General features: G+C 72.0%; 49 protein-coding genes, 1 tRNA gene and 1 pseudogene (1 of these 51 cut by a window edge). 19 read left to right on the top strand and 32 right to left on the bottom strand.

Annotated features, from left to right (window positions below; all coding sequences use genetic code 11):
- A protein-coding gene (locus tag ACFWBY_RS28405; RefSeq protein WP_385331187.1) for an arylamine N-acetyltransferase crosses the window boundary here: on the top strand, positions 1-334 show its 3' end. It extends 518 nt beyond the left edge of the window; 334 of the gene's 852 nt are visible here — the last part of the coding sequence; the start codon falls outside the window, past its left edge; the stop codon is at positions 332-334.
- 180 nt (positions 335-514) lie between these two features.
- Positions 515-730, top strand: coding sequence for a hypothetical protein (locus tag ACFWBY_RS28400; RefSeq protein ID WP_385331184.1), 216 nt, complete (start codon positions 515-517; stop codon positions 728-730).
- On the opposite strand, the pseudogene ACFWBY_RS28395 reads toward ACFWBY_RS28400, so the two are convergent.
- The 5 genes and pseudogenes from ACFWBY_RS28395 to ACFWBY_RS28375 form a co-directional block, all read right to left on the bottom strand.
- Positions 727-1,017: pseudogene (locus ACFWBY_RS28395) on the bottom strand (NAD(P)-dependent oxidoreductase); the annotation flags it as partial. The gene ACFWBY_RS28400 and the pseudogene ACFWBY_RS28395 sit on opposite strands and share 4 nt — an antisense overlap.
- Positions 1,018-1,030: 13 nt before the next feature.
- A complete protein-coding gene (locus tag ACFWBY_RS28390; RefSeq protein WP_385331181.1) occupies positions 1,031-2,149 on the bottom strand; it encodes a hypothetical protein in 1,119 nt (372 codons plus the stop codon).
- A gap of 109 nt (positions 2,150-2,258) precedes the next feature.
- Complete coding sequence (locus tag ACFWBY_RS28385) at positions 2,259-3,248, bottom strand: ABC transporter substrate-binding protein (protein ID WP_385331178.1); 990 nt, start codon at positions 3,246-3,248, stop codon at positions 2,259-2,261.
- A gap of 37 nt (positions 3,249-3,285) precedes the next feature.
- Positions 3,286-3,951 carry an ABC transporter permease gene (locus ACFWBY_RS28380; protein WP_385331175.1) on the bottom strand — a complete coding sequence of 222 codons (666 nt, stop codon included), beginning with the start codon at positions 3,949-3,951 and terminating at the stop codon, positions 3,286-3,288.
- Positions 3,951-4,679 carry an ABC transporter permease gene (locus tag ACFWBY_RS28375; protein WP_385331172.1) on the bottom strand — a complete coding sequence of 243 codons (729 nt, stop codon included), beginning with the start codon at positions 4,677-4,679 and terminating at the stop codon, positions 3,951-3,953. Before ACFWBY_RS28375 ends, ACFWBY_RS28380 begins: the two co-directional genes overlap by 1 nt.
- Before the next feature lie 133 nt (positions 4,680-4,812).
- Here ACFWBY_RS28375 and ACFWBY_RS28370 point away from each other — a divergent pair, with 133 nt between their 5' ends.
- On the top strand, positions 4,813-5,775 hold the full coding sequence (locus ACFWBY_RS28370) for an ABC transporter ATP-binding protein (protein WP_385331169.1): 963 nt from the start codon (positions 4,813-4,815) through the stop codon (positions 5,773-5,775).
- A gap of 38 nt (positions 5,776-5,813) precedes the next feature.
- On the opposite strand, the gene ACFWBY_RS28365 is transcribed toward ACFWBY_RS28370, so the two are convergent.
- Positions 5,814-6,923 carry an alpha/beta hydrolase gene (locus tag ACFWBY_RS28365; RefSeq protein ID WP_385331166.1) on the bottom strand — a complete coding sequence of 370 codons (1,110 nt, stop codon included), beginning with the start codon at positions 6,921-6,923 and terminating at the stop codon, positions 5,814-5,816.
- 153 nt (positions 6,924-7,076) lie between these two features.
- Between ACFWBY_RS28365 and ACFWBY_RS28360 the strand changes: the two genes are divergently transcribed.
- From ACFWBY_RS28360 to ACFWBY_RS28335, 6 genes are all read left to right on the top strand, one after another.
- Positions 7,077-8,930: a phosphatidylglycerol lysyltransferase domain-containing protein gene (locus ACFWBY_RS28360; RefSeq protein WP_385331163.1), complete on the top strand. Its 1,854-nt coding sequence runs from the start codon at positions 7,077-7,079 to the stop codon at positions 8,928-8,930.
- 81 nt (positions 8,931-9,011) lie between these two features.
- Positions 9,012-9,914 carry a dihydropteroate synthase gene (folP, locus tag ACFWBY_RS28355; protein WP_385331160.1) on the top strand — a complete coding sequence of 301 codons (903 nt, stop codon included), beginning with the start codon at positions 9,012-9,014 and terminating at the stop codon, positions 9,912-9,914.
- Positions 9,911-10,354, top strand: a complete 444-nt coding sequence (locus ACFWBY_RS28350; protein WP_385331157.1) for a nuclear transport factor 2 family protein — start codon at positions 9,911-9,913, stop codon at positions 10,352-10,354. Before folP ends, ACFWBY_RS28350 begins: the two co-directional genes overlap by 4 nt.
- Before the next feature lie 130 nt (positions 10,355-10,484).
- A complete protein-coding gene (gene folB, locus ACFWBY_RS28345) occupies positions 10,485-10,844 on the top strand; it encodes a dihydroneopterin aldolase (protein WP_030010912.1) in 360 nt (119 codons plus the stop codon).
- Positions 10,841-11,449: a 2-amino-4-hydroxy-6-hydroxymethyldihydropteridine diphosphokinase gene (gene folK, locus ACFWBY_RS28340; RefSeq protein WP_385331154.1), complete on the top strand. Its 609-nt coding sequence runs from the start codon at positions 10,841-10,843 to the stop codon at positions 11,447-11,449. The genes folB and folK overlap by 4 nt, the downstream gene beginning before the upstream one ends.
- 97 nt (positions 11,450-11,546) lie before the next feature.
- Complete coding sequence (locus ACFWBY_RS28335; RefSeq protein WP_385331151.1) at positions 11,547-12,035, top strand: DUF3180 domain-containing protein; 489 nt, start codon at positions 11,547-11,549, stop codon at positions 12,033-12,035.
- Positions 12,036-12,141: 106 nt separating this feature from the next.
- Here ACFWBY_RS28335 and folE read toward each other — a convergent pair whose 3' ends face one another.
- The 6 genes from folE to dacB all read right to left on the bottom strand — a co-directional run bounded on the left by folE (position 12,142) and on the right by dacB (position 19,704).
- Entirely contained in the window at positions 12,142-12,750 is a 609-nt protein-coding gene (gene folE, locus ACFWBY_RS28330; protein WP_385331148.1) for a GTP cyclohydrolase I FolE, read from the bottom strand.
- 104 nt (positions 12,751-12,854) lie between these two features.
- Entirely contained in the window at positions 12,855-14,888 is a 2,034-nt protein-coding gene (gene ftsH / locus ACFWBY_RS28325; protein WP_385331145.1) for an ATP-dependent zinc metalloprotease FtsH, read from the bottom strand.
- A gap of 193 nt (positions 14,889-15,081) precedes the next feature.
- Positions 15,082-15,642, bottom strand: coding sequence for a hypoxanthine phosphoribosyltransferase (gene hpt, locus ACFWBY_RS28320; RefSeq protein WP_030158549.1), 561 nt, complete (start codon positions 15,640-15,642; stop codon positions 15,082-15,084).
- A 66-nt stretch (positions 15,643-15,708) separates the two neighbouring features.
- Positions 15,709-16,827: a tRNA lysidine(34) synthetase TilS gene (gene tilS, locus ACFWBY_RS28315; RefSeq protein WP_385331141.1), complete on the bottom strand. Its 1,119-nt coding sequence runs from the start codon at positions 16,825-16,827 to the stop codon at positions 15,709-15,711.
- 244 nt (positions 16,828-17,071) lie between these two features.
- Positions 17,072-18,223: a zinc-dependent metalloprotease gene (locus ACFWBY_RS28310; protein ID WP_385331138.1), complete on the bottom strand. Its 1,152-nt coding sequence runs from the start codon at positions 18,221-18,223 to the stop codon at positions 17,072-17,074.
- 38 nt (positions 18,224-18,261) lie between these two features.
- A complete protein-coding gene (gene dacB / locus ACFWBY_RS28305; protein ID WP_385331135.1) occupies positions 18,262-19,704 on the bottom strand; it encodes a D-alanyl-D-alanine carboxypeptidase/D-alanyl-D-alanine-endopeptidase in 1,443 nt (480 codons plus the stop codon).
- Positions 19,705-19,867: 163 nt separating this feature from the next.
- Between dacB and ACFWBY_RS28300 the strand changes: the two genes are divergently transcribed.
- Positions 19,868-20,362, top strand: a complete 495-nt coding sequence (locus tag ACFWBY_RS28300) for an inorganic diphosphatase (RefSeq protein ID WP_008742522.1) — start codon at positions 19,868-19,870, stop codon at positions 20,360-20,362.
- A 181-nt stretch (positions 20,363-20,543) separates the two neighbouring features.
- Positions 20,544-22,196: a threonine/serine exporter family protein gene (locus tag ACFWBY_RS28295; RefSeq protein ID WP_385331132.1), complete on the top strand. Its 1,653-nt coding sequence runs from the start codon at positions 20,544-20,546 to the stop codon at positions 22,194-22,196.
- Positions 22,197-22,314: 118 nt separating this feature from the next.
- Here ACFWBY_RS28295 and ACFWBY_RS28290 read toward each other — a convergent pair whose 3' ends face one another.
- The 6 genes from ACFWBY_RS28290 to ACFWBY_RS28265 all read right to left on the bottom strand — a co-directional run bounded on the left by ACFWBY_RS28290 (position 22,315) and on the right by ACFWBY_RS28265 (position 29,151).
- Positions 22,315-23,022 carry a DedA family protein gene (locus ACFWBY_RS28290; protein WP_385331129.1) on the bottom strand — a complete coding sequence of 236 codons (708 nt, stop codon included), beginning with the start codon at positions 23,020-23,022 and terminating at the stop codon, positions 22,315-22,317.
- An 83-nt stretch (positions 23,023-23,105) separates the two neighbouring features.
- Positions 23,106-23,864, bottom strand: coding sequence for a MerR family transcriptional regulator (locus ACFWBY_RS28285; RefSeq protein ID WP_385331126.1), 759 nt, complete (start codon positions 23,862-23,864; stop codon positions 23,106-23,108).
- A gap of 92 nt (positions 23,865-23,956) precedes the next feature.
- Positions 23,957-24,469 carry a DinB family protein gene (locus ACFWBY_RS28280; RefSeq protein ID WP_385331123.1) on the bottom strand — a complete coding sequence of 171 codons (513 nt, stop codon included), beginning with the start codon at positions 24,467-24,469 and terminating at the stop codon, positions 23,957-23,959.
- A gap of 95 nt (positions 24,470-24,564) precedes the next feature.
- The gene (gene mrdA, locus ACFWBY_RS28275; RefSeq protein WP_385331119.1) at positions 24,565-26,655 is read right to left on the bottom strand and encodes a penicillin-binding protein 2; all 2,091 of its coding nucleotides are present in this window, start codon (positions 26,653-26,655) and stop codon (positions 24,565-24,567) included.
- Positions 26,656-26,740: 85 nt separating this feature from the next.
- A complete protein-coding gene (locus ACFWBY_RS28270) occupies positions 26,741-28,198 on the bottom strand; it encodes an aldehyde dehydrogenase family protein (protein WP_385331116.1) in 1,458 nt (485 codons plus the stop codon).
- A 92-nt stretch (positions 28,199-28,290) separates the two neighbouring features.
- The gene (locus ACFWBY_RS28265; RefSeq protein ID WP_385331113.1) at positions 28,291-29,151 is read right to left on the bottom strand and encodes a helix-turn-helix domain-containing protein; all 861 of its coding nucleotides are present in this window, start codon (positions 29,149-29,151) and stop codon (positions 28,291-28,293) included.
- 323 nt (positions 29,152-29,474) lie between these two features.
- On the opposite strand from ACFWBY_RS28265, the gene ACFWBY_RS28260 reads away from it, so the two are divergent.
- Positions 29,475-29,984, top strand: a complete 510-nt coding sequence (locus tag ACFWBY_RS28260) for an ATP-binding protein (RefSeq protein WP_385331110.1) — start codon at positions 29,475-29,477, stop codon at positions 29,982-29,984.
- Positions 29,985-30,081: 97 nt separating this feature from the next.
- On the opposite strand, the gene ACFWBY_RS28255 is transcribed toward ACFWBY_RS28260, so the two are convergent.
- Both ACFWBY_RS28255 and ACFWBY_RS28250 read right to left on the bottom strand, forming a co-directional pair.
- Positions 30,082-30,318: a DUF397 domain-containing protein gene (locus ACFWBY_RS28255; RefSeq protein WP_215011402.1), complete on the bottom strand. Its 237-nt coding sequence runs from the start codon at positions 30,316-30,318 to the stop codon at positions 30,082-30,084.
- Between the two features lie 135 nt (positions 30,319-30,453).
- On the bottom strand, positions 30,454-32,517 hold the full coding sequence (locus tag ACFWBY_RS28250; RefSeq protein ID WP_385331106.1) for an FUSC family protein: 2,064 nt from the start codon (positions 32,515-32,517) through the stop codon (positions 30,454-30,456).
- A 135-nt stretch (positions 32,518-32,652) separates the two neighbouring features.
- On the opposite strand from ACFWBY_RS28250, the gene tatA reads away from it, so the two are divergent.
- Complete coding sequence (gene tatA, locus ACFWBY_RS28245) at positions 32,653-32,835, top strand: Sec-independent protein translocase subunit TatA (protein WP_385331103.1); 183 nt, start codon at positions 32,653-32,655, stop codon at positions 32,833-32,835.
- A 45-nt stretch (positions 32,836-32,880) separates the two neighbouring features.
- Here tatA and ACFWBY_RS28240 read toward each other — a convergent pair whose 3' ends face one another.
- Complete coding sequence (locus ACFWBY_RS28240) at positions 32,881-34,047, bottom strand: DUF2786 domain-containing protein (protein WP_385331100.1); 1,167 nt, start codon at positions 34,045-34,047, stop codon at positions 32,881-32,883.
- Between the two features lie 136 nt (positions 34,048-34,183).
- Between ACFWBY_RS28240 and ACFWBY_RS28235 the strand changes: the two genes are divergently transcribed.
- Positions 34,184-35,842 carry a bifunctional 3'-5' exonuclease/DNA polymerase gene (locus ACFWBY_RS28235; protein ID WP_385331097.1) on the top strand — a complete coding sequence of 553 codons (1,659 nt, stop codon included), beginning with the start codon at positions 34,184-34,186 and terminating at the stop codon, positions 35,840-35,842.
- Between the two features lie 90 nt (positions 35,843-35,932).
- Here the strand turns inward: ACFWBY_RS28235 and ACFWBY_RS28230 are convergent, their stop codons facing one another.
- From ACFWBY_RS28230 to ACFWBY_RS28210, 5 genes are all read right to left on the bottom strand, one after another.
- Positions 35,933-37,222: a hypothetical protein gene (locus ACFWBY_RS28230; RefSeq protein WP_385331094.1), complete on the bottom strand. Its 1,290-nt coding sequence runs from the start codon at positions 37,220-37,222 to the stop codon at positions 35,933-35,935.
- Between the two features lie 159 nt (positions 37,223-37,381).
- A complete protein-coding gene (locus tag ACFWBY_RS28225) occupies positions 37,382-37,897 on the bottom strand; it encodes a SigE family RNA polymerase sigma factor (RefSeq protein WP_385331091.1) in 516 nt (171 codons plus the stop codon).
- 66 nt (positions 37,898-37,963) lie between these two features.
- Entirely contained in the window at positions 37,964-38,473 is a 510-nt protein-coding gene (locus ACFWBY_RS28220) for a GNAT family N-acetyltransferase (protein WP_385331088.1), read from the bottom strand.
- A 101-nt stretch (positions 38,474-38,574) separates the two neighbouring features.
- Entirely contained in the window at positions 38,575-39,732 is a 1,158-nt protein-coding gene (locus ACFWBY_RS28215; protein WP_385331329.1) for a serine hydrolase domain-containing protein, read from the bottom strand.
- Positions 39,733-39,910: 178 nt separating this feature from the next.
- A complete protein-coding gene (locus ACFWBY_RS28210; protein ID WP_385331085.1) occupies positions 39,911-40,558 on the bottom strand; it encodes a TetR/AcrR family transcriptional regulator in 648 nt (215 codons plus the stop codon).
- Between the two features lie 111 nt (positions 40,559-40,669).
- Here ACFWBY_RS28210 and ACFWBY_RS28205 point away from each other — a divergent pair, with 111 nt between their 5' ends.
- The 3 genes from ACFWBY_RS28205 (at position 40,670) to ACFWBY_RS28195 (ending at position 43,552) form a co-directional block, all read left to right on the top strand.
- Positions 40,670-41,308, top strand: a complete 639-nt coding sequence (locus ACFWBY_RS28205) for an NADPH-dependent FMN reductase (RefSeq protein ID WP_385331082.1) — start codon at positions 40,670-40,672, stop codon at positions 41,306-41,308.
- A 121-nt stretch (positions 41,309-41,429) separates the two neighbouring features.
- Entirely contained in the window at positions 41,430-42,812 is a 1,383-nt protein-coding gene (locus tag ACFWBY_RS28200) for an MFS transporter (protein WP_385409720.1), read from the top strand.
- 83 nt (positions 42,813-42,895) lie between these two features.
- Positions 42,896-43,552: an HAD family hydrolase gene (locus ACFWBY_RS28195; protein ID WP_385331076.1), complete on the top strand. Its 657-nt coding sequence runs from the start codon at positions 42,896-42,898 to the stop codon at positions 43,550-43,552.
- Positions 43,553-43,555: 3 nt separating this feature from the next.
- On the opposite strand, the gene ACFWBY_RS28190 is transcribed toward ACFWBY_RS28195, so the two are convergent.
- Positions 43,556-43,996 (bottom strand): Lrp/AsnC family transcriptional regulator, encoded by a 441-nt coding sequence (locus ACFWBY_RS28190; protein ID WP_385331073.1) that lies wholly within the window; start codon positions 43,994-43,996, stop codon positions 43,556-43,558.
- A gap of 131 nt (positions 43,997-44,127) precedes the next feature.
- On the opposite strand from ACFWBY_RS28190, the gene ACFWBY_RS28185 reads away from it, so the two are divergent.
- Positions 44,128-45,045, top strand: coding sequence for an SMP-30/gluconolactonase/LRE family protein (locus tag ACFWBY_RS28185; RefSeq protein ID WP_385331070.1), 918 nt, complete (start codon positions 44,128-44,130; stop codon positions 45,043-45,045).
- Between the two features lie 28 nt (positions 45,046-45,073).
- Entirely contained in the window at positions 45,074-46,057 is a 984-nt protein-coding gene (locus ACFWBY_RS28180; RefSeq protein WP_385331067.1) for an aldo/keto reductase, read from the top strand.
- Positions 46,058-46,483: 426 nt separating this feature from the next.
- On the opposite strand, the gene ACFWBY_RS28175 is transcribed toward ACFWBY_RS28180, so the two are convergent.
- From ACFWBY_RS28175 to topA, 5 genes are all read right to left on the bottom strand, one after another.
- Positions 46,484-46,557, bottom strand: a tRNA-Thr gene (locus ACFWBY_RS28175).
- 165 nt (positions 46,558-46,722) lie between these two features.
- Positions 46,723-48,300 (bottom strand): alpha/beta hydrolase, encoded by a 1,578-nt coding sequence (locus ACFWBY_RS28170; RefSeq protein WP_385331064.1) that lies wholly within the window; start codon positions 48,298-48,300, stop codon positions 46,723-46,725.
- A 216-nt stretch (positions 48,301-48,516) separates the two neighbouring features.
- Positions 48,517-49,728: a DNA polymerase III subunit delta' gene (locus ACFWBY_RS28165; RefSeq protein WP_385331061.1), complete on the bottom strand. Its 1,212-nt coding sequence runs from the start codon at positions 49,726-49,728 to the stop codon at positions 48,517-48,519.
- 104 nt (positions 49,729-49,832) lie between these two features.
- Positions 49,833-53,126 carry a dTMP kinase gene (tmk, locus tag ACFWBY_RS28160; RefSeq protein WP_385331058.1) on the bottom strand — a complete coding sequence of 1,098 codons (3,294 nt, stop codon included), beginning with the start codon at positions 53,124-53,126 and terminating at the stop codon, positions 49,833-49,835.
- A 291-nt stretch (positions 53,127-53,417) separates the two neighbouring features.
- Positions 53,418-56,252 (bottom strand): type I DNA topoisomerase, encoded by a 2,835-nt coding sequence (gene topA / locus ACFWBY_RS28155; RefSeq protein ID WP_385331055.1) that lies wholly within the window; start codon positions 56,250-56,252, stop codon positions 53,418-53,420.
- Positions 56,253-56,562 lie beyond the last annotated feature (310 nt).

Below are 56,562 nucleotides of genomic sequence, written 5' to 3'. Positions count from 1 at the left end.
GGTGAACTTCCGCTCCGCGCCGGCCGTGACCGCCGACTTCGAGACCATGCACGCCTGGCTCTCCACCGCCGGGGACTCACCCTTCGTGCGCACGCCGGCCGCGTTCCGCCGCGACGGCGCGACCGTGGACACGCTGCGCGGACGGATCCTGACCCACAAGGACGCGGTGAGGGGCACGAGCCGGCGGGAACTGGCCACGCAGGAGGAGCTCTGCGAGGTGCTGACCACCGTGTTCGGTCGCGAGATCGACGACTTGACCCCGGCGGACCGGTCGGCGCTGTGGGCCCGGGTGAACCTCGCCCACGAAACGTGGCGGGCGGGCCAGGAGGCCTAGGCCGTCTCTCTCGGATCTTGCCGGGCCCACGGTGTCCGGAGAGGGCCGCCGGGTCGCGGCTCCCGGCCCGGCGGCCGGGAGCCCGTGCGGCCGGGTCCGCGACCCCCGGCCGCGCGGGGCGAACGCCCGCCGGTCCGGGTCGGCCGGCCCGATGTCCGTGGCACAGGGCAGACTTGGGGCATGTCCCACTCCCCCCGCCGGGCCTGCCCCTCCTGCGGCCGCGACTGCGCCGTCACCGCCGGGCGGATCGCCCGCCACGACCCGCCCGCGGGCCGGGGCCGCGGGGACCTCGTCTCCTGCCCCGGATCCCGTGCCCGCGTGATCCTCGGCGCAGGCGCCCCGACGCTGGACGGCTTCACCCTGGCCCCTCATCCGGGCCAGCTGTCGCTGTTCTAGGCCGTACCCTCCAGCAGCCCGATCAGCCGAGAGCTGCTGTCCGCCCCGAAGCCCGCCTCGACACCGCGCCGGTAGAGCTCGGCGTGCGCGGTCAGGATCCCGGTGTCCACCCCGGAGGCCGCGGCGGTGTGCAGGACGTGCTCGACGCTCGCCGCGCACATCGCGAGGCGTTGGTAGGTGCCCTCGTGCGCGTCCGAGTCGACGAGCGGGGCGGAGCCCTCGTAGAACCCGCGCATCGTGTCGGCCGTGTACCCGGCGTACGGCAGGACGTCGGCCGCGGTCAGGCCGTTGGCGCGGGCCTCAGGAGATGGCGGTCCGCAGCCGTGCCACGTCGATCGGCTCGGTCTCGTCGTGCGCCGTCAGGTCGATGACCTGGCCCACCGCGCGGTGCTCGGCGGTGGCGGGCTTGAACTCGGGCTCCGAGCCGCCCTGGGCGGACTCCGCCTTGTGGACCGCGAGGGCCTCGGCGCCGACCACGTCGGCCAGGTCCTCGTTCTGGACGGACTCGATGACCGCGCGGGCCTGCGCCGCGGTCTTCGTACCGAAGAAGTCGAAGCCGCCCATCGCGCGCGAGGCCGCCCGGCGCTGCGGATCGTACGGGGTCACGGCAGCCGCGAGCCGGCGCGCGGGCACCGCTGCGGCAGGTCCGCCGAGCGCGGGGCGTACGTGCGCCTCCGGCGCGGCGGGCCCGGCCGGGGCCTGCGGGGCGGGGTCTGCCGCCGGAACGGCGGTTCCCGGCGCACCGGCGACGGCAGCCGGAACCAGCGCCGGGGCGGAGGCGGGGGCGGGGGCCGGGTCGCGCGGCGAATCCCCCGTGCCCGCTTGCGCCTTGCGGGCCAGCGCCGCCAGCGCGGCGTTGGCGCGGGCGAAGCCGACCGGGGTGGGCGCGCCGGCCGAGGTGCGCTCCTCGGAGACGGCCACCAGCTCCTTCGGGGGCGCGGCGGCCTCGATGGCCGGGACTCCGGCGGCCTCGAGGGCCAGCAGCCGGCGCCGCTCCAGGGCGCTCGCCCGCTCGGTCTCCGCGGTCGCGTAGCGCCGCAGCAGCGAGGCGTGCTCACCGCGCAGTCCGGCGAGTTCGACCCGCTTGGCGCGCAGCTTGGCGTCGAGCTTGCCGCGCAGCACCCGGGCCTCTTCGAGGTCGGATTCGAGCTCGGCTATCCGCTCGTCCGTCTTCCATTCGTCCTTGACCCGCTCGCGCCCGAGCTCCGCGACCCGGCGCCCCGCGGCACGGTCCCAGGACCGCATGACGACGGCGCCGGTGACGCCGGCGGCCGCGGTGAGGGCCACGAGCAGGCGCAGCGCCATCGGTTCCGCGAGCAGCCAGGCCGCTGCGGCCCCGGCGACGGACACACCGGCGACGGTCGTCGGCGTGAGCAGCCGGTGAAGGGGTTCGGGATTGCGGTGGCGTCCACGGGGCATGGCCTGGAATTTACAGGGCGTGGACAGGGTGTGGGGTAGCTGCCCGGGAATCTGTTCCCGAGCAGTTACCCGCGCGGTGAGCCGACTTTCCGCGCCAAAGGCCCAACTGCTACTTCTTCACCAGACCTTTGGACTCCAGATAGGCCTTCGCGACATCGGCCGGCTTGGCGCGCTCGGAGTCGACCTTGCGGTTCAGGTCGATGAGGTCCTGCGTCGTGAGCGCCTTGGTGAGCTTGTCGAGCGCGGCCGCGATCTCGGGGGCGCCGGCGTCCTTGGCGTTGACCACCGGCAGGACGTTGTCGGCGTTCTGGAGCTTCTTGTCGTCCTCCAGCAGGACCAGGCCGTAGCTGTCGAGGGTGGCGTCGGTGGTGGTGGTCAGGACGAGCTGGTCCGCGCCGTCCTTGACCGCCTGCTTCGCCTGCGGGGTTCCGACGCCCTTCGGGTCAATACCGGAAACATCGATTCCGTATGTCTTCTTCAAACCGGGTGCGCAGAAGGGCCGCACCGCGCATTCGTCGCCCGCCGCGATCTTCACCTTGAGACCGGACGCGCCGAGGTCGGAAAGGGTCTTGAGATTGTTCTTCGCGGCGAATTCCTTGGTCACCGCGAAGGCGTTCTGGTCGACCGCCCCGCCCGCCGGCAGCGCCTTCAGCCCGAGGGGACCCGCCAGCTTCTCCAGGGCGGCCACCGTCGCCGCCGCGTCGCTCGACGCCACCGGCTTCTCGGTGGCCTCCTTCGAGCCGTTCACCTTGGCGTTGAGGAACTCCGCGAGGGTCGCCGCGTACTCCGGGACGACGTCGATCTCGCCCTTCTCCAGCGAGGGCTCGTACAGCTCGCGGTTGTTGACCGTGGTGATCGAGGTGGAGTAGCCGGCGTCCTTGAGGACCTGCGCGTACAGCTCGGCCAGCACGTTGGACTCGGTGAAGCCGGCCGCGCCGATCACCAGTTTGCCGCCCTTGCCGCCCTCGCCCGCTCCGGCGGCGGCGGAGGAGCCGGCGTCCTTCGTCTTCTCCAGGCTGTCGCCGCCGCACGCGGCGAGCGATGCGGTCAGGGCGACGGCACCCAGGGCCGCGCCGAGGACGCGTGTGGACTTGCTCATGTCGATCTCCTTCTCGAGGGGAACTGCCGAGGGTGCGTCAGCGGGCGGCCGAGCCCGGGAGCAGCCGGTCGAGCAGCACGAGCGCGCCCTCCACCAGGAGCGCCAGCGCCGCGACGAGCAGGGCGCCCGCGACGACTTGCGGGGTGTTGTACGTGTTGAAGCCGGCGGTGATGATCCGGCCGAGCCCGCCCTGGCCGACCATCGCGGCGATGGTGGCCGTGGCGATGACCTGGACGGCGGCCGAGCGCAGACCTGTCATCACCAAGGGGCGCGCGAGCGGGAGTTCCACCCGCCACAGGAGCTGGCCGCCGGACATGCCCATGCCCCGGGCGGCCTCCACCACCGAGCGGTCGACCTCGCGCATGCCGACGTAGGCGTTGGTGAGGAGGGGCGGGACGGCGAAGAGCACGAGTGCGACGATCGTCGGCACGTAGCCGGCGCTCCGCAGCGGCGAGACCATGAACAGCGCCAGGACCGCGAAGACGGGGACGGCCCGGCCGATGTTGGAGATGTTGACTGCGAGGCCGCCGCCCTTGCCGAGGTGGCCGAGCCACAGTCCGACGGGGAGGGCCACCGCGCAGGCCAGGGCCAGGGCGACACCGCTGACGTACGCGTGTTCGCCCAGGCGGTGCCGGACGCCGCTCTCCCCGGCCCAGTTGGCCCCGTCGGCCAGCCAGTCCCAGGCCTGTGCCAGCACTCCCATCAGGCACCCTCGGCGCTGGGTACGCCCCGCGGGGCACGGGCCGCGCGGGCGGCGCGGGGACGGGTCGCCCGGGTCCAGGGCGTGAGCAGCCGCTGGAGGCCGATCAGCAGCAGGTCCGCGACCAGTGCGAGCAGTACGCACAGCAGCGAGGCGGTGAGCACCTGGGCCTTGAAGGAGCTGTTGACGGCGGGTGCGATGAGGTTGCCGAGGCCGCCCTTGCCGACGATGGAGCCCACCGTGGTCAGCGCGACGGTCGAGACGGTGGCGATCCGTACGCCGGCCAGCAGGGCGGGGAGCGCCAGCGGCAGTTCCACCTGCCACAGCAGCCGGCCGGGGCCGTAGCCCATTCCGCGCGCGGCTTCCCGTACCTCCTCGGGGACGGCTTCCAGGCCGGCCAGCACGTTGCGGACGAGGATCGTCAGCGAATACAGCACGAGGCCGGTCACCACCAGCGCCGCCGAGAGGCCGAAGACGGGCAGCAGCAGGGAGAACATGGCGAGCGAGGGGACCGTGTAGAGCAGGGTGGTGAGGCCGAGCACGGGGGCCGCCCAGCGGCCGCCGCGGCGGGCCAGCAGCGCGAGCGGAACGGACACGGCGAGGCCGATCAGGACCGACACACCCGTGATCCAGACGTGTTCGAGGGTGGCGTCGGTGAGCTCCTGGGACCGGGACGTGACGTAGTCCCAGCAGATCCAGTCGTTCGCCACCAGGCAGCTCTGCCCGGCCATGCGCTCCTCACCCCCGTCACCGAACGTACGTGGGAACGACCCTAACCCGCACCGCTGACAATGGCCGGAATCCTTCGCACTCGCGCAACACACCCTTCACGAACCGTCCGCGCGGGTAGGGAAAGATGGCGAGGTGATCCGATTCGAGCAAGTGACCAAGCGCTACCCCGACGGGACGACGGCGGTCCGCGACCTGTCCTTCGAGGTCGCGGAGGGCGAGCTGGTCACGCTGGTGGGCCCGTCCGGCTGCGGCAAGACGACCACGATGAAGATGGTCAACCGGCTCATCGAGCCGACCTCCGGCCGGATCCTGGTGGACGGCGAGGACGTCGCGGACGCCGATCCGGTCGAACTGCGCCGCCGCATCGGCTACGTCATCCAGCAGGTCGGGCTGTTCCCGCACAAGACGGTGCTGGAGAACACGGCCACCGTGCCGCAGCTGGTCGGCACCCCGAAGGCCAAGGCCCGCGCACGGGCGGCCGAACTCCTCGACCTGGTCGGGCTGGACCCGGGCGTCTACGGGAGCCGCTACCCGGAGCAGTTGTCCGGCGGGCAGCGCCAGCGTGTCGGCGTGGCCCGCGCGCTGGCCGCCGACCCGCCGGTGCTGCTGATGGACGAGCCGTTCGGCGCGGTGGACCCGGTGGTGCGCGAGCGGCTGCAGAACGAGTTCCTGACGCTCCAGAAGACGGTGCGCAAGACGATCCTGCTGGTCACGCACGACTTGGAGGAGGCGGTCCGGCTCGGGGACCGCATCGCGGTCTACGGGGCGGGCACCATCGAGCAGTTCGCCCGTCCCGCGCGGGTGCTGGGCGACCCTGCGACGGAGTACGTGGCCGGATTCGTCGGCGCCGACCGGGGTCTCAAGCGGCTCGCCGTCACCCCGGTCACGGAGGCCGACCTGAGCGCCGCGGACGCGGACGCCCCCACCGCCGAAGTGGCACTGGGGGCGACGCTGCGCGAGGCGCTCGCGCTGCTGCTGCAGGAGGACTCGGGCCGGATCGGCGTCACCGACCCGCACTCCGGCGCCCTGATCGGCGTACTCACCCCGGAGGGGGTGCACCGGGCGCTGCGCCGGGCGGCCCCGCAGGGGGGCTGACCGCGGTCCGACCCCGCAGGGGCCTGACCGCAGCCGCCTCAGGCCTGGATGCGGCCGCTCATCCACACCAGCATCGGCGGGATCTCGCGGCGCCACGTGTTGAAGTTGTGGCCGCCACTGTCGAGGATGATCGAGGAGACCCGGTCCGGGCCCTTGACCAGCTTGATGAACTTCTTCGTGTCACCGAGGTTCGGCTCGCCCGACTCGCTGCTGGTGACGAGGAAGGACGTACCGGTCGGCTTCTTCGCCTTGACGGACTCCAGCACGTTGGCGCGCGCCTTCAGCTTCTCGTCCCCGTGGAAGAGGTCACCGGTCGTCGGGTCGTCCGGGGCCTCGTAGTACGCGGAGAGGCCCGCGGCGGCGCCGAAGGTCTGCGGGTAGTGCGCGGCGATCTTCAGGGCGCAGTAGCCGCCGGTCGAGTTGCCGATGAAGCCCATGTTGCGCGGCTCCTTGCCCACCCGGAAGGTCGACTGGATGGCGCGGGGCAGGTCCTCGGCGAAGAAGGTCTCGGTCTGCGGGCCACCGGGTATGTCCACGCACTCGGTGTCGCGCGGGGGCGCGATCGTCGGGCGGAGCATGACCAGGATCATCGGCTTCATCTTGCCCGCCTTGGCCTGCTTGAAGGCCGTCATCGGGTAGTTCAGCCCTTTGATCAGGTTCTCGGCCGTTCCCGGGTAACCCGTGAGGATGATGGAGGCCGGGAAGTTCTGGTCCTTGTGCTGCGGCTGGAAGTACTCCGGCGGCAGCCACACGTAGCCCGGGCTCGTTATCTTCGACTTCTGGCCGGTTATGGCCACCTTCAGGATCTGACCGCCCACCTGAGGCTTGGCGCCGCCGGGCACGTCGAGCTTCTGCTTGTCGACGATCTTGATGTCGTCGCTGCTCATCCCGTGGTCGACGACCTTGCCGATCGACGTCTCCTGGCCGAAGAGGTCGGCCCAGGACCCGTAGAAGAGGAACGACTTGTTGGCCGCGAGACCCACCGCCGAGAACAGCGCCAGCTGCGTCGCCAGCAGGAGGCCGATGCGGCCGAGGACCGAGCGCCAGGAGCGGCCCGAGAGCTTCGGCCAGAACCACACCGTGGCCGCGAAGAGCAGCACACCGGCGATGATGGCCGACGCCAGAACCGTATTACTGGTGAGACCCATGAGCAGTGAGTCGACTTTCTATGGCAGGACTGGTTTTTTTCTCGACGGAAGAGTGAACCCGCGGCCCCTCGATGTCGTCCTAGGGGACGCACCACACACCGGAGGCTGTCGCGGCCTTCGGCCACATGATCTCTCGCGGAGCAACGGGAAGCGATGTCTAGCAGGATAGATGGCGATAAGTCGGGGCAGGTTCCGAAGCGGGTCGGCCGAATCCTCCGTGGCCCACGACCGGAGGCCGTCCCCGGCCTGGTGGGCACGGCCGTCATGGTCGTCGGCCTGCTGGACATTGCCGCGGGAGTCTTCCCGCGCTTCAGGCACAGCCGTATCCATGCCGTAACCGAGGTGCTGCCCGGCTCCTTCGGTCCCTTCGCCGCGGCCCTGGCCCTCAGCGTGGGCGTCCTGCTCCTGCTGCTCGCCCACGGGCTCAAGCGCCACAAGCGCCGCGCCTGGCGGGCAGCCGTGGTGCTGCTTCCGGCGGGCGCCGTCGCGCAGTTCACGTACCGCCACTCCATCGTCGGCGTGGTGATTTCCGCGGTCCTCCTCGCGCTCCTGCTGCGCCACCAGGGTGAATTCAAGGCGCTCCCGGACCCGCGCAGCCGCTGGAAGGCGCTCGCCAACTTCGTCCTGATGAGCGCCGGCTCCATCGGGCTCGGCCTGATCATCGTCAACTCGCACCCGGGCCGGGTCGTCGGCGAACCGGGCGTGTACGAACAGATCAGCCACGTCGTCTACGGGCTCTTCGGCTTCGAGGGTCCCGTCGACTACGCGGGCCGCGTGTCCTGGACCGTCGGCTACTCGCTCGGCGCGCTCGGCATGCTGACCGCCGTCACCACCATCTACTTGGCCTTCCGCCCCGAGCACCCGGCCGCGCGGCTCACCGCCGACGACGAGGTCAAGCTGCGCGGGCTGCTCGCCAAGCACGGCGGCCGCGACTCGCTCGGCCACTTCGCGCTCCGCCGCGACAAGGCCGTCGTCTTCTCCCCCAGCGGCAAGGCCGCCGTCACCTACCGCGTCGTGTCCGGCGTCATGCTCGCCTCCGGCGACCCCGTCGGCGACGTCGAGGCGTGGCCGGGCGCGATCGAGCGGTTCATGGAGGAGGCCAAGGCCCACTCCTGGACCCCCGCCGTCATGGGCTGCAGCGAGACGGGCGGCGAGGTCTGGACCCGCGAGACCGGGCTCGACGCCCTGGAGCTCGGGGACGAGGCCATCGTCGACGTCAAAGACTTCTCGCTCGCCGGCCGGGCGATGCGCAATGTCCGCCAGATGGTCAAGCGCATCGAGCGCAACGGCTACACCACCAAGGTCCGCAGGGTCAGCGAGCTGACCGAGACCGAGCTGGAGCAGGTGCGGGGCGCCGCCGAGGCCTGGCGCGGCACCGACACCGAGCGCGGCTTCTCCATGGCGCTGGGCCGGGTCGGCGACCCGGGCGACGGCGACTGCTACATCGCCACCGCGCACCGCGTCGAGGAGGGCGACACCTCCCCCTTCGGCGACCTGAAGGCCGTCCTGCACTTCGTTCCGTGGGGAGAGGACGGGATGTCGCTGGAACTGATGCGCCGCGACCGCGCCGCCGACCCCGGCATGAACGAGCTCCTGATCGTCGCGTCCCTGGAGGCTTCCCCGGCGCTGGGCATCGAGAAGGTCTCCCTGAACTTCGCGATGTTCCGCTCGGCGCTGGCCCGCGGCGAGAAGATCGGCGCCGGCCCGGTGCTGCGGATGTGGCGCAGCCTGCTGGTGTTCCTCTCGCGCTGGTTCCAGATCGAGTCGCTGTACAAGTTCAACGCCAAGTTCCGCCCCCGCTGGGAGCCCCGCTTCGTGGTCTTCCGCACCACCCGCGACCTGCCCCGCATCGGCTTCGCCGCGATGCAGGCCGAGGGCTTCGTGACGCTGGCCCTGCCCCGCCTGTTCGCCGGCCGCCGCCGCCCCAAGCCCGTCCGCACCTGCGCCCACCACCACGTGCGCGCGGCGGTGCCCGTCCCGTCCGAGCGCGAGGTCCAGGCCGCCTGACGTCCGTACGCCGTCCAGGGCCCCCGCAGCCGCCGGCTCCGGGGGCCCTGCCGCGTCCGGGCCAGCCCATACCCTGGAGTCATGAACACGAAGCGCGCGGCCGCCGAGCGGGGCCGGGTCACAGGGCTGCCGGAATGGGACCGCTGCGGGGTCATGGGCGTCGTCAACGTCACGCCCGACTCCTTCTCCGACGGCGGCCGCTGGTTCGACACGACCGCTGCCGTCAAGCGCGGCCTCGACCTCGTCGTCCAGGGCGCCGACCTCGTGGACGTCGGCGGCGAGTCCACCCGCCCCGGCGCCTCCCGCGTCGACGAGGAGGAAGAGCTGCGCCGCGTGGTCCCCGTCGTCCGGGGCCTCGCCTCGGAGGGCGTCGTCGTCTCCGTGGACACCATGCGCGCCTCGGTCGCCGCGCAGGCCGTCGCCGCGGGCGCCGCCCTCGTCAACGACGTCAGCGGCGGGCTCGCCGACCCCGGCATGATCCCGGCGGTCGCCGCCGCCGAGGTGCCCTTCGTCGTCATGCACTGGCGCGGCTTCAGCGACGGCATGAACAGCCTCGCCGTCTACGACGACGTCCTCGCCGAAGTCACCGCCGAGCTGCGCGCCCGCATCGACGCGGTCGTCGCCGGCGGGGTCGCCCCCGAGCGGATCCTCGTCGACCCGGGTCTGGGCTTCGCGAAGAACGCCGAACACGACCTGGCCCTGGTCGCCCACCTGCCCGAACTGCGCGCCCTGGGCTTCCCGCTGCTGGTCGCCGCCTCGCGGAAGCGTTTCCTCGGACGGGTGCTGGCCGGCGCCGCCGACGCCTCACCGCCGCCCGCCCGCGAACGCGACGCCGCCACCGCGGCCGTCTCCACGATCGCCGCCCAGCAGGGCGCCTGGGCCGTCAGGGTCCACGAGGTACGGGCGAGCGCGGACGCGGTTCGGGTGGCCCGCGCCGTGGAAGGGGCACTGCGTACACGTAACGACGAGGAAGGAGCCCGGTGAGCCGTAGCGACATCGAAGCCGTCGAAGAGGTCAACACGGCCTTCTACGAGGCCATGGAGCAGGGGGACTTCGACGCACTGTCCGCGCTCTGGCTCGAAGACGAGATCTCCTGCGTGCACCCGGGCTGGCCGGTGCTCTCCGGACGCGGCGAAGTACTGCGCTCGTACGCGCTGATCATGTCCCACACCGAGTACATCCAGTTCTTCCTCACCGACACCAAGGTCGCCGTCATAGCCGACACCGCACTGGTGACCTGCACGGAGAACATCCTCAGCGGCGGGCCCGCCGAGGACGGCGGGGAGCTCGGCCCGCTCGTCGGCCAGCTCGTCGTCGCCACGAATGTGTTCCGACGCACACCGGGGGGCTGGCGGCTCTGGTCGCACCACGGTTCTCCCGTCCTCACGGACTCCGACGAGGACGACGAGGAGGAGTCCGCCTGACCCCTCCGTCGGGGTCCGGAGTGTTTCGCAGGTAAATTCGAAGCTGGACGACGCCGACCGCACTCGGCTTTGGCCCATGGATCCGGGAGTCCCGGACCGGAAGAACCTACGAAAAGCAGGAGTGATTCGCGTGGATCGTGTCGCGCTGCGCGGCCTCAAGGCTCGCGGGCACCATGGCGTCTTCCCCCGGGAACGCGAGGAAGGCCAGACCTTCATCGTCGACCTGGTGCTGCACCTCGACACCCGACCCGCGGCGGCCGGCGACGACTTGGCGAAGACCGTGCATTACGGGGTAGTAGCCGAAGAGGTGGTCGACGTGGTCCAGGGCGAGCCCGTGGACCTGATCGAGACCCTCGCCGAGCGGATCGCCCAGCAGTGCCTCAAGCACGAGGCGGTCGCCCAGGTGGAAGTCGTCGTCCACAAGCCGGACGCGCCGATCACCGTCCCCTTCGACGACGTGACCATCACGATCACCCGGAGCCGCGCATGAACAACGGAATGAACGTCCAGAGCGACCCCACAGTCCAGCCCGTCCCCGCGTCCGTCGTCGAGGCCGTCGACGCGGCGGACGTCACGCTGTCCAACCCGAAATGGGCCGTCCTCGCGCTCGGCGCGAACCTCGGCAACCGGCTGGAGACCCTGCAGGGCGCCATCGACGCCCTCGGGGACACCCCGGGCCTGCGGGTCAAGGCCGTCTCCGCCGTCTACGAGACCGAGCCGTGGGGCGTGGAGCCGGGCTCGCAGCCCTCGTACCTCAACGCCGTCATCTCGGTGAAGACCACCCTGCCGCCCAGCTCGCTGCTCGAACGCGGCCACGCCATCGAGGAAGCCTTCGACCGCGTCCGCGAGGAGCGCTGGGGACCCCGCACGATCGACGTGGACGTCATCGCCTACGCCGACGTGGTCTCCGCCGACCCGGTCCTGACCCTGCCGCACCCGCGCGCCCACCAGCGCGCCTTCGTGCTGGCCCCCTGGAACGACATCGACCCCGAGGCCGCGCTCCCGGGGCACGGGAGCGTCGCCGAGCTGTTGGCCGGGGTCGGCTTCGCGGGTCTCACCCGCCGGGACGACCTCGAACTGCGCCTCCCCGAGTAGCGGCCCGCCCCGGGGCTGACGCACGGGGCCTGCCCCCGCCCGCGGAGCCGAAGACTTAGGATCACCGGGGTACGCACAGAAAGCGGGGAACAGGCACGTGAAGCAACTGAGGCCGGCGGTCCTGGCGGGCATTTTCGTGATCGCCGGGGTCCTTTCCTGGGCCGGCGCCCGGCTGTGGAACTCCTACGGCTCGCTCCCGGGCGTCCCGCTCGCCGCCCCCATCGTGCTCGGCGCCATCGCGGTGGTCCTGCTGGCGACGGCCCTCTCGCTGCGCGCCCGCCTGAAGGCGCAGCGGGAGCGGGTGGCGGACGCCAAGGGCGTGGAGCCGCTGATGGCGGCCCGCGCGGTGGTGTTCGGCCAGGCCAGCGCGCTGGTCGCGGCCCTGGTCGCGGGCGCGTACGGCGGTGTCGGCGTCTTCCTGCTGACCGACGCCCTCGACGTCCCGGCCCGCCGCGACCAGGCCTGGTACGCCGGCTTCTCGGTCCTGGCGGGCGCCGCGGTCGTCGCGGCCGCCCTCTTCCTCGAACACGTCCTGAAGCTCCCGGACGACGAGGACACCGACCCCGAAGCCCCCGCCCGGGCCTGACCCGTCACCCGGGTCGTCCGCGGACCAGGCGGCCGTTTCACGAGCTCGGAGCACCGGTCCCCCTCCGCGACGTCGCGGAGGGGGACCGCAAGCACGACTAGGGTCACTAGCGGGCGATGATGAGGCTCATCGCCTCCGCGCGGGTCGCCGAGGCGCGGAGCTGGCCGCGGACCGCGGACGTTATGGTCTTGGCGCCCGGCTTGCGGATGCCACGGACCGACATGCACATGTGCTCCGCCTCGATCACGACGATCGCTCCGCGCGCGTCCAGGATCTCCATGAGCGAGTCGGCTATCTGCGTAGTGAGACGTTCCTGCACCTGCGGGCGACGGGCATAGACGTCCACGAGGCGCGCCAGCTTGGACAGGCCGGTGATCTTTCCGTTCTCCGACGGGATGTAGCCGACGTGGGCGACTCCGTGGAACGGCAGCAGGTGGTGTTCGCACAAGGAGACGATCTCGATGTCCTTCACGAGGACCAGCTCGTCGTGACCCAGGTCGAACACCGTCGTCAGGACGTCCTCCGGCTTCTGCCGCAGACCGCCCAGAATCTCCTTGTACGCCCGCGCCACGCGGCCGGGCGTCTCCAGCAGGCCCTCGCGGTCGGGGTCCTCGCCGACGGCGATCAGGAGCTCGCGGACCGCCGCCTCGGCGCGCTTCTCGTCGAACTCGCCGATCGTGCCCTCGCCACCGGTCAGGGTCACTGGGTCGGTCATTTCTTCCTCGTTCCTGTCTGTGCACGCGCGGCGTGAAAGTGCCGCGCCCCCCAGGCTAGAACCTGGGGGGCGCGGCATCCATTCCGGGAGGGGTCGTCCACCGGTTACTCGGAACGCTCCTCCGGGGAGGGCTCCGGGGACTTCTCCACGGACACGGCCGAGGAGGCCGGGGCCGCCGACGTGCCGTTCGCCGCGTTCGTCAGCTGGAGCTCCTTGGGAGAGAGCACCGGCGGACGGGTCGACGGGGTGCGGTGCGAGGAGCCGGTCCACGCCGGGCGGGCCGGACGCTTCACGATCGTCGAGAAGACCTCGGCGATCTGCTCCTTGTTGAGCGTCTCCTTCTCCAGCAGTGCGAGAACGAGGTTGTCGAGCACGTCGCGGTTCTCGACCAGGATTTCCCAGGCCTCGTTGTGCGCGGTCTCGATGAGCTTCTTGACCTCTTCGTCGACCAGCGCCGCGACCTCTTCCGAGTAGTCCCTCGGGTGCGACATCTCGCGGCCCAGGAACGGCTCGGTGTTGTCCCCGCCGAACTTGATCGCGCCGAGGCGCTCGGTCATGCCGTACTGGGTGACCATCGCGCGGGCCGTTGCCGTGGCCTTCTCGATGTCGTTCGCGGCGCCCGTGGTCGGGTCGTGGAAGACCAGCTCCTCGGCCGCGCGCCCGCCCAGCATGTACGCCAGCTGGTCGAGCATCTCGTTGCGCGTGGTCGAGTACTTGTCCTCGTCGGGCAGGACCATGGTGTAACCCAGGGCCCGGCCGCGGGACAGGATCGTGATCTTGTGGACCGGGTCGGAGTTCGGGGAGGCCGCCGCCACCAGGGCGTGTCCGCCCTCGTGGTACGCGGTGATCTTCTTTTCCCGGTCCGACATGATCCGGGTCCGCTTCTGCGGGCCCGCCACGACGCGGTCGATCGCCTCGTCCAGTGCGTGGTTGTCGATCAGCTTCTTGTCCGTACGGGCGGTCAGCAGGGCCGCCTCGTTCAGGACGTTGGAGAGATCGGCACCGGTGAAGCCGGGCGTACGACGGGCGACCGCGCCCAGGTCGACGTCCGGAGTGACCGGCTTGCCCTTCTGGTGAACCTTGAGGATCTCCAGACGGCCCTGCATGTCCGGGCGGTCGACCGCGATCTGGCGGTCGAAGCGGCCGGGGCGCAGGAGGGCCGGGTCGAGGATGTCCGGGCGGTTCGTGGCGGCGATCAGGATGACGCCGCCCTTCACGTCGAAGCCGTCCATCTCGACCAGCAGCTGGTTGAGGGTCTGCTCGCGCTCGTCGTGCCCGCCGCCGAGACCCGCACCGCGGTGCCGGCCGACGGCGTCGATCTCGTCGACGAAGACGATCGCCGGGGCGTTGGCCTTGGCCTGCTCGAACAGGTCGCGGACACGCGAGGCACCGACGCCGACGAACATCTCGACGAAGTCGGAACCGGAGATCGAGTAGAAGGGGACACCGGCCTCGCCCGCGACGGCGCGCGCGAGCAGGGTCTTTCCGGTGCCGGGCGGGCCGTACAGCAGCACGCCCTTGGGGATCTTGGCGCCGACGGCCTGGAACTTCGCCGGCTCCTGGAGGAACTCCTTGATCTCGTGGAGTTCCTCGACGGCCTCGTCCGCGCCCGCGACATCCGCGAACGTCGTCTTCGGGGTGTCCTTGGTGATGAGCTTGGCCTTGGACTTCCCGAACTGCATGACCCGGGAGCCGCCGCCCTGCATCTGGTTCATCAGGAACAGGAAGACGACGACGATGAGGACGAAGGGCAGCAGCGAGAGCAGCACGCTGAGGAACGGGCTGGTCTTGTCCGGTGCGACGGAGTACCCGTCGGGGATCTGACCGGCTTCGTACTTGGTCTGGAGGTTCTGGGCGAGCTGGACGCCCTGTTCTCCGATGTAGTTGGCCTGGAACTTGGCGCCGGAGTTGTCTCCGAGCTTCTGGTCCTTCTTGAGGTCGATCTTGATCATCTGGCTGTCGCCGGTGGTCAGGCGCGCCTGCTGCACCTGGCCACTGTTGATCGCCTTGATGACCTCGCTCGTGTCCACCGACTTGTAGCCGCCGCCGGAGCCGACGACATTCATCAACACGACCACGGCGAGGACGGCCAGCACGATCCACATGACCGGCCCACGGAAGTATCGCTTCACGTCCATCCATACGGGGCGCTAGGCACCCCGTCCCTCCTGCCCGTAGGTAAATGCTGCTCTGAGTAAAGACTGTTCTTCGGAATGTACCCCTGTATTGTCACCCGCTGCCTCATGGGACGGCTGACAGACCCGCCTTTCCATGCTCCAACGGCGGGAATCGCTCCAGGGTTCCCCTGGCCCGACAGTTGGTCCGGGAGGATCAGCCGCCGTAGACGTGGGGCGCGAGCGTGCCGACGAACGGCAGGTTGCGGTACTTCTCCGCGTAGTCCAGGCCGTAGCCCACGACGAACTCGTTCGGGATGTCGAAGCCGACCCACTTCACGTCGATCGCGACCTTCGCGGCGTCGGGCTTGCGCAGCAGCGTGACGACCTCCAGGGAGGCCGGCTGGCGGGAGCCCAGGTTCGACAGCAGCCAGGACAGGGTCAGGCCCGAGTCGATGATGTCCTCGACGATCAGGACGTGCTTGTCCTTGATGTCGGTGTCCAGGTCCTTGAGGATCCGGACCACGCCCGAGGACTGGGTCCCGGCGCCGTAGGAGGACACCGCCATCCAGTCCATGGTGAGCGGGGTGGACAAGGCGCGCGCCAGGTCCGCCATCACCATCACCGCGCCCTTGAGGACGCCGACGATGAGCAGGTCCTTGCCCGCGTACTCCGCGTCGATCTTCGCGGCCAGCTCGGCCAGCTTCGCGTCGATCTCTTCCTTGGTGATGAGCACCGACTGGAGGTCGCTGCCCATGTCCTTCTCGTCCACCCGCATCACTTTCGTTGTCGGCTGGGGCTCCGGGGAGTGACCCCGGAGGACTCAGCCGTGTTTCAGCACCAATCAGCCCTGCCGGATGACCAGTCTGCCACCCTGCCGCTGGGCCTCGACCCGGCCGGGCAGGTTGATGGCGCCCTGGCCCCGCCAACCGGTGATGAGCCGGTCGACTTCCTCGATGTGGCGGGCGAAGAGGGAGCCGGCGGGGGACCCGGCCGCGACGACGGCCCGGCGCAGCACCCGGCGGCGGACGGCGGGGGGCAGCGCGTAGAGCTTGGCGCACTCCAGGCGGCCGTCCTCGTCCCGTACGCCGCTCTCCGCCTCGGCGGCCCAGGCGTCCAGGGCGTCGGCGTCGTCGCGGGAGAGCTGGGCGGTGCGGGCGAGCGCCTCCACGACCCCCTTGCCGAGCGCCTTCTCCAGGGCGGGCAGTCCCTCGTGGCGCAGCCGGGAGCGGGTGTAGGCGGGGTCGATGTTGTGCGGGTCGTCCCAGACGGCCAGGGACTGGACCATGCAGGCCTTGCGGGCGGTCTGCCGGTCCACCTGGAGGAAGGGCCGCCGGTAGCGGTGGCTGCGGCCTCGCGGTCCGGGGTCTCCGGGACCTCCCGACACCTCGGCCATGCCGGACAGCGACCGGATGCCGGAACCGCGGGCGAGGCCCAGCAGGACGGTTTCGGCTTGGTCGTCGCGGGTGTGGCCGAGCAGCACGGCCACGGCTCCCAGCCGGTTGGCGGCCTCGTCCAGGGCCGCGTAGCGGGCGTCGCGGGCGGCGGCCTCGGGTCCGCCGTCGCGGCCGACGCGCACGGCGACGGACTCCACCGGGTCGAGGCACAGCGCGGTCATGCGGGAGACGACCTCGGCGGCGCGCAGGTCGGATCCGGCCTGGAGCCCGTGGTCGACAGTGATGCCGCCGGCCCGGATTCCGAGTTTGGGGGCCTCGAAGGCGAGGGCGGAGGCGAGCGCCATGGAGTCGGCGCCGCCGGAGCAGGCGACGAGGACGAGCGGCGCGTCGTCGGGGAGCGCGTGGTGGGGGGCGGGCCCGTCCGGTGCACCGGGGCGGCCCGGGGGGCGGCCGGGGCGGCCCACGCGGGGCGGGGGAGCGGGACGGTCGGTGAGGTCGGTGAGGACGTCGTGGAGTGCGCGGCGGACCGCCAGGCGTATCGCCGCGACCGCAGGATGGGGACCCATGTCCGGTGCCCTTCGGTGGAGTTCGGAAGCCTCGGAGGCGCTTGGGAGGCGTTGGGGAGGAGGTGCTGTGCCGGGGTGTCGGCCGGCCGGCCCGGTCCATGACCGGGACGGGGTTGTCACTCAGAGTGCGATGATGGTGACAGAACCGAGCCGTTCCCTGAGCATTGCACGCCCTTCCACGCCTCACGGTCCCTCGGACGGGTGACGCTGTTTACCCCAGAGGGACATCTTCACGCCTCTTGTGTCACACCTCTTCGCTCGCCTCGCTCGGCTCGCTCCCCTTGCGGTGGACCCGGGCCACCCAGTCCGCGGGCCGGGCGATCTCGGCCTTGGTCGGAAGGGTGTTCGGCGAGGTCCAGACCCGGTTGAAGCCGTCCATGCCGACCTGGCCGACGACGGCCCGGACGAACCGCTCCCCGTCCCGGTACTGGCGCAGCTTCGCGTCGAGGCCGAGGAGCTTGCGCAGGGCGGCGTCGAGGCGGCCCGCGCCGCTGGCCCGGCGCTGCTGGAACTTCTCCCGGATCTCGGCGACCGAGGGCACCACCTCGGGCCCGACGCCGTCCATGACGAAGTCGGCGTGGCCCTCCAGCAGGGACATGACGGCCGTGAGCCTGGCCAGCACCTCACGCTGCTCGGGGGTCTGGACGAGCTCGACCAGGGAGCGGCCCTCGTCGCCGTGCTCGGCGTCGGGGCGGGCGCCGGCGAAGGACTGCGCGGCCTCGCGCAGCCGCTCCAGGACGGTCATCGGGTCGATTTCGGTGGCGCCCAGGAACGTCTGGATCTCGCCCTCGAGGTGTGCGCGGAGCCACGGGACGGCCGTGAACTGGGTACGGTGCGTCTCCTCGTGCAGGCAGACCCAGAGCCGGAAGTCGTGCGGGTCCACCTCCAGCTCCCGCTCGACGTGCACGATGTTCGGCGCGACGAGCAGCAGCCGCCCGCCCGTGGCCGAGCCGGGCAGGTCGAGCGCGGCCGGCGCGAAGGTCTCGTACTGGCCGAGCACCCGGGAGGCCAGGAAGCTGAGCAGCATCCCCACTTCGACGCCGGTGACCTTGCCGCCGAACGCGCCGAGGACGGCGCCGCCGGGGGTGGCGGCGCGGCGCTCCTGCATCTTGCCGAGCAGCGGCGCCAGGAGTTCGCGGAAGCCGGCCACATTGGCCTTCACCCAGCCGGCGCGGTCCACGACGAGGACGGGGGTGTCGGGCGGCGCCAAGCCTTCCGGCATCATCCGGGTGAACTCGCGCACGTGCCGTTCCGAGGTCTTGGCGTGCCTGCGCAGCTCCGCGACGACGGCCCGCGCCTCGTCCCGGCTGACCTCCGGGCCGGGCCGTACCAGCCGGGTCGCGGTCGCCACCGCGAGGTTCCAGTCGACCATCTCCGCACCACCGATGCTCGTCATGCGTCAACCGTACGTGGACCGGCGCGCGGAGGGGATCCCTATGACCCGGCGGCCACGGCTGCCGCGAGCTTGTCGAGGCCCTTCTCGGCGGCCCCCGCGTCGGCGGTGTCGGCGGTCAGGAACGCGAAGGCCAGGAGTCGGCCGGAGGGGTCGACGACGGTGCCGGCGAGGGAGTTCACCCCGCGCAGGGTGCCCGTCTTGGCCCGGAGCAGGCCGGCTGCCGGGGAGCTGCCGGCGTTGCGGGTGCGCAGGGTCCCGGTGAACCCGGCGACGGGCAGTCCGGTGAGGACGGGCCGCAGCTCGGGCCGCTGCGGATCGGCGGCCTTGGCCAGGAGGGCGGTCAGGAGGCCGGCGCTGACCTTGTCGGCCCGGTTCAGGCCGCTGCCGTCGGCGAAGTGGGAGCCGGAGGTGTCGACGCCGAGCGAGGCGAGTTTGGCTCCGAGCGCCTTCTCGACGCCTTCGAAGCTGGCGGGCGCTCCGGCGGCCAGGGCGGTCTGGCGGGCCAGCGCCTCGGCGATGTCGTTGTCGCTGTGGGTCAGCATCCGCTCGACGAGTCCGGCGAGCGGCGGCGAGAGGGTCGCGGCGAGCGGTACGGCGCCGGCGGCGGCCTTGGCCCTCACGGGTTCGCCCGTCACCTTGACCCCGCGTTCGGCCAGCAGGACGGCGAAGGCGCGGGCGGTGTCCCTGGAGGGGTCCTCACTGCGCTTGACGGGTCCGGAGAAGGAATCGTCGGGGCGGCCCTCGTCGGCCGCGAGGGCCGTGACCGGGGCGATGTTGTCGTTCTCGCCGATCGGGTGGCGGACGGGGCCGGTGTAGAGGGAGTCGTCGTAGCCGAGGGAGACGCTGTCGGTGCCGGCGGCCTTGAGGGCCTGGGCGGTGTCGGCGGCCAGGGCGACGAGGCTTCCGCCGGAGCCGGCGGGGGCCTTCTTCCTGGCGGTGAGCGAGGGGTCGCCGCCGCCGACCAGGATGATCTTGCCGGGGGCGGCTCCGGGGGTCACCGTGGTGCGGATCCGGTGCTCGGGCCCGAGCGCGGCGAGCGCGGCCGCCGCGGTGGCGATCTTGACCGTGGAGGCGGGGGTCATGGCCTCCCGCGAGCCGGACTCGTACAGGACCTGCCCGGTGCCGGTGTCGACCACCGAGGCCGCGCGGACGGTTCCCAGGGCGCGGTCCGCGAGCAGCGGGCGCAGCGCCGCGGCGAGGGATCCGGAGTCGACGGCCTCGGCCCGGCTGTCCGTGGCGGCCGCGCCGGACGGTACGCCGACCAGCACGCCGGGGGCGCTGGGTGCCGGCCGGGGCCGGGCGCCGGCCTCGTCCCCACCGTGATCTGCGCCACCCGTACGGCCCCAAGAGGCGGCCTCGTCCCGCTCGGCCTTACGCTGGCCGGAGTCCCATGGACCCGCGGCGGCCACCGTCGCGGCCGACAGGGCGAGGCCGGCGACGGCCGACACCGCGATGAGCTGCCAGGTCTTGACCAATGGCACCTCGGACCAGCCCCTTTCGCGATCACACATATGCGTGAGGGACACTTAACCACTGCGTCTTGCCGCGAGCATGGCACCCCACCCGGCAGGGCTGGGTCGGCCGCGCACGCAGGTGAATCAACGCAGTCCCCAAGCAATGCAGCTGATCATGGAGGAGCAGGACGTGGAGTTCGACGTCACCATCGAGATCCCCAAGGGTTCGCGGAACAAGTACGAGGTGGACCACGAGACCGGCCGGATCCGTCTGGACCGTCGCCTCTTCACCTCGACCAGCTACCCGGCCGACTACGGCTTCGTCGAGAACACCCTCGGCGAGGACGGCGACCCGCTGGACGCGCTGGTCATCCTTGACGAGCCGACCTTCCCGGGCTGCCTGATCAAGTGCCGCGCCATCGGCATGTTCCGCATGACGGACGAGGCGGGCGGCGACGACAAGCTGCTCTGCGTGCCGGCCTCCGACCCGCGTGTCGAGCACCTGCGCGACATCCACCACGTGTCCGAGTTCGACCGCCTGGAGATCCAGCACTTCTTCGAGGTCTACAAGGACCTGGAGCCGGGCAAGTCGGTCGAGGGCGCGAACTGGGTCGGCCGCACCGAGGCCGAGGCCGAGATCGAGGCTTCGTACAAGCGCCTCGAGGCGCAGGGCGGCCACCACTAGGTTCTGCCTGGTAGCGAGCTGACATCGCGGGCGGCACCCCTTCACGGGGGTGCCGCCCGCCGTCGTTCCCGGGGGTGCCGGTGCCCGGTCGCCGCCCGGCCACCTCCCGGCCCGCGCTGGTTTCGCCGTGGATGAGACCGTTCCGCATACTGATACGGGCTGGCCGGGGACTGGAGGACGCGTGGCGGAGGGCGAAGCATCCGGGACAGAGGACCGGAAGCCGAAGTCGGACGAGGCGCACAGCGCGTTCTCCGTGCCGCAAGGGGTCGGAGTGGAGCCGGAGGCGGCCGACGAGGACCAGCCGACCTCGGAGTTCGCCGTCCCCGGCGGGCTGCCCTCGGTGGCCGTGGAGCCGGAGGGCTCCGCCTTCGCCACCCCGCACACCTACAGCGCCTCGCAGTCGCCCGCGGCCTACACCGGCCCCGCGGGTTTCCCCGCGGCCCGGCTGGAGTCCCCCTGGCAGGACCGCATGCGCACGATGCTGCGCATGCCGGTCGACGTCCGGCCGGTCCCGGAGCCCACGCAGAAGCCCGCCGTCGAGACCGGGCCAGCCGTGGGCCGCGTGCTCGACCTGACGCTGCGCATCGGCGAACTGCTGCTCGCGGGCGGTGAGGGCGCCGAGGACGTGGAGGCCGCGATGTTCGCGGTGGCCCGCAGCTACGGCCTGGACCGCTGTGAGCCGACCGTCACCTTCACGATGCTGTCCATCACCTACCAGCCCTCGCTGGTGGACCACCCCGTCTCGGCGAACCGCACCGTCCGCCGCCGGGGAACCGACTACAACCGCCTCTCGGCCGTCTTCCGCCTCGTCAACGACATCAGCGCGCACGAGGTCGACATCTCGCTGGAGGACGCCTACCGCCGGCTCGCCGAGATCCGCCGCAACCGGCACCCGTACCCCGGCTGGATGCTCACCGGCGCCGCCGGGCTGCTCGCCGGCGCCGCCTCCACCCTGGTCGGCGGCGGAATCCTCGTGTTCTTCGCGGCCGCACTCGGGGCGGTCCTCGGCGACCGGCTGGCCTGGTTCTGCGCCGGGCGCGGGCTGCCGGAGTTCTACCAGTTCGTGGTCGCGGCGATGCCGCCGGCCGCGATGGGCGTGGCCCTGAAGCTCACCGAGTTCGACGTGCGCTCCTCCGCCGTGATCACCGGCGGTCTGTTCGCCCTGCTGCCGGGACGGGCCCTGGTCGCAGCCGTGCAGGACGGTCTGACCGGCTACTACATCACCGCTTCGGCCCGGCTGCTGGAGGTCATGTACCTCTTCATCGGCATCATCATGGGCGTCCTGGTGGTGCTCTACATCGGCCTCCAGCTCGGTTCCAATCCGCGACCCGAGGACGTCCTCCAGATCACCCAGCGGCCGCTGATCCAGATCGCCGCATCGATGGTGCTGGTGTTCACGTTCGCGATCCTGCTTCAGCAGGAACGTTCCACCGTGTTGTTCGTGACGCTGAACGGCGGGGTCGCCTGGGTGGTCTACGCCGCCCTGCACTACGCCGGGCGCGTCCCCGCAGTGCCGTCCACCGCGATCGCGGCCGGCCTCGTCGGCCTCTTCGGGCAGCTCCTGGCACGCCACCGCCTCTCCTCGGCGCTGCCCTTCGTCACGGCCGCCATCGGCCCGCTGCTGCCGGGCTCGGCGACGTACTTCGGGCTGCTGCTGATCGCCGAGGACCGGCTGAACGAAGGCCTGGGCTCGCTGACGAACGCCGCGGCCATCGCGCTCGCCATCGCGATCGGCGTCAACCTCGGCTCGGAGATGTCCCGCCTGTTCATGCGGATCCCCGGCGCGGCCAGCGCGGCCAAGCGCCGCGCGGCGAAGCGCACACGCGGCTTCTAGCGCTGCGGCCGGAAGGGCCACCGCCCTGGCGCTGCGGCCGGGAAGGGCCCCGGACGCGCCGGTGCCCCGCCGACCGTGTCATCCGGTCGGCGGGGCACCGTAGGGGCTGTGCGGGGCGTCAGCGCTTGGCGTGGCGGCCGCCGCGCGGGGCCGGGTCCGGGGCCTGCGGGTCGCCTCCGACGGCGGGCTGCTCCGCGCGCTCCCCCGCCTTCTTCTTCTCCTTGCGGGACTTCAGTACCTCGAAGATCACCGGGATCACGGAGATCAGGACGATGCCGATGAAGATCGGCTCGATGTTCTTCTTGATCACTTCGAACTGTCCGAGCTGGTAGCCCAGGATCGTCACGCCGGCGCCCCACAGGACACCACCGATGACGTTGAACATCAGGAAGGTGCGGTACTTCATCGCCGTCGCGCCCGCGACCATCGGCGCGAAGGTCCGGATGATCGGCACGAAGCGCGCGAGCACGATGGCCTTGGGGCCGTGCTTCTCCATGAAGTCGTGCGCCGCGTCGAGGTTCTCGCGCTTGAAGAGCCGGGACTGCGGCCGGTTGAAGATCTTCGGACCGAAGACCTTGCCGATCATGTATCCCACCTGGTCGCCCAGGATCGCGGCGGCCACGATCAGGGTGCACACCAGCCACAGCGGCTGGCTGATCGTGCCGCTCGCGACGAACAGGCCCGCCGTGAAGAGCAGCGAGTCTCCGGGCAGGAACGCGAAGAGGCCTGATTCCGCGAAGACGATGACCAGGATGCCGACCAGGCCGAATTGCCCGATCAGATACTCCGGGGAGATCCACTCAGGACCGAGCGCAAGCGTATTCACGAGTTCCGGGCTCTCCTGGATCGGGGGGATGTCCGTCCAATTATGAACGCACACCACCCCCGGCTGGTTCCAGGGCCCGGCGCTTAGACCCTGTGGACCGCGTTCGCCGTGATCGCGTCCCGCAGGTGCTCGGCGAGGCCCGGGCGCAGGGAGTCGTAGAACTCCTTGAACCGCTCGTCCGCGACGTACATCTCGCCGAGGCCCGTGTGGATCTCGTACGAGCAGTCGTAGAACCATGTGGAGATGTGCAGGCGGTGCTCCTCGGCCATCTCCATCGCGCGCGGGCCCTCGGCGGGCTCACCGGCCTCCATGAGCGCCGCGTACCGGGCGCCCCAGTCGGCGACCTGGTCCTGCATGCGCTTCCAGTCGTCCTTGGTGTAGGCCGCCGCCCTGCGCTGCGACTCCGCGTAGCTGTCGGTGCCGCCCCAGCGCCGTTCGGCCTCCTCCGCGTACTGCTCGGGGTCCTTGTCCCCGAAGACTTCGAACCGCTCCTCGGGCGTGAGGTTGATGCCCATCTTCTTCGCCTCCATGGCGTGCTCAACGGCCTCGGCCATCTGCTGGAGCCGGGCGATCCGGGCGGACAGGAGGGCGTGCTGCCGGCGCAGGTGCTCCCCCGGGTCCGTTTCCGGGTCGTCCAGCAGGACCGCGACCTCGTCGAGCGGGAAGCCGAGCTCCCGGTAGAACAGGATCCGCTGCAGCCGGTCGAGGTCGGCGTCCTCGTAGCGCCGGTGTCCCGCCTGGCTGCGGCCGCCCGGGGAGAGCAGCCCGATCTCGTCGTAGTGGTGCAGCGTCCGCACCGTGACTCCGGCGAATGTGGCGACCTGGCCCACGGAGTAGCTCATGTTCCCGCTCCTCTGGTTGGGTACGCCCTTCACTGTGGTCCCTCACGTGGCGTGAGGTGCAAGCCCGCGAGGTCCGCCGGGCCGGCCGACCGCTACCCCATGGCCTTGGTGCCGTCCAGGCTCTCGCGGATGATGTCCGCGTGGCCCGCGTGCCGGGCGAACTCCTCCACCAGGTGCAGCAGCATCCACCGCATCGACACCTTGCCGTCCTTGGGGAACCAGGGGGCCTCGGGCAGCGGGAAGGTGTCGTCCAGGCTGGGGACGGCGGCGATGAAGGCCTCGGTCTGGGCCACCACCTCGTCCCAGAACGCCAGCACGGACGGGATCGTCTCGTCGCCGACCAGCTGGAAGGACTCCGTGTAGGTCTCCCGGGTGCGCCTCTGCGGGTTCGGCTCCTGCCGGGCCAGGTACAGCCAGTTCAGCTCGCACTCGGCGGCGTGCTTGAGCAGGCCGGACAGGGACAGCTCGCTCGCGCTCGGGCGGCTCGCCGCCTGCTCCTCGGTGAGCCCCTGCACCGTTTCACGAAGGCCGGTGCGCTGGGCCTGGACGAAGGACAGGAGCGTGCCGCGCTCGTCGCCGGGGACCTCGGTGGAAAGCTGGGCCATGGGGGTTCCTACCGCCTCTTCTGTGCCGTGCGCCATCTGACTGATGAGAAACACGCTACGGAGCCTTGCGGTCAGATTCTGTCCTCAATGGCCCCTCAGCGCCCGGCAATTTCCCCGTCCGGCCGGAGCGCGGGAAGCGCGGTGGCGGGCTGCGGCAGCAGGGCCTTGGAGAGGTCCTGGCCGCCCTTCTCGTCCAGGCCGTACATCGCCTCGTAGATCTTGCGGACGGCAGGGCCCGAGGCGCCGGAGCCGGTGCCGCCCTGCGAGATCGTCATCACGATCGAGTAGTCCTCGGTGTAGGAGGCGAACCACGAGGTGGTCTGCTTGCCCTGGACCTCGGCGGTACCGGTCTTCGCGTGCATCGGGATCCGCTTCTGCGGCCAGCCGACGAAGCGCCAGGCCGCGCTGCCGGAGGTGGCCACGTCGGCCAGGGCGCCGTCGATGTCGTCGCGCAGCTCGGCGTCCATCGGGAGCTTGCCCCGCTCCTTCGGCGCGATCTCCTTGACCGAGGTGCCGTCCGCGCTGACCACGGCCTTTCCGATGCTGGGCTGGTGCAGGGTGCCGCCGTTGGCGATGGCGGCGTAGACGGAGGCCATCTGGATCGGGGTGACGAGCGTGTCGCCCTGTCCGATCGAGTAGTTGATGGCGTCGCCCTCGCGCAGCTGGTTGCCCTGGCGGCAGTTCTCGTAGGCGATCTTCTCGGCGAAGGAGCCGTCCTTCTTGCCGTCCCGGCACCAGGCGGCCTTGTTCGCCTCGAAGAAGTCCTTCTTCCACTGGCGGTCGGGGACCCGGCCGGCGACCTCGCTGGGCAGGTCGATGCCGGTGGGCTTGCCGAGGCCGAACTCGTGGGCGGTCTTGAGGAACCAGTCGCCGGGCTGGGCCTTGGGCTTGATCCCGCCGTCCTTCTTCCACTCCTTGTCCGCGATGGCGTAGTAGACGGTGTCGCAGGACACTTCCAGGGCCTTGCCGATGGTGATGTCGCCGTGTCCCTGGGATTCGAAGTTGGTGAAGACCTGGCTGCCGACGGAGTACGAGCTCGGGCAGCCGTAGCGGGCGTTGAAGGGGTAGCCGGCGTTGACCGCCGCCGTGGAGGAGACCACCTTGAAGATCGAGCCGGGGGCCGCCTGGCCCTGGATGGCGCGGTTGAGCAGCGGGTAGTTCGACTCCTTGTCGGTGAGGGACGCGTAGTCCTTCGAGGAGATGCCGCCGACCCACGCGTTCGGGTCGTACGTCGGGTTCGAGGCCATGGCGACGACCCGGCCGGTCTTGGCCTCCATGACGACGACGGCGCCCGAGTCGGCCTCGTAGTTGCGGTGCGTGTTGTTCTTGTCGTACGTCTTGCGGGCCTCGATCATCGCGTTGTTCAGCTCGCGCTCGGCCACCGCCTGCACGCGCGAGTCGATCGAGGTCACGATGTTCGCGCCGGGCTGCGCCTTGTCGCTCACGCCCTCGCCGATGACCCGGCCGAGGTTGTCCACCTCGTAGCGGGTGATGCCCGCCTTCCCGCGCAGCTCCTTGTCGTAGGTGCGCTCCAGGCCGCTGCGGCCCACCTGGTCGGAGCGCAGGTACGGGGAGTCGGAGTTCTTCGCCTTGCCGATCTCCTCGTCGGTCACCGGGGAGAGGTAGCCGAGCACCTGGGAGGTGTTGGCGCCGTCGGGGCCGGCGTAGCGGCGCAGGGCGGTCGGCTCGGCGGTGATGCCGGGGAACCGCTCGGCGTGCTCGCGGATTTCCAGGACCTGCTCGGTCGTCGCCTCGTGGGTGACGGGGATCGGCTGGTACGGGGAGCCGTTCCAGCAGGGCTTGGGCGTCTTGGCGTCGCACAGCCGGACGCCGTCGATCACGTCCTGGGGGACCAGTCCCAGAACCCCGGCGAGCTCGGTCAGGACCTGCTTCCCGCGGTCCTTCATCTTGGAGAGCTCGGTGCGGCTGGCGGAGACGACCATGCGGGTCTCGTTGTCGGCGAGCGGGATCCCCCGGGAATCCAGGATGGCGCCGCGCACGGCGGGCTGGACCACCTGCTGGGTGTGGTTGTTCTTCGCCTCGTCCGTGTACTCCTGGCCGTTGCGTATCTGCAAGTACCAGAGGCGGCCGCCGAGGGTCAGCAGCAGCGAGAACACCACGATCTGGATCATGATGAGCCGGTTCTGGACCCGGGGTGTGCGCCCGGTCTCCGGTATGTTGCTCAACTCGGCTCTCCCCGGGACGCGTCCTCGCCTGACCCGCCCGAGTCTAGATCCCCCGCGGGACTCCCCCGCCTGACCAGAGGCCTGACTAGAAGGGGAAGTGCGTCCGGCCGTGCTGGACGGAGATCCACTTCTGGGTGGTGAAGGCCTCGATCGTGGCCTCCCCGTTCAGGCGGCCCATGCCCGAGGCCTTCTCCCCGCCGAACGCCGCCAGCGGCTCGTCGCCGATGGTGGAGTCGTTGACGTGGATCATGCCGGTCTCGATGCGCTTCGCGAAGCGGACCCCGCGCTCGACGTCACGCGTGTGGACGGCGCCGCTGAGGCCGTACGGGGTCGCGTTGGTGAGGCGGACGGCCTCGTCCTCGCCGTCGAAGACGACCAGCAGCGCGACGGGGCCGAAGATCTCCTGGCCCAGCAGCGGAGAGTCCTCGGGGAGGCCGGCCAGCACCGTCGGCTCGACCAGGTTGCCGCGCGTAGAACCCCGTACGAGGGCGCGCGCCCCGGAGGCGACGGCGCGGTCGACGAGCGCGGTGAGGGCGTCGGCCTGGAAGGCGTTGATCAGGGGGCCGATGTGGGTGTCGGCGTCGTGCGGGTCGCCGGTCTTCAGGCCGCGCACGCGGGCGGTGAACTTCTCGGTGAACTCCTCGGCGACCGAGGCGTCGACCAGGATGCGGTTGGCGGCCATGCAGACCTGGCCCTGGAAGACGAAGCGGCTGAAGACGGCCGCGTCCACGGCGTAGTCGAGGTCGGCGTCGTCGAGGACGACGAGCGCGCTGTTGCCGCTGAGTTCCAGGACGGTCCGCTTGAAGTGGCGGGCGGCGACCGCGCCGACGTGCCGGCCGACCCGGTCGGAGCCGGCGAAGGAGATGACCTTGGGGACGGGGTGGGTCAGGAGCGCGTCGCCTATCTCGGCGATGTCGGTGACCAGGATGTTGAGCAGGCCGGCCGGGAGCCCGGCCTCCTCGAAGATCTTGGCGATGACCCCGCCACCGACGACGGGCGCGTTCTGGTTCGGCTTGACGACGACCGCGTTGCCCAGGGCCAGGGCCGGGGCGACGGACTTCATGGTGACCAGGAAGGGGAAGTTGAAGGGGCTGATCACGGCGACGACCCCGACGGGCAGGCGCTGGACCCGGTTCTCCTTGCCCTCGACCGGCGAGGGCAGGATGCGGCCCTCGGGGCGTACGGCCAGCTGCATGGCCTCGCGGAGGAACTCCCTGGCGAGGTGGACCTCGTACTCGGCCTTGGGACGGGTCCCGCCGAGCTCGTCGATCATCGCCTCGACGATCTCCTTCTCGCGCTCCTCGGTGATCCGCAGGGCGCGTTCCAGGACGGCTCGTCTGGTGTAGGGGCTGGTGGCGGCCCATTCCTTCTGGGCCCGCTCGGCGGCCCGGTACGCCTGGTCGACCTGCTCGACGGTGGCCACGGTGATGGCCGCGAGCTTCTCACCGTTGTACGGGTTGACGTCGATGATGTCCCACGAACCGGTTCCGGCCAGCCATTCGCCGTCGATGTACTGGTGGGCCAGGTCGTCGAATATGGACATGCCATCCCTTACTGCGAGCGCGCGTCCTTGCGCTGCACCGGAGACCCAACGGTCATCGTCATGCACTGATCAGACGTCATACTACGTGCGAATCAAGACAGTTGAAGGAGGCCGCGGAGAAGATCCCGGGTCTGACCGGGGTCGGGGCAGTCGGCCTGCAGGCGCAGCATCGCCCGTTCGTACTGCGCCACTTCCTCGTCTTTGTCGAGGTAGAGGGCGCTGGTGAGCTGTTCCAGATAGACGACGTCCTGGAGGTCGGACTCGGGGAAGCGCAGGAGGGTGAAAGCGCCGCTCTCGCCGGAGTGGCCGCCGAAGGAGAACGGCATGACCTGGAGCTGTACGTTCGGCCGCTGCGAGACCTCGATGAGGTGCTCCAGCTGGCCGCGCATCACATCGCGGTCGCCGTACGGGCGGCGCAGCGCGGCCTCGTCGAGCACGGCGTGGAAGACGGGCGCGTTCTCGGAGACCAGGACCTTCTGGCGCTCCAGGCGCAGCGCGACGCGCCGGTCGATCTCGGCGCGGCCGGCGTTGGGCATGCCCCGGCTGACCACGGCCTGGGCGTAGGCCTCGGTCTGCAACAGGCCGTGCACGAACTGGACTTCGTAGATGCGGATGAGGGAGGCGGCGCCTTCCAGTCCGATGTACGTCTGGAACCAGCCGGGCAGTACGTCGCCGTAACTGTGCCACCAGCCCGCCACATTGGCCTCGCGGACCAGTCCCAGGAGGGACTCCCGCTCCGTGCCGTCCGTGACTCCGTAGAGCGTGAGGAGGTCCTCGACGTCCCTGGCCTTGAAGCTCACCCTTCCCAACTCCAAGCGGCTGATCTTCGATTCGGATGCGCGGATCGAGTAGCCGGCCGCCTCACGGGTGATGCCGCGGGATTCTCGGAGTCGCCTGAGCTGCGAGCCCAGGAGGATGCGGCGCACCACAGAACCACTGGCTTCTGCGGTCACTAGTCCTGCCCTCCCCACATTTCTGTACGGCGCCCGATGGCTGCACCGTTTGATGGCTGCGTCGCAGAGGCCCCCGTGCCCCTCAGGGCCCGCAGTCTGCCACCAAAACGCATCGCTCCGTACTCGTTCTGTAACGGAATCCGCCCTGCCGTAAAAGAAGTCCGTAAGTATGCGTAGGAAGAAATGAGCAAGAACCGCCACGGGAGGGGACAGGTCCGGCGCGTGCACGTGCATCTGCCCTTGCATCCGGCTTCCGCATTCGGAAGCATGGTCCCGCGCACCTGCGTGCCCCGCAGTTCTTTCGAATCCCGGGAGTGCCTCGCATGGGGACGAATGGATCGACCATGCTCGAGCCGTTACGGCAGGGGCTTCCCCCGGTCGACCCCACGGCTGTCTCCGGGTCCGCCTCGTGCGCCCTGCCCGCCCGCTACGACGCGGTGCGCGGCGCACGCACCTTCACCCGTTCCACCCTCGCGCAGTGGGGGCTCGACGATCGCTTCGACGACGTGGCACTGGTCGTCTCCGAACTCGTCACCAACGCCCTGCGCCACGCCCTCCCGGACGACTCCGGGCAGTCGGCGGGCGAGTGCGAGCCGCCGGTGAGGCTGCACCTGATGCGGTGGAGCACCCGGCTGGTGTGCGCGGTGCGGGACCCCAGCGAGGACCGGCCCGGCGGGAACTTCGCACCGGAGGCCGCGGAGCGCAACTGCGATCTGGAGTCGGGGCGCGGGCTCTTCCTGGTCGACTCCTACAGCGACAGCTGGGGCTGGCACCCGCTCGCGGGTCGGCTGACCGGCAAGGTCGTCTGGGCGTTGTTCACGCTCCAGGACTGAACCGCCACAAAGACGGCAACCGGCCGGGATTGATCATTGCGATCGGTCCCGGCCAGTGCACGTGCATGGCTGAATTCACGGCTGTTCCCCAGCCCATTCAGCCGATCAGGTGATCGAACTCGCCGTCCTTGACGCCCAGCAGCAGCGCTTCTATCTCGGCCGGCGTGTACACGAGCGCCGGTCCGTCCGGGAAGCGGGAGTTGCGCATGGCGACGTCACCGCCCGGCAGTTTGGCGAACTCCACACAGGAACCTTGCGAGTTGCTGTGTCTGCTCTTCTGCCAGGTCACCCCGTCAAGCTCTGCAGCTGCCATCCCGTTGTACGCGTGGTCCACAGGAAGCCCCCGATAGTGCAGATGTCAACTGCACGGGATCATAGCTGTGTTCGATACTGCATGCATGGGCAGATGCACGTGCACGAGCGGAGGCCCTGTCCCCGTTAAGAACAACGGCCCCCGGCCGGACCTGGTTCAAGGCGCGGCGCGCGGCCGCCCGCGCAGCGCCTCGGAAACCTCGTCCAGCGACTCCAGCAGCTGCTCCGCGGCCGCCCGCAGCACCCCCGGATCCGGGGCGTCCCAGTCGGCCAGGACCGCGCGGACCTCCTCCCAGTCGGGCACCCGGCGCGCCCGAACCGCCTGCGCGCCCGCCTCCGTCGCCGAGCGGAGCGCCCGGGCCAGTGCGGCGGCGCCCGGGACCGGAGCCTGCCCCCGGTCCGGGAAGTGCGCCTCCAGCAGCATCGCGTGGCGGCCCATCGCGGCCAGGGCCCGGCCCGCGTCGTCGGCGGCCGACCGGGAGATCCCGCGGTGGCGCACCGGCTCCCCCGCGGCCCGGTCCACCGCCTCGTGCCAGGCGACCCGGGCGTCGCGGGCCGCCAGCAGCGCCTCCCGGACGTCACCGCGCCTGGCCCCCGCCGGGTCGGCGTACTGCCCGAGCACGGCCGCCGCGTACCTTCCGCCGGCGGCCATCCAGTCGGCCAGGCGGCTGCGCAGCCGCGGGGTCTCCCAGGCCGGGTAGACGGCGTAGGCGACCATCGCGAGGATTCCGCCGACCAGGGTGAGGGCGACCCGGTCGGGCACGGTCTGGTCCCAGCGGACACCGCCCATGCCGAGCAGGAAGACGACGTAGGCGGAGACGAAGACCATCGAGACGGCGTACCCGGTGTGCATCAGCGTGTACATCAGGCCCGCGCTGATCACGGCGAGGAGCCCCGAAAGGTACATCCCCGGCTGCGCGAGCTGCACCACGGCCGTCGCGACGGCCACCCCTACCAGGGTGCCGCCGAAACGGGCTACGGCACGGGAGTAGGTCTGCGTGAAATCGGGCCGCATCACCATCACCGAGGTCATCGGAGCCCAGTAGGCGTGGCCGAGCGGCAGCGCGTGGCCGATGAGGTAGCCCGCGCAGGCGACGGCGGTCACGCGCAGCGCGTGCCGCAGGATCGGGGATTCCGACCGCAGTTCGGCCCGTACGGCGGCCAGCACCATCGGCGCGAGCGCCGGCAGGCTGGGCCGCAGCATCGACTCCCCGGGGTCGGCGGTGCGCCCCGAGCGCGGCTCGGCGGTCTCCAGTACGTCGTCCAGCAGCACCGCGAGCCGGTGCGCGGCCCGCAGCGGCGCGCCCCGCAACAGGTCCGCGGTGTCGGGGGCCTTCAGCACCGCGAGGGACGGCGCGGGCGCCCGCACGGGCTCCCCGTGCCGGATCGCCAGCGCGGCGGCGTCGAGCACCGACCCGGCCGCGGCGAGCAGTTCCCCCACCCGGTCGCGCGCCGGGCCTTGTTCCGGCGCCCCGACCACCGGGTCCGCCAGCGAGGCGAGCACCGGCCGGATCCGCTCCGCGAGCCCGCGCGCCCCGTGCAGCTCGGCCGGGCGCCGTCGGGCCTGGCGGGAGGTGACGGTCGCGGCGTCGCGCGCCCGCATCAGCGGCTGCGGGTCGAAGGAGGCGACGGGGTCGCGGCGCAGACGGCGCGCGTAGTCGGCCTCCGCGGCGAGCGCGTCGGCCAGGGCGTCGCGCTGGGCGCCCCAGCGGCGGACGGGGAAGAGGACGATCAGCAGCGCCTGGACCATCCCGCCGGCGGCGATCATCGCGGCGTGCCCGGCCGCCTGCGGCACGGAGCTGGGCAGGGTGACGGTGACCAGCATGATCGCGACGTTGCCCGAGGCGATCATGCCCGCGGTCGGCCCGGCCGCCCACATCAGACCCGCCGCGAAGGTCCACACGGCGAGCAGGAGCATGAAGGCCGGGATGTGCGAGGAACCGACGAGGTAGCCCACGAAGGTGGAGACGGCCAGGGTCAGCCCGGCGGCGAGCGCCAGGGCGGGGCGCGGCCGCCAGCTCTTCTGGAAGGTGGCGATGGCCGCCATGTAGGCGCCGAAGGCGGAGCTGGCGGCCGCGCCGGGCCCGAGGAGGGCCAGGCTCGGACCGATGACGAGCGCGAGGCCGGCGGCGGCGCGGACGGCGACGAGCGGCTGGAGGCGGTTCCGCTCGACCGTCAGACCGGACCTGGCGGTGTCCTTCAGCGCCCGGACCCAGCTCATGGGACCGAGGGTAACCGCCCGTCCGCTTTCAGGTCTTCTTCAGACATCAGCCGATCCATGGCGTTTTCTGCCGACAACGCCGATCATCGGCCCGTCGGCACCGCGCCGGCGTCCGGCGGAAGACGGGAAGCACGCATGCTCAGGAACGCCATGGAACCGTGGCACGTCGCCATCCTCGTACTCGTCTGCGTGGTGCTCTTCGGCTCGAAGAAGCTCCCCGAGATGGCACGGGGGCTCGGCAGGTCGGCGCGCATCCTGAAGGCGGAGGCGAGGGCGCTGCGGGACGAGCCCGGCCCGCCCCCGCCCGCGGACCGCTGAACGGGCCGCGCGCCCGTGGGCTCACTGGCCCGCGGCCCCCGTGGCTCAGTGGCGCAGGGAGGGGCGGCTGCCGTCCGCCATGTGCGCGCGGTCGGCGGCAGCCGTGCCGTCCTCCCAGCCCGCGAGGTCGGTGGCCCCGCGCAGCCGGGTCGTCGTGGTGCGGGGGAACATCTCCTCGGCGCGCGAGGTGACGGCCACGTCCCGGGCGACCAGGGCGGGCAGGTGGTCGGGGGCCTCGGCCACCGTGTGCTCGGCCGTCTCGGCGAGGCGCTGGCCCAGCCGGCTCGCGTACGCCAGGAGGAAGGACTGCCGGAAGGTCTTGGTGCGCTTGCGCCCGCCCGCCCGCTGGCCGGCCTCGGCGCGGGTCATGGCGGCGGTGCCCTGCACGAGCAGCGAGGTGTAGAGGAGCTCGACCGCCTCCAGGTCGCTTTCGAAGCCGACGACCGTGGAGAACTCGTAGGCGCTGTTCCAGACGGCCCGGCAGCGGTTCGCGCTCGCCACCGCGTCCAGCAGGACCGCTTTGGCCTCCTCGTACGGCGCCTCTACGCCGAGCCGGCAGGCGCCGGGGATCTGCCGGACGCCCGTCCTCACCGCAAGCAGGGCCTCGTCGACGGTGTGCCGGGCCATGAGCTCCTGCGCCTTGGCGCTGAGGGCCTCCGCCTCCTCCGGAAAGGTGGTCGCCTCGGCCTTCGCGAGGAGCGCCCGGATCCGGCCGAGCATGCGGGGTTCGATGTGCGCGTGCTCGAGCACGTCGGTCGCGTCTCCCGGCAGGGGTCCTACGGGCTCGACGGACGGCAGCCGGATCAGCAGGCGGAACACCTCCAGGACGGCTCCGGCCAGTGTGAACCGGTCGGTCCGCTCCCGCGCCACGAGCTGGTCCCCGTACCGCGCGTCGTCCCCCCACCACGGCACGGCGTCCGTCCACCGCTCGGGCAGGCGCGCGTACCGCCGTGCCTCGGCGGCGACCAGGTCCTCGCAGATCCGCACGTGCACCGGCGTCAGGTCCCGCCGCACGAGCCGCAGCACGTCCTGCGGCCGCCACCCCCGCTCCCAGGCCTGCCGTACGTACGCCTCCCCGCGCTGGAGCAGCGCCTGCCCGACCCCGCCCCACCGCTCCCCGTCGCCCACGAGCACCGAAGCCCCGGCGTCCAGCCCGGCGTCATCCTGCCTGTACAGCGCGGCCTCACAGGCCCGGTCGACGATGTCTCTCACCCCTCCAGCTTGGCACGCCCCACCCGCGCCCCGACCGCTGGGTAAGGGAGGGCAGGGGCAGGCTCCGCGGGGGTGCGGCAGGGCGATCAGCGCGGCGCGGGCGGCGCTGTCGGCCCCTGGTGGGACACTCGCACTCATGAGCGAGCACACCCCCCGGTGGGCCCTCGCCGAGGACGGCGACGGCCGGTGGCACGCCACGCCGCTGGACCCCACCGCGGGCGGAGCCCGCATCACCACCACCGACCCCGCCGAGGCGATCCGCGCCGCCCCCGCCGGCACCCGCTGGATCTGGCGGTCCACCCCCGCCGTCTACCCCCGCCTCCTCGCCGCCGGCACCCGCGTGGAGCGCTGCCACGACATCGAGGACGCCGAGCTCCTGCTCCTCGCCCACGAGGGCCGCCTCGGCGAACCCCGTTCCGCCGCCGCGGCCTGGGCACGCCTCACGAACGCGCCCGTCCCGCCGGACCCCCCGCAGCGCGCCGCGGAACCCGGCACGCAGAACTCCCTCTTCGACCCCCAGCCGGCCCCCGTCCCCCTGGACGCCCTCGTCGCCATCCACGCCGACCAGGCGAAGCGGCTCGAAGCCACCGCCCACCCCGACCGGATGCGGCTGCTCGTCGCCTCGGAGTCGGCCGCGTTCCTCGTGGCCGCCGAGATGAACCGCGCGGGCCTGCCCTGGCGGGCCGACGTACACCGGGCGCTGCTCACCGAGCTGCTCGGCGAGCGGTACGCGGGCCGCGGCCAGCCCCGCCGGCTCGCCGAGCTCGCCGACGCCGTATCGGCCGCCTTCGGCCGCCGCGTACGGCCCGAGCTGCCCGCCGATGTCATCAAGGCGTTCGCTGAGGCCGGGATCAAGCTCAAGTCGACCCGTCGCTGGGAGATCCAGGACGTGGACCACCCCGCCGTGGAACCCCTCCTCGAATTCAAGAAGCTGTACCGGATCTACACCGCCCACGGCTGGTCCTGGCTCGCCGACTGGGTCCACGACGGGCGTTTTCGCCCCGAGTTCATCCCCGGCGGCACCTACACCGGCCGCTGGGTCACCAACGGCGGCGGCGCCCTGCAGATCCCCAAGGTGATCCGGCGGGCCGTCGTAGCCGACCCGGGCTGGCGGCTCGTCGTCGCCGACGCCGACCAGATGGAGCCGCGGGTTCTCGCCGCGATCTCCCGCGACCCCGCCTTCATGGAGGTGGCCGGCCGCCCGGAGGACCTGTACACCTCCATCTCCCGCCAGGGGTTCTCCGGAGACCGGGACATGGCCAAGCTGGCCGTCCTCGGCGCGGTGTACGGGCAGACCTCCGGCGACGGCCTGAAGAACCTGGCCGCACTGCGCCGCCGCTTCCCCCGCGCCGTGGCGTACGTGGACGACGCCGCGAAGGCCGGCGAGGAGGGACGGCTCGTACGGACCTGGCTCGGCCGGACCTGTCCGCCGCCGGCCGACGCCGCGGAGGGCGAGGAGGCTCCCGACGGCTGGGTCCCGAGCTACGCCTCGACCGACGCCCGGGCGCGGGGCCGCTTCACCCGCAACTTCGTGGTGCAGGGCAGCGCCGCGGACTGGGCTCTGCTGCTGCTCGCGGCCCTGCGCCAGTCGATCGCGGCGGCCGGGATGCGGGCGGAGCTCGTGTTCTTCCAGCACGACGAGGTCATCGTGCACTGCCCGCAGGAGGAGGCGGAGGCGGTGGCCGAGGCGATCCGCGCGGCGGGCGAGCTCGCGGGCCGCATCACCTTCGGGCGGACGCCGGTCCGTTTCCCCTTCACGACGGCGGTGGTCGAGTGCTACGCGGACGCGAAATAACGGCCCCCGGCCCCCGGCCGGAGCCGGGGAGCAGGGGAGCCGGGGCTGAGACCGAGCCCGCGCGCCGCGCCCGGCCCACGGAACAGCCTCTTACTGTCCGTACCCCGACCACTTCGGGCTCGTCGCGATCTCCTTCAGCTGCTGCATCGTCAGCACCGGCTCCTTGCGGGTCGCCGCCGACGACTGGCCCTGGGCGTTGAACGCCGACACGATCAGCCGTGTCCCGTTCGGCCGCAGCACCTCCACGCTCCACCAGACCACGCCGGCCCCGCCCTTCTCCCCGGCCTGCTGCCGGGTGAGGATCTTGCTTCCGTCCGGCAGCTTCTCGGCCCCGTCGAACAGGTCCGCCCACAGCCGCTTCCCGTTCGAGCCGTCCGGCTGGATCTGGAGGCTGACCAGCGACCGGCCCCGGCCGTCGTCGAGCACCGTGTAGCCCAGGTCGGTCCCGTCGTCGGCCTTGCTCGCGACCGGGATCCCGTATCCGCTCACCAGCTCGCCCAGGATGTCCACCGCAGGGGCCCCGGAACGCCCCGGTTCGGCCGGCGGCGCCTGCCGGGCCGCCGGCAGGTCGTTCAGGGCCGGGTGCCACAGCGGGGACGTGACGAGGGTCTTCATCTGCGCGAGCGTCAGCGGCGGCGCGGGCCGGGTGACGGGCGAGTCCTTCTCGGCCGCCGCGTTGTGCTCCTGCGCGTCGACGAGGAACCCCTGCGGGGTCACCACGGTGGCGCGCCAGAGCTTCGTGTCCGCCCGGCGGTCGGGGTACTCGTAGCCCTGGAAGAGCAGGATCCGCGAACCGTCCCCGAGCGTCTCGGAGGTGCAACTGTCGTAGTTCAGCGTGGCCTTCGAGGGGCACTTGACCATGTCGCCGGCGCCCTCGCTCTTCGGGTCGATCCGGCTGAGGCTCAGGCCGATGGCGCCCTTGCCCTTGCCGTCGTCGAAGACCCCGTTCACCGACGGGCCGCGCTCGTCGCCCGTGCCCCGCGCCGTGGCGCCGGTGAGCTTCCCTTCCGGCAGCAGCTCCTTGAACACCTTGAGCATCTGCTCCGCGGGGACGGCTCCGGAGCCGATCTTCTCCTTCAGGGCCCGCTCGCGCATCTCCGCCGGTGACAGCGATGTGGGCACCGGCGTGGGAGGTTCCGGGGCTGCCGCCACGTTCGCCGGGCCGGTCCCGCCGCCCGAGCCGAACAGTCCGCCCGTGTAGGCGCCGGCCCCGCCGATCACCGCCAGGGCGAGCGCCGATCCCCCGGCCACGGCGGCCCGACGGCGGGCCACCATCCGCCGTCCCCGCCGTTCCCCGGCGCCGGCGAGGTCACGGCCGTCGGCCGTGAAGCCGTCTCCCGTGCGCCGGAGGGCTTCACCGAGCTCATCTTCAAAGGGCATGCGGAATCAGACCTTCCGTCCAGAGGGGTCGTGGAACGAGGCAATGCGCGGAACGTGGAGAGGGGACGAGAGACGAGAGGAGCGAAGCGCGAAGAGGAGAAGAAGAGGAGAGGGGCACAGCCACGGGCACCCGGTCGGCGCGCCGGCCGGCGCGCCCGCTCACCGGCCCGCGAACTCCGCCAGGGATCCGCCCAGTTGATCGCGCAACCGCCCAAGCGCCCGCGAGGACCTGGTACGAACGGCCGCCGAGCTGACGTTCATCGCGTCGGCGGTCTCCTCGACACTGCGGTCCTCCCAGTACCGCAGGACCAGAACCGCCCGGTCCTTGGGCGCGAGCCGCCCCAGCGCCTCCAGCAGCGTCAGCCGCAGCGCCGGATCGGCGCCGCCGGTCGCCTGAGCGCCCGGTTCGGGGAAGTCCCCGACCGGGCGCTCCCCCGTCGACCGGCGGCGCTGGTGCGTCAGGAAGGCCCGTACGAGCACGGTCTGTGCGTACGCCGCCGGATTGTCTATCCGGCTGATGCGCCCCCAGAGCAGGTACATCCGCCCCAGGGTCTCCTGTACGAGATCCTCCGCGAGGTGGGTGTCTCCGCTCGCCAGCAGGCAGGCGGACCGGTACAGGTGCGCCGATCTTCCTTCCGCGAACTCACGGAACCCGTCTCTGCGCCCCTGCCGCATCGCTCCCCCTCGCGTCCGTCCCACCCCAATGACGCGACGGGGCCACCGGAATGTTTCAGCGGTTCCTCAAACGGTTTCGGCGAGGTCGTGGACGTACAGGTGGAACTCCTCGCGGACGAAACCCTCCGCCTCGTACAGCCCCTGCGCGATGTGGTTGTCGTACGCCGTCTCCAACTGCACGCCCGACACCCCGGCCTCCCGCGCCCGGCGCAGCACCTCGCGCAGCAGCGCGCGGCCCGCGCCCGTACGACGGCCGGAGGGCGCGACGTACAGGTCGTTCAGTACCCACGCGGGCCGCATGGAGAGCGAGGAGACCGACCGGTAGACCTGGGTGAAGCCGACCGTGCCGGCGCCGGGGACGTCGGCGAGCAGGACGAACGAGTCGCCGGCCGCCAAACGCTCCGCCAGGAAGGCGCGGGGGCGGTCCGGGTCCTCGACGCGCACCTCGTAGAAGTCGAGGTAGCCGCGGAAGAGTTCGGCGGCGATGTCTAGATCCGCCTCGCCCGCCTCGCGCAGGACCACCTCCGCCGGGTCCTGATCGATGCCGGTACCGCCCCGCGTCCCGCGATCGTTCATCGTGCTCTCCCTCGTCCGCTCCCGCAGGCCGGATCCATTGTGCGGGGGCCGTGGACGAGCGCGGCACGAGGGCCGGTACCGGACGGCCCGCTCCTCGGGGGTCAGTCCTTGCCCGTGACGGGCTGGGCCGGCAGCGTGTAGACGTGCTGCGGGGTGACGATCTTCGTGATCGCCTGGCCGAACAGCGTGCTCGGCTCCTCGCCTTCGGCCGAGATGTCCGTGTTGAGCAGCACGACCAGGGTGGCCTTCGACTGCGGGTCGTAGATGGCCAGCGTCTGGTAGCCGGGGATGGAGCCGTTGTGCCCGATCCATCCCTGGACGTTGAAGATGCCCAGTCCGTAGCCGGTGCCGGGGAGGGCCGGTACGACCTTGAGCCGCTGGGCCTGGGTGGCGGGGGTGAGCAGCTGACCCGTGGCCAGCACCTTGGCCCACCTGCGCAGGTCCGTGAGGTCCGAGATCATCGCTCCGGCCGCCCAGCCCCAGGAGGGGTTCCAGTCGGCGGCGTCCTCGGTCTTCCCGGAGGCCGTCTGGTCCGTGTAGCCCTGGGCGTGCGGGGCCGGGAACTCGGCTCCGGTCGGGAAGAGGGTGTGCGTCAGTCCGGCGGGTTCGATGACTTCCCTCGTGATGAAGTCGGCCAGCTCCTGTCCGCTGACCTTCTCCACGACGAGCCCGAGCAGGATGAGGTTGGTGTTGCAGTAGTAGAACTCGGCGTCGGGCTCGAAGAGCACCGGGTGCTTGAAGGAGTAGGCGAGCAGCTCCTGCGGGGTGAACGGCCGGTCGGGATCGCTGGTCAGCGCCTTGTAGAAGCCCTCGTCGGCCGAGTAGTTGAACAGTCCGCTGCGCATCCCGGCCAGCTCGCGCAGGGTGATGCGGTCACCGTTCGGCACGCCGTCGATGTACTTGCCGATCGGGTCGTCCAGCCCGATCTTGCCGTCGTCGACCAGCTCCAGCATCGCGGTCACGGTGAAGGTCTTGGTCTCGCTGCCGATGCGCATGTTGAGGTCGTCGGTCATGGCCCGCCCGGTGGCCTTGTCGGCCACGCCGAAGGCCCGTACGTACTCCCCCTTGCCCGGTGCCGACAGGGCGACTTGTACGCCGGGTACGTCGGCCTCGTCCATCACCTTGCGGATGGCGTCGTCCAACTGCCGCGCCACGGCGGGGGTGAGCTGCGAAAACTCCTCGGACGCGGCCGGGCTGCTGGCCGCCGGAGGTGTCGGCGCGTCCACCGCGTACCCGGCACCAGCCCCCACGGGCACCATCAGGAGCCCCGCTGCGGCTGCTCCCACAGCCGCCCTGCACAACCGTGTCGTACTCACCCGTCCAACGTAACCCCGCCTCAGCACCCGGGCGACAGGAGTGCCCGGGGCCCTGGAACGGCGCGGATACGGGGGCGCACGGGGGCGCGCACAGGTGGGCGAGCGGGGTGCGGCGGCGCGGTCAGGCGGCGCGGTAGGCCCGCAGGAACGCGGCGACGCCTCCCGAGACGAGGCGGTCGACCTGCGGCTGGGGCAGCGGCAGGACGCCGTAGTGGGAGAGCTGCACGATCGAGTGGGTGACCAGTGCCGTGAAGTGGGCGCCCGCCAGGGCCGGGTCGCCGTGCACGTCGAGCAGGCCGGCGGCGGCCAGTGCGGCCATCGCGTCGGCGAGCGCGCGCCCGACCGGGCCCGGGCCGGCGTTCGTCCAGGCCTCCAGCAGCTCGGCCGGCACGTGGTCGGCTTCGGCGTGGATGTGGCGGACGAGCGCGAAGTGGTCCGGGTAGTCGGACATGAGGGCGACGAAGGCATGGGCGAGGGCTCCCAGGTCGCGCTCCAAGTCATCGGGGTGGGGCGGGCGTTCCGGATCGAGGAAGGCCTCGATGCGGGCGATCTGGGCGTCCCGCACCCGGGCCGAGGTCCAGGTGACGACGGTGCGGAAGAGCTCCGCCTTGCCGCCCGGGAAGTGGTTGTAGAGCGTGCGGGTCGACACGCCGGCCGCGGCGGCGAGCGTGTCGACCGAGGCGCGCGCGTATCCCTCGCGGCCGAAGACGCCGCAGGACGCCCCGGCCATGGCGATCTGCTTCTCCAGCCTCCTGCTGCTGCCGGCCACTTCGCCTCCTCGATAGGTACAACGGTCATTGCAATTCTTACAACGCACGTTGTACTTTACCGGAGGAGCGGCCGCACCGAGCGGCCGCCCCGCCGACGAGGGGACACCGCCATGCCTGCCACCGCCTCCACCACCACTCCGGCAAACCTCCGCTCCGACGAGGACGCGCCGCTGCGCGTCGCCGTGGTCGTGGGCAGCGTCCGCGAGGGCCGCCACGGCACCGCCGTCACCGAGTGGTTCCTCGGCGCCGCGCGGGCCCACGGCGGCCTGGAGCTCGACGTCATCGACCTCGCCGACATCGACCTGCCCCTCGCCATGCCCGGCTGGGGCGGCTCCCCGAGTCCGCAGGCCACGGCCGCCCTCGCGGACGTGACCCCGCGGCTGGCCGCAGCCGACGCCTTCGTCATCGTCACCCCCGAGTACAACCACAGCTTCCCCGCCGCCCTGAAGAACCTCATCGACTGGCACCACGGACAGTGGCACGCGAAGCCCGCCGGCTTCGTCTCCTACGGCGGACTCGGCGGCGGACTGCGCGCCGTCGAGCAGCTCCGGCTGGTCTTCGCCGAACTGCACGCCATGACCGTGCGCGACTCCGTCAGCCTGCACGGCCCGTGGTCGGGGCTCGGCGAGGACGGCGTACCGCGCGACACCGCCGTGACCGAGGGCGCCGTCAAGGGCATGCTCGGCCAGCTCGCCTGGTGGGGCCGCGCCCTGCGCGCCGCCCGCGCGACCCGCCCGTACCAGGGCTGAGGGCGGCGGGACGATGCGCGCGCAGACGAGGCGCCGGGCGTCGCGGCCTGCGACGGGAGCACCCGGAGCGCCCCCTCCCCCGGACGTCGAGTCGGTCCGGCTCCGCCGCACCCTGGGCGTCGTGATCGTCGGCTCGGTCATGTCGGTGCTCGACATGACGATCGTCAACGTCGCCCTGCACCGCCTCTCCGACGCCTTCGACGCACCGCTCGCGACGATCCAGTGGACCGCCGGCGCGTACACGCTGGCGCTCGCCGCCGTCATCCCGGTCGCACCCTGGGCGATGGGCCGGATCGGCCCCAAGCGCACCTACCTGACCGCCCTCGCCCTGTTCACGCTCGGGTCGCTGCTCGCCGCGTGCGCCTGGGACGCTGGGAGCCTGATCGCCTTCCGGGCGGTACAGGGCCTCGGCGGCGGACTGCTCATGCCCGTCGGCATGGCCATGGTGATGCGCGGCGCGGACCCGGCCCGCCTCGGACGGGTGATGGCGCTGCTCGGCCTCCCGGTCGTCGTCGGACCGGTGATCGGGCCGGTCCTGGGCGGCTGGCTGGTCGACGTGGCGTCCTGGCAGTGGATCTTCCTGGTCAACCTGCCCGTCGGGGCGGTGGCGCTGGCCCTCGCCGCGGCGCTGCTGCGCCCCGACGCCCCGCGCGACCCGGCCCGCGCCCCGCACCACCCGGCCCGCGCCCCGCGCGACCCGGCCCCCGCCCCCGCCCCCGCCCCCGGGCTGGACGTCCCGGGCCTGCTGATGCTCTCTCCGGGCCTGGCCCTCCTCCTCTTCGGCCTGGCCCGGGCCGCGGAGCGCGGAACCCTCACCGCACCCGGCGCCCTCCTGCCCGCCCTCGCCGGCGCCGCGCTCGTCGCCGCCTTCGGCCGCCGCGCCCTGACGGTCCGTGAACCGCTGCTCGACCTGAGACTGCTGCGCGACCGCACCTTCGGCGCAGGCGTCGCCACGCTCGCGCTCTTCACCTGCGGCTACTTCGGCTCCATGCTGCTCGGCCCGATGTACTGGCAGCAGGCGCGCGGCACGAGCGCGACGGCGGCGGGGATGCTGGGAGCACCGGTCGGCCTGGTCGTGGGGCTCACGATGCAGATCGCCTCACGCCGCATCGACGAGGTCTCCCCGCGCCGGCTGGTCCGGGCCGGCATCGCGACGGGGGCACTGGGCATGGCCCTGACGGCGCTCCAGGCCTCGACACCCGACGTGGCGGCCTGGCGGTTCGTCGCCGCGTCGATGGTGATGGGTGTCGGCGCGGGCATGGTCCTGATGCCCACGATGACGACCGCGAGCCGCGACCTCCCGAAGTCCCGCATGACCGCGGCGAGCACCATCCTGAGCATCAACGCACAGATCTGGGCCTCGGCGGGAACGGCGATCACCTCCGTCACCCTGAGCACGGCCGGCACGACCCCGTCGGGCTTCCGCACCACGTACGCGGTCGCCGCCACGCTCCTGGCCCTCGCCCTCCTCCCCACCCACCGCCTCCCCGCCCGACACACCTGACCGGCGGTTCACCTGACCCTCCACCGCCTCGACGCCGACTCCCGGTCCGGGGCGTGGACACCACCTCTGCCTACCCTGTCGGGATGACCGATCCGATCGAGCTCGTGATATTCGACTGCGACGGCGTACTCGTCGACACCGAACCCCTCTTCGTGCGCCTCCAGATCGCCCTCGGCGCCGAACTCGGGTGGCCGCTCACCCCGAGCGAGGCGATCGAGCGGTTCGTCGGACGTTCCAAGCAGTCGATCATCGGGCAGATCACCGCGCGGCTCGGCGACGAGGCGGCCGGCATCTGGTGGGAGCGGCTCATCCGCAGGCACGAGGAAGCGGTCGAAGCCGAGGCCGCCCCGATCGAGGGGATCGCCGAGGCGCTCGACGCGATCTCGCGCGCCGGGCTGGCGATCTGCGTCGCCTCCAACGGCCGCCACGAGAAGGTGCGCCACGCCCTCACCCGCACCGGCCTGTACGAACGCTTCGCGGGCCGCCTGCACACGGCCGCCGACGTCGCGCGCGGCAAGCCGGCCCCCGACCTCTTCCTGTACGCCGCCGAGCGCATGGGCGTGGATCCGGCGGCGTGCGCCGTCGTCGAGGACAGCCGGCCGGGCGTGGAGGCGGCCCGCGCCGCGGGGATGCGGGCCTTCGGCTACGCCGGCGGCCTGACCCCCGCCGAGCAGCTCGCCGGTAGCGGCACGGTCGTCTTCCAGGACATGCGGGAACTCCCGGCCCTGCTCGAGCGGTAGGCCTCAGCCGGTCACCGGGACCGGCCTCTCGAAGAACGTCTCCAGGGCCACCGTCGCCTGCGTCCCGCTGACCCCCTCGATCGCGTACAGCCGCCGCAGCACGTCCTGGAGTTGCTCGGTGGTCCCGGTCCTGACCTTCACCAGGACCGACGCGCTGCCCGCGATGATGTGGGCTTCCTGCAGCTCGGGGATCGCGGCGAACCGCTCCCCCGAGTCGCCCATCCAGGCCGACGAGTCGACCATGACGAAGGCCAGTACCCCCGCGCCGACCGCGGCCGGGTCCACGTCGACGGTCGTGCGGCGGATCACCCCCGACTCGCGCAGTTTGCGCACCCGTTCGTGGGCCGCGCCCGCGGAGAGTCCGACCGCCTTGCCCAGGGCCGCGTACGCCTGCGAGGCGTCCTTCTGCAGCAGGTCCAGCAGCTTGCGGTCCAGATCGTCCATGTCGCCGCTCTCCTCTCGAACCAATCCATTGAATCTCTTGCACTGACCATACGTCATCCTGCAATACTCACTTCCGACAAGATGCTGTTCGGCAAGGGCAGTGAAGTACGGAACGACTGAAGGAGAAGGACATGACCGCCGGCCGCCCCGCGCTGTACGAGGTACTCGACGACAGGTTCCGTACGGAGAAGTGCGCCGCGGGCGACCTCCAACTGGAGACGCTCCATGTGGGCTCCCGCTGGGCCGAGGGGCCCCTGTACCTGCCGGCCTGGCGCCAGCTGATCTGGAGCGACATCCCCAACGACCGGATGCTGCGCTGGGACGAGACGACCGGCGCGGTCAGCGTCTTCCGCTCCCCCGCCGGCCACCCCAACGGCAACACCCTGGACCGCCGGGGCCGGCTGATCACGTGCGAGCAGGGCAACCGCCGGGTCACCCGGACCGAACACGACGGCTCGCTCACCGTGCTCGCCGACCGCTACCGGGGAAAGCGGCTCAACAGCCCGAACGACGCGACCGTCAAGTCCGACGGCTCCGTCTGGTTCTCGGACCCGGACTTCGGGCTCACCAGCGACTACGAGGGCGTACGCGGCGAGCCTGAGATCGGCTCCACCAACGTCTACCGGATCGACCCGGACACCGCCGAGGTGAGGCTCGTCGCCGATGGCTTCAGCGGCCCGAACGGCCTGGTCTTCTCCGCCGACGAGCGCGAACTCTACGTCTCCGACAGCCGGGCCAACCGCATCCGTGCCTTCGAGGTGCACGCGGACGGCACCCTCTCGAAGGGCAGGGTCTTCGCCGAGGGGACCACGCAGGGCCGCTTCGACAACATCCGCTTCGACGACCGCGGCCACCTCTGGGCCGCGGCCATGGACGGCGGCGTGCACTGCTACGCCCCGGACGGGACCCTGCTGGGCCGCATCCTCGTACCCAACACGGTCTCCAACATCCGCTTCGGCGGCCCGAGGGGCAACCGCCTCTTCATCACGGCGAACGACACCCTCTACTCCCTGGTCATGGGGGTCAGGGCCGCGCCGACGGCCGCCTGAGGACCGCCACTTCACGGAGGAACACCGCATGCGGCAGCGAACGTTGGGCGGGACGGGCCGCGAGGTGTCCGTCGTCGGACTGGGGACGTGGCAGCTGGGAGGGGGCTGGGGCGTCGTGCGCGAGGAGGACGCCTTCGCCGTGCTGGACGCGTCGGTCACGGCAGGCGTGACGTTCTTCGACACGGCCGACGAGTACGGCGACGGCCGCAGCGAACGGCTGATCGGCGGCTACCTCCGGCAACACCCCGACGCCGGAGTGTTCGTCGCGACGAAGATGGGGCGCCGGGCGGAGCAGACGGCCGGCAACTACACGCTGGAGAACTTCCGCGCCTGGACGGACCGCTCACGGGCCAACCTCGGCGTGGACACGCTGGACCTGGTGCAACTGCACTGCCCGCCCACGCCCGTGTACTCCAGCGACGAGGTGTTCGACGCACTGGACACCCTGGTCGCCGAGGAACGCGTCGCGGCGTACGGGGTGAGCGTACGAACCTGCCGGGAGGCACTGACGGCGATCGCCCGCCCGGGCGTCGCGAGCGTCCAGATCATCCTCAACCCCTTCCGGATGAAACCGCTGGAGGAGGTCGTTGCGGCAGCCGCCGGGGCGGGCGTCGGAATCATCGCGAGGGTACCGCTGGCATCCGGCCTGCTCACCGGCAAGTACACCAAGGACACGGTGTTCCCGCAGGACGACCACCGCACCTACAACCGCCACGGCGAGGCCTTCGACCGGGGCGAGACCTTCGCGGGCGTGGACTTCGAGTCCGGCGTCGAAGCGGCGGCCGAGTTCGGGGCCCTGGCACCCCGGGGCGCCACCCCGGCCCAGACAGCGCTGCGGTGGATCATCCAGCAGCCGGGCGTGACCACGGTGATCCCGGGCGCCCGCACCCCGCAACAGGCCCGCGCGAACGCCGCGGCCGCAGCCCTCCCACCCCTGCCACCCCCCACCCTCCAGGCCGTACAAGACCTCTACACCCGCCACATCCGCCCCCGGACCCACCACCACTGGTAGCCGCACGGGTCTCCGGAAAGCCCCGGTACGGACCGGCGCCTCCGGCGGTCTGCGCGGGCCAGGCACGGTCCGACGGTCGGTTACGGGCAGTCAGCAGACCCCGCCTCGGAAGCCAGACGCCGCCGCGCCGGCGCCGCCGCCTTCCTCACCGGCGCCGCAGCGTCCTTCGCGTTCTTCGCCTTCTTCCCCGGACTGCCCCACGTCATCGACTGGGGCGCCATCCTCGTCTCGCTCACAGTCGGCGGACTGGCCCGGTGGGCATGGCTCGCACGCACCGCGAAGAGACGCCCTGATCTGCGCTGAAGCCCCACCCGAGCACAGCTCGGCACCCCACAGGGGCACGCCCCTGCCCGCCCCACACGCCGACGGACCCCGGAAATAGCAAAACCCCCAGGTCACGGCGAGTGAGTCCTGGGGGTTCTACAGAGCCGCCTTCGGGATTCGAACCCGAGACCTACGCATTACGAGTGCGTTGCTCTGGCCAGCTGAGCTAAGGCGGCACCGCTGGGAAGACAAGAATTTCCCTGGTGGGAGGCTCTCATCAGCAGCGGCGCCAAGTCTACAGGGTTAAACGGGGTGCCCCGAACCGGGTCCCGCGGCAGGTCCGGCGGCCTGTACGGCGGCCCGTTCGGGGGCCCGTTCCGGGGTGTCTGACGCGGCCGGGGTCAGCACTTCTTGCCGGCCTGCGGAGGGGTGCCCTCCAGGAGGTAGCGGTTGATCGCCGAGTCGATGCACTCGCTGCCGCGGCCGTACGCCGTGTGGCCGTCCCCGTCGTACGTCAGCAGGACGCCCGACTCGAGCTGGCCGGCCAGGGCCTGCGCCCACTTGTACGGGGTCGCCGGGTCGCGCGTGGTGCCGACCACCACGATCGGCGCGGCCCCCTTCGCGTTCAGCGCGCGGGCCTCGCCGGTGGCCTTGGCCGGCCAGTACGCGCAGTTCAGCGAGGCCCAGGCGAGGCCCGGGCCGAAGACCGGGGAAGCCTTCTCGAAGGACGGCAGCGCCTTCTCGACCGCCGCGGGACCGTCGAAGGCAGGGGGCTGGTCCAGGCAGTTGACGGCGGCGTTCGCGGACATGAGGTTGGCGTACTTGCCGTTCGGGTCACGCTCGTAGTAGCTGTCGGCGAGCGCGAGCAGGCTGTCGCCGTCGTCCTCCTTGATCGCGGCGTTGAGTGCCTCGCGCAGCTGCGGCCAGGCGTTCTCGTCGTAGAGCGCTGCGATCACACCGGTCGTGGCCAGGGACTCGCCGAGGCCCTTGCGGGCCCGGTCGGTGGTGGGCACGGGCACGGCGTCGACCTTGCGGAAGAACTCCTTCAGGCGCGCCGCCACCTCGTCCGGGCTGCCCTGGCCGAGCGGGCAGTCGGCCTGCTTGGCGCAGTCCTTCGCGAAGGCGCGGAAGGCGGTCTCGAAGCCTTCGGTCTGGTCCCGGTTCAGCTCCAGCGCGGGCCTGGAGGGGTCCATCGCCCCGTCCAGGACCATCCGTCCGGCCCGGCCGGGGAAGAGCTCGGCGTAGGTCGCCCCGAGGAAGGTGCCGTAGGAGGCTCCGACGTACGTCAGCTTCTCGTCGCCCAGCGCCGCGCGGAGCACGTCCATGTCGCGGGCGGCGTCGACGGTGGACACGTGCGGCAGGACCCGCTGCGAGCGCGCCTGGCAGGCGGCCGCGAACTCCTTGAAGGCCGCCACCAGCAGGGCCTGTTCCGCCGGGGTGTCCGGCGTCTGGTCCACCTGCGTGTACCGGTCCATGGCCGGACCGGTCAGGCACTCCACGGGGCTGCTGCGGTCCACCCCGCGCGGGTCGAAGGAGACCATGTCGTAGGCGGCGCGGACCTTCGCCGGGTACCCGATGCCCGCGTACGCCTGGAGGTACCCGATGCCGGAGCCTCCGGGCCCGCCCGGGTTGACCACCAGCGAACCGAGCCGCTCACCGGGGCCGGTGGCCTTGCGACGGGCCACGGCGATGTCGATGTCCCCGGACTCGGGGTGCTCGTAGTCCAGCGGCGCCTTCATGGTGGTGCAGTCGAAGCCGGGGACGCCGCAGTCGCGCCAGCTCAGCTTCTGGTCGTAGTACGGGCGCAGTGCGGCCGGGACGGCGCCCGGCTCGGCCGACGGCGCGGGGGAGGGGGAGGTCCCGCCGGAGGACGCGGCGGCGCTCGGTCCTCCCGAACCGCCTGACGTGCACCCTGAGAGCAGCAGCCCCGCGGCGGCGATCACGGTCCCGGTGGTGCGCAGCAGGCGACTGGTGTCCATCCCCGGAGCCTACGTCCTGCGGTCCTGCCCGGGGCCGCGGCCGCCCCCGCCGGGTGGTGGGCGGCGGCCCGGGGCGGGCCCGCTGCCCCACACGAACCGGCCCGTCCCGCAAGCGCCGCCCGGACCGCCCGAACGGGTGAATACGGCACTGGCAAGTTGACGCCCCGGGCCTCATGGGCTGCCTCCCCGGGCGCCCCTGGCCGACGCCCGGACCGATCAGCCCGCGCGCAGGGACATCGTCATCGCCTCGACCGCGAGCAGCGGGGCCACATTGCGGTCCAGAGCCTGCCGGCACGCGATGATCGCCTCGATACGCCGCAACGTGCGCTCGGGACCCGAAGCCCGGGCGATCCGGTCCAGGTCGTGGCGTACCTCCTCGTTGGCGATGGCGAGCGAGGAGCCGAGCTGGAGGGCCAGCACGTCCCGGTAGAAGCCGGTGAGATCGGTGAGCGCCAGGTCGAGGCTGTCGCGCTGCGTGCGCGTGCGCCGGCGCTTCTGCCGGTCCTCCAGCTCCTTCATCACGCCCGCCGTACCGCGCGGCATCCGCCCGCCCGTACCCGCTCCGGCGCCGAGTGCGGCCCGCAGCTCCTCGGTCTCCTTGGTGTCGACCTCTTCCGCGACCTGCTTGGCGTCCTCGGCGGCGGCGTCCACCAGCTCCTGTGCGGCCTTGAGGCAGCCGCCCACGTCGTCCACGCGCATGGGCAGCTTCAGCACGGTCGCCCGGCGCGAGCGGGCCGCCTCGTCGGTGGCGAGCCGACGGGCCCGGCCGATGTGCCCCTGGGTCGCGCGGGCCGCGGCCTGCGCGACGGCCGGCTCGATGCCGTCGCGCCGGACCAGGACCTCCGCGACGGCGGACACCGGCGGCGTGCGCAGCGTCAGGTGGCGGCAGCGGGAGCGGATGGTGGGCAGCACGTCCTCCAGCGAGGGCGCGCACAGCAGCCACACGGTCCGCGGGGCGGGCTCCTCCACGGCCTTGAGCAGCACGTTGCCCGCGCCCTCGGTCAGCCGGTCGGCGTCCTCCAAGACGATGACCTGCCAGCGTCCGACGGCCGGGGAGAGCTGCGCCCGGCGGACCAGTTCGCGGGTCTCCTTGACGCCGATGGACAGCAGGTCGGTGCGGACGATCTCCACATCGGAGTGCGTCCCGATCACGGTGGTGTGGCAGCCGTCGCAGAACCCGCAGCCCGGCTCGCCGCCGAGGGCTCGGTCCGGACTGGTGCACTGGAGCGCGGCCGCGAAGGCGCGGGCGGCGGTGGAGCGCCCGGAACCGGGCGGTCCGGTGAACAGCCAGGCGTGCGTCATCTTGGAGGCGGCCGGCGGCTCCGTCCGCGCCTCGATGGCGGTCACCAGGGCGTCGGCGTCGCGGGCGGCGGCGGCCAGCTGTGTCTGGACCCGCTCCTGCCCCACCAGGTCGTCCCATACGGGCATCCCGCCCACCGCCTTTCCCTCGCGTACCGTCCGTGCCTGCTCACCCAGTGTGGCGGCTCCCACTGACAATCCCCGTCAGACCGCCCCACTCGTCTCCTCCGTCGTCAGCGGCGGCGGCGCGGACCCCGGTTCTCGTCGTCCTCGTCGCCCCGGCGCGGGCCCAGCAGCTCGTCCGCCAGCGTCGGCAGATCGTCCAGCGGAGTCTCCTCCGCCCAGTCCGAGCGGGTACGGCGCGGCCGGCCGTCGTCGCCGAGGACGGGCAGCTCGCGGGTGGCGTCGTTGCCCCCGTCGCGGAAGATGCCCGGCGGGACCCGGTCGGCCGGGTTCTCCTCGGGGCGCCGGGTCGTGGGGCGCGAGGCGGAGTACGGGGCCCGGGACGACGACGGCCGCGTCGCCGCCCCACCCTCGCCGGCACCCGCGCCCGCGGGGCGCACCGGCGGCAGGACCGCCGTCTCGTCGGCCGGACTCGCGGGGCGCACCGGCGGCAGGACCGCCGTCTCGTCGGCCGGGCCCGTCGCGCGGACCGGCGGCAGCACGGAGGTTTCCGCCGCCGGGTCCGAAGCGTCGATCTTCGGGACGGGCACCGTCTGGGTGACGTCGTCCGGCTGCACGACCCGCTTGACGACCGGGGTCTCGACGGTCAGGGCGTCATCGGGGTGCGCGTCCCCGCGCGGGCCGGACCCGCGCACGGGTGCGGCGGGCGGGGCGGGCGCGGCAGGCGCCGCGGGCGTCGGACGGGCGGCGGGCTGAGGGGCCGCCGCCGGTGCCGCCGGCGGCGCGGCAGCAGCAGCCGCGGAAGCGGAAGCCGCCGCCGCCTTCGCCGCCGTCTCCGCCGCCGCGGCCTCGGCCAGCCGACGCGCCTGCTCTGCCTTCAGCAGGGCCTCCTCGGCCCGCCGCTGCTTCTCCAGCCGACGCTCCTCCGCCTCGGCGCGCAGCCGCGACTCCTCCTCCGCCTGCTTGCGCAGCCGCTCCTGCTCGGCCGCGCGGGCCTTCTCCTCGGCCTCCAGCCGCAGTCGCTCGGCTTCGGCCCGCTCCCGGGCCTCCTCCTCGGCGCGCAGCCGCTCCTCACGCTCCTTGCGGGCGGCCTCCGCCTCGGCCAGGATGCGGGCCTCTTCCGCCTCGCGGGCCATGCGGGCTTCTTCCTCGGCCAGCAGCCGGGCTTCCTCGGCCTTGCGCGCCGCCTCTTCCCGGGCCCTGCGCTCGGCCTCTTCCTCGGCACGGCGGCGGGCTTCCGCCCTCGCGGCCAGCTCGGCCTCCGAGAGCGGCAGCATCCGGTCCAGGCGATGGCGCACGACCGTGCTCACGGACTCCGGGTCCTGGCCCGCGTCGACCACCAGGTAGCGCCCGGGGTCGGCCGCGGCCAGCGTCAGGAATCCGGCCCGCACCCGCTGGTGGAACTCCGCCGGCTCCGACTCCAGCCGGTCCGGCGCCTCCGTGAACCGCTCCCGGGCCGTCTCCGGCGACACGTCGAGCAGCACGGTAAGATTCGGTACGAGACCGTCCGTCGCCCACCGCGAGATCCGGGCGATCTCGGTCGGCGACAGGTCGCGGCCGGCGCCCTGGTAGGCCACCGAGGAGTCGACGTAGCGGTCGGTGATGACGACGGCGCCCCGCTCCAGGGCGGGCCGCACGACGGTGTCCACGTGCTCGGCGCGGTCGGCCGCGTACAGCAGGGCTTCGGCGCGGTTCGACAGTCCCGCGGAGGACACGTCGAGCAGGATCGAACGGAGCCGCTTGCCCACGGGGGTGGCACCGGGCTCGCGCGTGACGACGACCTCGTGGCCCTTGGCGCGTATCCAGTCGGCCATGGCCTCCACCTGGGTGGACTTGCCGGCCCCGTCGCCGCCCTCCAGCGCGATGAAGAACCCGGCGTCGGACGCGGCCTGCACCGGCTCCCCGCCGCGCAGCGCCTCGCGCAGGTCTCGGCGCAGCGGTACGCCGCTGCGGTCGTCGGCCTTGGCCAGTACGACGACGGCGACCGGCAGCAACAGGGCGCCGACCAGCATCAGGGTGAAGGCCGCGCCGCCGTGTGCGAAGACGACCCCGCCGCCGACCAGCCGGTGCGGCCCGATCGCCGCGGCCAGCAGCGGTGCGGCGACGGCGCCGACGGCCACGGCCACCCGGACGACGGCCTGCAAGTGCCCGGTGACCCGGGCCCTGCGCAGCTCCTCGGTCTCCTGGTCCAGCAGCGTGTGCCCGGTGTTGGCGGCGACGCCCGAGGCGGCGCCGGCCAGCAGCGACAGGAGCACCACGGTCGCGGTGTCCGGGACCAGCCCGGTCAGCAGCAGCGCGAGGCCGGCCACCGCGATGGACAGGGCCAGCAGACGGCGCCGGGACAGCGCGGGCAGGACCTTGCCGGCCTGGCTGGCGCGGATGCCGACGGCTGTGCCGCCGATCAGGGCCAGGACGAACAGCGAGAACGCGGCCGCGCCCCCGCCCAGGTCGACGGCGTGCAGAACGGCCACGGCTGCGGCGGAAGCGATCGCTCCGGCGACGGCGGCGCAGGAGAGCACGAGCAGCGGAACGGCCCCGGTACGCCCCTTCTCCGGCCGGTCCCCCACCTTGGGGGCGCGCAGGCCCTCCAGCGGGGAGCGGGGCCGCGGGGTCTTGGCGTCGGGCAGTACCAGCGGCAGCAGCAGGGACACGGACGCCGCGAAGAGGCCGGCGGCGACGTACGAGCCGAGGGCGGCCTGGTTCTCGGCGAACCAGCCGATCCCGAGCCCGAGGGCCTTGCCGATCAGGGTCGCGGCGAGCAGCGCGGCCGCGGCGATCGGCATGGCGGCGAAGGAGGTGCGCAGATTCAGCCGGCGCAGTGCGTCGAGGTGGTCCGGGAGCGGGCGTATGGCCGCGCCCTCGGGCGGCGGCGCGGGCAGCAGGCCGGGCGCGGCGCTGTCCTTGGCCAGCGCCCATACCCGCTCGGCCGCGCCGGAGACGAAGACGGTGGCGAGCAGGGCGGTCAGCGCGTGGGCCGGAATCCAGTCGAGCCACAGAGGGGCGACGACGAAGAGGCCGAGCCGGATCCCGTCGGCGCCGATCATCGTCCAGCGCCGGTCCAGCTTGCCGCCGGGGGCGGTGAGCTGGGCCAGGGGGCCGAGGAGCACGGCTCCGAAGAGGAGGGTGGACAGCACCCGGACGCCGAACACGGCGGCGATGGCGAGGGCCCATCCGGTGTAGCCGCCGCCGAAGGGCTCCTGGTCCACGGCGGCTTGGAGGACGAGCAGCACCAGGACCAGCAAAGCGAGGGCGTCACCGATCCCGCTCACCAGTTGGGCGCTCCACAGACGGCGCAGCCCGGGGGTGCGCAAGAGTGCGCGCACCGCCCGCTCGCGGGAGTCCGCGGCGAGGGCTTCGTCGTAGGTGGGGGCGGTCACGACCGTTGGCTGCTCGGCTCGCGTCATCCGCCCAGCCTATCCGCTGCGCTTGGCGGCCGCGGTGGCCTGTGGACAACCCCGTGTGTGACCCGTGTGACCCGTGGGATCCGTATCCCCCGCGTTACCCCGCCGGACGGGCTGGGAAAGGCACGCGCGGGAAGGGGCCGGGAAGCGGGCACAGGAGGGCCTGGCAGGTCACAGGAGGGGCTGGAAAGGCACTGGAAAGACAAAGGACAGGGCCCGTGCGCAGTGCACGGATCCTGTCCCTGGCGTGGCCCGTGCGCAGTGCACGGACCCTGTCCCTGGCGTGGCCGGAGGTCAGTCGTCCGACGACGGGACGGCCGCGGTGGCCTTCTTCGCCGTCGTCTTCTTGGCGGCCGCCGCCGTCTTCGCCACCGTCTTCTTCGCGACCGTCTTCTTGGCCGCCGTCTTCTTCGCGGCCACCGTCTTCGTCGCCGCCGCCTTCTTCGCGGGCGCCTTCTTCGCCGGGGCCTTCTTGGCCGTCTTCTTCGCCGGGCCCTTCGCGCGCTTCTCGGCGAGCAGCTCGTAGCCCCGCTCCGGCGTGATCGTCTCGACGTCGTCGTCCCGCCGCAGCGTCGCGTTCGTCTCGCCGTCCGTCACGTACGGACCGAAGCGGCCGTCCTTCACGACCACCGGCTTCTCGCTCACCGGGTCGGTCCCCAGCTCCTTCAGCGGCGGCTTCGCGGCAGCGCGCCCCCGCTGCTTGGGCTGTGCGTAGATCGCGAGCGCCTGCTCCAGGGTGATCGAGAACAGCTGGTCCTCGGTCTCCAGGGACCGCGAGTCCGTGCCCTTCTTCAGGTACGGGCCGTAGCGGCCGTTCTGGGCGGTGATCTCCGCGCCCTCCGCGTCCACGCCGACGACCCGAGGCAGGGACATCAGCTTGAGCGCCTCGGCCAGGGTCACCGTGTCCAGGCTCATCGACTGGAACAGCGACGCCGTCCGCGGCTTCACCGCGTTCTTGCCGGTCTTGGGCGTGCCCTCGGGCAGGATCTCCGTCACGTACGGCCCGTAGCGGCCGTCCTTCGCGACGATCTCGTTCCCGCTCACCGGGTCCTTGCCGAGCTCGAACTCACCGCTCGGCTTCGCGAAGAGCTCCTCCGCGTACTCCACCGTCAGCTCGTCCGGCGCCAGCTCCTCCGGCACGTCCGCGCGCTGGTGGCCCTCGGAGTCCTTCTCGCCACGCTCCACGTAGGGCCCGTAGCGGCCGACGCGCAGCACGATCCCCGAGCCGACGGGGAAGGAGGAGATCTCCCGGGCGTCGATCGCGCCCAGGTCGGTCACCAGCTCCTTCAGGCCGCCGAGGTGGTCGCCGTCCGCCGGTACGACTTCGGTCGCGTCCTCCGAGCCGAAGTAGAACCGCTTCAGCCACGGCACGGACTGGGCCTCGCCCCGCGCGATGCGGTCGAGGTCGTCCTCCATGCGGGCCGTGAAGTCGTAGTCGACGAGCCGCCCGAAGTGCGTCTCCAGCAGGTTGACGACGGCGAACGACAGGAAGGACGGCACGAGGGCCGTGCCCTTCTTGAAGACGTACCCGCGGTCCAGGATCGTGCCGATGATCGACGCGTACGTCGACGGACGGCCGATCTCGCGCTCTTCCAGCTCCTTGACCAGCGAGGCCTCGGTGTAGCGGGCCGGCGGCTTGGTCGAGTGGCCGTCGGCCGTGATCTCCTCGGCCGACAGCGCGTCGCCCTCCGCGACCTGCGGGAGGCGCTTCTCGCGGTCGTCGAGCTCGGCGTTCGGGTCGTCCGCGCCCTCGACGTAGGCCTTCATGAAGCCGTGGAAGGTGATCGTCTTGCCGGACGCGGAGAACTCCGCGTCCCGGCCGTCGGCCGCCCGGCCACCGATCTTCACGGTCACCGAGTTGCCGACCGCGTCCTTCATCTGCGAGGCGACGGTCCGCTTCCAGATGAGCTCGTACAGGCGGAACTGGTCACCGGTCAGACCCGTCTCGGCGGGAGTGCGGAAACGATCACCCGAGGGGCGGATCGCCTCGTGCGCCTCCTGCGCGTTCTTGACCTTGCCCGCGTAGACGCGCGGCTTCTCCGGCAGGTACTCGGAGCCGTAGAGCTGCGTGACCTGCGCCCGGGCCGCCGTGACAGCCGTCTCCGACAGCGTCGTGGAGTCGGTACGCATATAGGTGATGAAGCCGTTCTCGTACAGCTTCTGGGCCACCTGCATCGTCGCCTTGGCGCCGAAGCCGAGCTTGCGCGAGGCCTCCTGCTGAAGCGTCGTCGTGCGGAACGGGGCGTACGGGGAGCGCCGGTACGGCTTGGATTCGACCGACCTGACGGCGAAGGAGGTCTGCTCCAGCGCGGCGGCCAGCGCCCGCGCGTTCGCCTCGTCGAGGTGCAGCACCTCGCTCTTGAGCTGCCCGGTCGACCCGAAGTCGCGGCCCTGCGCCACGCGCTTGCCGTCCACCGTGTTCAGGCGGGCGACCAGCGTGGAGGGGTCGGAGGCGTCACCGGCGCGGCCGGTCGCGAAGGTGCCGGTCAGGTCCCAGTACTCGGCGGTGCGGAAGGCGATGCGCTCGCGTTCCTTCTCGACGACCATGCGCGTGGCCACCGACTGGACGCGGCCCGCCGACAGCTTCGGCATGACCTTCTTCCACAGGACCGGCGAGACCTCGTAGCCGTAGAGGCGGTCGAGGATGCGGCGGGTCTCCTGGGCGTCGACCATGCGCTGGTTGAGCTCGCGCGGGTTGGCGACGGCGTCGCGGATCGCGTCCTTGGTGATCTCGTGGAAGACCATCCGGTGGACGGGGACCTTGGGCTTGAGGACTTCCTGCAGGTGCCACGCGATGGCTTCGCCCTCGCGGTCCTCATCGGTGGCGAGGAAGAGTTCGTCGGACTCGGCCAGCAGCTCCTTGAGCTTCCTGACCTGGGCCTTCTTATCGGCGTTGACGACGTAGATCGGTGCGAAGTCGTGCTCGACGTCCACACCGAGGCGACGGACCTCACCGGTGTACTTGTCGGGAACCTCGGCCGCGCCGCTGGGGAGGTCGCGGATGTGCCCGACGCTCGCCTCGACGACGTATCCGGGGCCGAGGTAGCCCTTGATCGTCTTCGCCTTGGCAGGGGACTCGACGATGACGAGTCGGCGGCCGCCCTTTGCGGTCTCGCTAGTCGGGGACAACTTGGCTCTTCTCTCCGGTCGGCACTCGGTCGCGGTACGGCGACGCTGCGGAGTGTGACGGTACAACCCGCCCCCGTGTCAAACGGCAGAAGCCCGCAACGGCCACTCGAACGGTAACCCGACAAGTGCCGTTTCTGCCGCCCGGATGCCGCGCCGGGCCCTCCGCGATCACCGGGCAGAGTGGCCGAAGGGCCGTCTGGCCCCGCCCCCGCACCCCTCTTCACGTCGGTGTTTGAGACCGGACGCACATCCGCGGGGTCCGGTGAAAACCGCCGCGCCGCTCGCGGGCGGGCCCGCGCACCCGTCGCGG

This window comes from Streptomyces sp. NPDC060049 (genome assembly GCF_042736715.1).
In the GTDB taxonomy this organism is placed as follows: Bacteria; Actinomycetota; Actinomycetes; order Streptomycetales; family Streptomycetaceae; genus Streptomyces.
The sequence above is the reverse complement of the archived record's forward strand: the minus strand, read 5'-3'. Positions and strand labels throughout refer to the sequence as shown.

Coding starts and splice junctions, on each gene's coding strand:
- ACFWBY_RS28365 (WP_385331166.1), bottom strand. CDS start 6,923: ATGGGTCTCACCAGTAATACGGTTCTGGCGTCGGCCATCATCGCCGGT.
- ACFWBY_RS28385 (WP_385331178.1), bottom strand. CDS start 3,248: ATGAGCAAGTCCACACGCGTCCTCGGCGCGGCCCTGGGTGCCGTCGCC.
- ACFWBY_RS28360 (WP_385331163.1), top strand. CDS start 7,077: ATGTCTAGCAGGATAGATGGCGATAAGTCGGGGCAGGTTCCGAAGCGG.
- ACFWBY_RS28260 (WP_385331110.1), top strand. CDS start 29,475: ATGGGGACGAATGGATCGACCATGCTCGAGCCGTTACGGCAGGGGCTT.
- ACFWBY_RS28310 (WP_385331138.1), bottom strand. CDS start 18,223: ATGACGAGCATCGGTGGTGCGGAGATGGTCGACTGGAACCTCGCGGTG.
- ACFWBY_RS28180 (WP_385331067.1), top strand. CDS start 45,074: ATGCGGCAGCGAACGTTGGGCGGGACGGGCCGCGAGGTGTCCGTCGTC.
- ACFWBY_RS28380 (WP_385331175.1), bottom strand. CDS start 3,951: ATGGGAGTGCTGGCACAGGCCTGGGACTGGCTGGCCGACGGGGCCAAC.
- ACFWBY_RS28280 (WP_385331123.1), bottom strand. CDS start 24,469: ATGGCCCAGCTTTCCACCGAGGTCCCCGGCGACGAGCGCGGCACGCTC.
- ACFWBY_RS28205 (WP_385331082.1), top strand. CDS start 40,670: ATGCCTGCCACCGCCTCCACCACCACTCCGGCAAACCTCCGCTCCGAC.
- ACFWBY_RS28220 (WP_385331088.1), bottom strand. CDS start 38,473: ATGAACGATCGCGGGACGCGGGGCGGTACCGGCATCGATCAGGACCCG.
- ftsH (WP_385331145.1), bottom strand. CDS start 14,888: ATGGACGTGAAGCGATACTTCCGTGGGCCGGTCATGTGGATCGTGCTG.
- ACFWBY_RS28270 (WP_385331116.1), bottom strand. CDS start 28,198: ATGTCCATATTCGACGACCTGGCCCACCAGTACATCGACGGCGAATGG.
- ACFWBY_RS28400 (WP_385331184.1), top strand. CDS start 515: ATGTCCCACTCCCCCCGCCGGGCCTGCCCCTCCTGCGGCCGCGACTGC.
- ACFWBY_RS28170 (WP_385331064.1), bottom strand. CDS start 48,300: ATGGACACCAGTCGCCTGCTGCGCACCACCGGGACCGTGATCGCCGCC.
- hpt (WP_030158549.1), bottom strand. CDS start 15,642: ATGCGGGTGGACGAGAAGGACATGGGCAGCGACCTCCAGTCGGTGCTC.
- tmk (WP_385331058.1), bottom strand. CDS start 53,126: ATGACGCGAGCCGAGCAGCCAACGGTCGTGACCGCCCCCACCTACGAC.
- ACFWBY_RS28285 (WP_385331126.1), bottom strand. CDS start 23,864: ATGAGCTACTCCGTGGGCCAGGTCGCCACATTCGCCGGAGTCACGGTG.
- ACFWBY_RS28165 (WP_385331061.1), bottom strand. CDS start 49,728: ATGCCCGTATGGGACGACCTGGTGGGGCAGGAGCGGGTCCAGACACAG.
- ACFWBY_RS28235 (WP_385331097.1), top strand. CDS start 34,184: ATGAGCGAGCACACCCCCCGGTGGGCCCTCGCCGAGGACGGCGACGGC.
- ACFWBY_RS28390 (WP_385331181.1), bottom strand. CDS start 2,149: ATGCCCCGTGGACGCCACCGCAATCCCGAACCCCTTCACCGGCTGCTC.
- ACFWBY_RS28215 (WP_385331329.1), bottom strand. CDS start 39,732: ATGGTGCCCGTGGGGGCTGGTGCCGGGTACGCGGTGGACGCGCCGACA.
- ACFWBY_RS28195 (WP_385331076.1), top strand. CDS start 42,896: ATGACCGATCCGATCGAGCTCGTGATATTCGACTGCGACGGCGTACTC.
- ACFWBY_RS28225 (WP_385331091.1), bottom strand. CDS start 37,897: ATGCGGCAGGGGCGCAGAGACGGGTTCCGTGAGTTCGCGGAAGGAAGA.
- ACFWBY_RS28230 (WP_385331094.1), bottom strand. CDS start 37,222: ATGCCCTTTGAAGATGAGCTCGGTGAAGCCCTCCGGCGCACGGGAGAC.
- folE (WP_385331148.1), bottom strand. CDS start 12,750: ATGACCGACCCAGTGACCCTGACCGGTGGCGAGGGCACGATCGGCGAG.
- folP (WP_385331160.1), top strand. CDS start 9,012: ATGAACACGAAGCGCGCGGCCGCCGAGCGGGGCCGGGTCACAGGGCTG.
- ACFWBY_RS28190 (WP_385331073.1), bottom strand. CDS start 43,996: ATGGACGATCTGGACCGCAAGCTGCTGGACCTGCTGCAGAAGGACGCC.
- ACFWBY_RS28185 (WP_385331070.1), top strand. CDS start 44,128: ATGACCGCCGGCCGCCCCGCGCTGTACGAGGTACTCGACGACAGGTTC.
- tatA (WP_385331103.1), top strand. CDS start 32,653: ATGCTCAGGAACGCCATGGAACCGTGGCACGTCGCCATCCTCGTACTC.
- folK (WP_385331154.1), top strand. CDS start 10,841: ATGAACAACGGAATGAACGTCCAGAGCGACCCCACAGTCCAGCCCGTC.
- ACFWBY_RS28375 (WP_385331172.1), bottom strand. CDS start 4,679: ATGGCCGGGCAGAGCTGCCTGGTGGCGAACGACTGGATCTGCTGGGAC.
- tilS (WP_385331141.1), bottom strand. CDS start 16,827: ATGGGTCCCCATCCTGCGGTCGCGGCGATACGCCTGGCGGTCCGCCGC.
- ACFWBY_RS28250 (WP_385331106.1), bottom strand. CDS start 32,517: ATGAGCTGGGTCCGGGCGCTGAAGGACACCGCCAGGTCCGGTCTGACG.